The following is a 55724-nucleotide window of genomic DNA, read 5'->3' as shown; positions in this document are numbered from 1 at the left end:
ATCGGCACGGACGCGGCCACCAGCAGCGTCACGCCGCACATCATCGCCATGGCGCGCACTCTGAACATGCTGATCGTGGCCGAAGGCATCGAAACGCAGCAACAAGCCGATTATTTGCTGGAACGCAAGGTCGAATTCGGCCAGGGCTGGCTGTTTGCCAAAGCGCTGCCGGCCTTGGACTTCCTCGCCTTTTACGCAAGCCGCCGCTTGCCATCGCCCCCATGAAACAGCCACGCTTTCCCTATCCCTTGCAGCCGCTGCGCGTCCCGGGCGGCTGGCACATCACCGTCAACACCCTGTTCGAGGTGGAGCCGGGGCCCGACACCATGCAATGGTTCAGCAGCGCGCTGCTGCTGTGGGGCAGCTGCCGCGACAGCGGTTACTGCTTCAATTCGCACTTCGAGCCGGAAGACGATCCGCAGGGTGAGTTCGTGCTGGAAATGGGCAAGGTGGCATACGACCGCCACGGCAAGATCGTCCAGGGCAGCGACGCCTTCCTCGGTGAATTTCGCACGCGCAGCAAGGCGCAATTCATCGCCCGGGTCGAGCAATTCATGCAGGACCCGGCAGCCTAGGTTTTACTGCTTGCGCGGCAAGACCACGTCCTGTCCGCCTTGCGTGAGCACGGCGCCGGCGATCTTGCCCGCCGCATCGCGCGTAAAGGCCAGGTCCGCCTCGATGGCGCGGAAGAAAAACGCGTCTTTCGCGCTGGCAAACAAGGGGGCTGAGCCGACGCCCGTGCCTGCCGCTTCCAGGCCATGCTTGCCCAAGGTCACCGTCAACGTGAAATCCTTGTCCAATGGATACTCGCCCACGTACTCGGCCAGCGCGGCGCGCGGCAATTCGATGGCGGCCGGCGGCTTTTTCAGCGGCGGCAAGGGCGTGCCGGGCAGCAGGGCGGATAAGCCCAGCGCGTCGATATCGCGCGCCGCGTTCGTCAACACCACCACGCCCCGCTTGCCGTCCGTCGTGAACGCCGCATAGCTGGTGTAGCCGCCCGTCTGGCCGCTGTGCCAGGCGTAGCTTTGACCCTGCCGCTGCTCCAGCAGCCACGCCAGGCCGATTTTCGTCTCGCTGTCCGGTGCCAGCTGCCGCTGCGGCTTGAGCGCCAGCGCATACGGGCGCAGCGGCTTGAACATGTACGCTTGCAGGTAGGCAACCATGTCGCGCGCGCTCGAATACACGCCGCCGGCCGGCGCCACCACGTTCAAATCCCAGGCGGGTGTCGGCTCGCCCGACAGCAAATGACCGGGCGCCAGGCGCGCCAGCATGCCGTGCGTGGGCGTGTTCGACGTCGAGCGCATGCCCAGCGGCACGGCGATGCGCTTTTGCAGCAGCGCTTCATAGCTGGTACCGGCCTGTGCGGCCAGGGCCGTGCCCAGCACGGCATAGCCGATGTTCGAGTAGTCAAATTTGGTGCCCGGCGCGCGGGGCAGATGGTAGGCGGCGAGAAACTGCCGCTGCTTCGCTTCCGTGTAGTCCGCATACGGATTGGCGGGGTCCTTGGGCGCGAAATTGTCGGGCAGGCGCGGCAGCGAGGAATAATGCGTGGCCAGGTCCAGCAGGCTGATCTGCTTGCCGTCGAAGGCCGGCATGGTGTACCCAGGCAATACTGCCGCCACCGGCTCGTCGAGTTTGACCTTGCCTTCGACGACGGCGTCGGCCAGCAGCAAGGCCGTCATGGTCTTGGTGACGGAACCGATCTGGTAGACAGTGTCGGCGCCCGGCTTGGTGTTCTTGCCTGCATGCACGCTGCCAAAGCCGTAGACGGCGCTGGTCTTGCCGTCGATTACGGCGATGACAATGCTGGGGAGCATGCCCGTGCGCGTGAGTTCCTCGGCGCGCTGGCGCACGGCGTCGTCCAGGACGGGCTCGGCCAGGGCGGCGCCGCCGAGCAGGCAAAGGGGGAGAAGGGCGAAAGTGGGTGTCATGGGAACCTTGTCCAGGGTGGGCCGAATGCACGCCGGCAACTGGATAAGATGGCTGGCATGCCCTGGGAAGCATACGGCGCCAACATGAAGGGCGCCTGAGTTTTATGCCACTTTTGCCGCTTTGCTAAGGTTTGCGCTTGCCCGGCATGGCCTGGCCGTTCTGGTGCAGGACGACGCCCGTGATGGCACCCTGGGCGTCGCGCTGGAACACCAGTTGCGCTTCGACCACCTTGTAAAAGAAAGTGTCCTTCGCGCTCGCGTACACGGGCGCTTCGGGCTGGCCCGTGGCGCCCACCAGCAAGCCGTCGGGACCCTGGCGCACGCTGAGGACAAACGTGGGCGCCAGCGCATACTGGCCCGCATATTGCGCCAGTTCGGACGGGGCGATGGCGATTTCCTTCGGCGCCGGGGCATTCGGCGGCGGCAGGCTGCCGGGCAGCAGCACGCCCACGCCCAGGGCGTCGACGTCGCGCGCCGTGCTGCTCAGCACCACCACGCCCCGCTTGCCGTCCAGGGTGTAGCCGGCAAAGCTGGCATAGCCGCCCGTCTGCCCGTTATGCCAGGCGAAAGGCTGGCCCTTGACCTGGTCGAGCATCCACGCCAGGCCGATCTTTTTCACGCCGTCGCCTTCACCTTCGCCGGCCAATACCCGGTGCGGCTGCACGGCCAGCTGCTGCGCGGGACTGCTCGCCCGCATGTACGATTGCATGTAGGCAATCATGTCGCGCGCGCTGGAACGCACGGCGCCAGCCCCCGCGATGGCCTGGAAATCCCAGTTCGCGGCCGGCTTGCCATCGGCCAGGTGGCCGGGCGCCAGCCGCGCGCGCAGGGCGGGCGTCGTCACTGCCGAGCTGCTGGCCATGCCCAGCGGACGGAAAATGCGCGCTTGCAGCAGTTCTTCGTTAGACATGTTGGCTTGCGTGGCCAGGGCAGTGCCCAGCAAGCCATACGCGAGATTCGAGTATTCATACGCGGCGCCCGGCGCGCGCGCCAGCGCATGGCCGGCCAAAAAGGTGCGCAGCTGCGCCTCGCCATAGCCGGCGTAGGGATTGCGCATGTCCGCCGGCGCCAGGTTGGCGGGCAGGCGGGGCAAGCCGGAAAAGTGCGTGGCCAGCTGGCCCACGGTAATTTTCTGGCCCGCCAGCGCGGGGATGGCGTAGGCGGGCAGCAGTTCGGCCACCGGCTGCTCCAGTTGCGCCTTGCCCGCCACGACGGCGTCGGCCAGCAGCAAGCCCGTCATGGTTTTCGTCACGGAGCCGATTTCATACACGGTGTCGGCATCGGGCACGCCCTGGTCGCCGGGCCGCGCGCGGCCAAAGCCGTACACGGCGCTGTCCTTGCCGTCGATCACGGCGATGACCAGGCTCGCATGCTTGCCGTCACGCACCAATGTTTCCGCCCGTTCCCGCATGGCCGCGTCGAGGGTGGGCGCGGCCACGGCGGCGCCGGACAGGGACAGGAGGGGCAGCAGCAGGGTGCGTAAGCGTGGAGGCATCGTCGATTCCGTCAGGAAAGTGATTGGTGGGAATACAGCATAACAGCATCACTGGCAAGATAGCCGTTTTGGCAAGATGGTGCGGCGATCATGGCCGCCAGCTGCGCGCGCATGTCGGCGGCCATACCGAGCAGCAATTCGCCGCGCCGGCGTGCATCGGCGCGTTTCTTCGATGGCACCCCGGCCAGATCCGGCATGCGGTAAGCCGCGCAGGGCAAGTGATAATTGCCGTCGCGCATGCGCAAGGCATGCAATTCCTGCCACGCCTGGTCGTAATCGGCGGCGATATGGCGCCGCCGGCGTGCATTCAGGGCGATGCGGTTGTCGTTGCTGATCAAGAACAGGTTGGTACAGGCAAAAAAATCGCCAAAGTCGCGCAAGGCCGTCACCATCAGGTTTTTCGGACGACAACCGTGCAGCGCCCGTGTGGCGTCCTTGACGGCCAGCTTGCCCGCTTCCGAGCGCAAGCCTTGCAGCGCGCCCAGCTGCAGCGAGACGCCATCGGCGCGCGGCACGAACAAAAAACTGGCCAGGTACAGGGGCAGGTCGTCGCGCGTCAGGCGCAGGCACAGTTCGCCCTCGCGGTAGCTGTCGTGGATGGCCGTCAGCTGCAAACGGTATTGCGCCCCATCTTTGCCGTCGAACGCGGCCAGCACCACGGGTTCGCGCGCGGCCCGTTCGACCAGCGCACGCGCACCCGCTTGCCACAGGAAGCGGTAATGTCCTTCCAGCAAGGCCAGGCGATCCGCGCAACCGAGCCGGCGCGAGGCGTATGGGCGGTAAATCTTGAAGCGCAGGCAGGGATGCAGCTGCGCCAGCGAGTTCAAGCCCGGCATGCTGCCGAGGAAGGCGTGCCAACGCGTGCGCTGGCGGGGAAAGAAGAGGGCGCCCAAGGCCGCTTTCAGGCGGTGGCCGCTGGCGGAATATAGTGGCACTGCGGGTGGCGTGGCGGGCGGCACGGCGGCGCCGTGGTGCAAGGTCAAAGCGATGTCATTCATGATTCTGCCGGAAAATGGCAGGCGCTGCACAATGAGAGCCTTGCCAATTTGAATGCTACGCGGGCCAGGTGAATTTCATATTAAGAAGCTATTCCCACGGTATCTAGAGGATGGAAACTAAACATTTGCCTTTTGGCAACGTGGCCGGTTATGCTCGCGGCACTGTAACCCGATGAAATGATTGCACCCCATGAAACTCCGCCATTTGCTTGCCATCCCCATGCTGCTCGCCGCGCAGGCCACCCACGCCCAGGACCGCACGGCCGATCTTCTGGCGCCGCTGGCACAATGCATCAACCGCAGCGAGTTCCAGTTCAAAACGCAGGACCGCTTGCCGGCCAGCGCGACCACGCGCGTCGTCAAGATGGCGGCGGGGGAGCGCCGGGTCTCGACGGCCGATGGCTACCGGCTGATGCTGTTCCGCAAGAGCAGCTTGCCCCTCGCGAATCTGAAGATCGAACGCAGCGCCGCAGGCCAGTTTGCCGCCGACCGCGAGACCATCGTGGCGCAAATGCAGGAGATGTCGGCCAGCAGCAAGCCGCCGCATCAGGTGCCGCTGAAAACGGACGCGCGCCAGGGCGTGGAAGTGCTAGGATTGAATAACGCCAGCATCGCGGAGACACCGGGCATTATCAGTTTCTATACGCTGCTGCATGCCGCCAGCGGCACGGTCGCCAGCGCCTACGTGTTGAACCAGCCGGCCGACCCGCGCGACTTTGCCACGGACGCCCAATACCAGGCCTTGCGCGACCAATTCATTGCTTCGCTTGCCAACTGCATGGCCGATCCTGCGCAGTAAGACAAGCGCACAGGAAGGAGACGTGAACCATGAAAAAAGCCGCAACAAGTACGCCGCCCGCCGGGGAAGCGGCAGGCACGGAATCGCCCGCCAGCCAGATCGACGCGAAAATCGCCTCGCTGGCGGACTGGCGCGGCAAGACCCTGGCCGCCGTGCGCGCACTGATCCACCAGGCGGACCCGGACGTGGTCGAAGAAGTCAAATGGCGCGGCGTGCCCGTCTGGTCGCATGCGGGCATGATTTGCACGGGCGAAACGTATAAACTGGCCGTGAAACTCACCTTCGCCAAGGGCGCCGCCTTGCCCGATCCGGCCGGCCTGTTCAATTCCAGCCTGGACGGCAACACGCGCCGGGCCATCGACATCCACGAAGGCGAGCATCTCGATGCCGCGGCGTTCAAGGCGCTGATACGCGCCGCCGTGGCCGCAAATACGGCGCCAAAACCAAAACGGACGAATACTTGAGACATTATCTGTATATCTGGCACGACCCGGCCGAGCGCATGCTGGTCGCTTCCGGCATCGAATTCAACGATGTCATCCCCGCGCTCCTGCATGCGGACGGCATCGTGCTGCGCAAGGGCAGCGCCGGGACGCCCAGGAAACCTGCCGGCTACCAGACCCTGGCGCGGCAGCAATTGCCAGCGCTGGCGCATGAAGATATCCATGCCTGGGGCAGCCACGCCTGGGCCGATTGGCAGGGCGCGCCGCCGGCCCCCGGCGATGCGGACGTGGCCGCGATGCTTGACCATCGTGGCGCGCTCACGCCGCCTGCCGCCTTGCGCAGCCGCTTTCTCGCCTTTGCCCACGACGACGGCTGGTACCTGAAACTGTTGTATGCGGCATGGGACGACGCGGCGGCCTTGCTTGCCGGCGCCATCGCGCCAACCTTGGGCGCGCTCGACATGGACGCGCTGCAACAGGGAAGCGAAGGCTACTGGCTGCAGGACGGCGCGGTCCAGGCCGAGCTGAAAACCCACGATATCGACAGCGTGCTGAACCGCCGTTTGTAGCCCATGAAAACGCCACAAGAAAAGAAACACCTCAGTTACGCCAAAGACCGCCGCAATACTTATGGCGAAAACAGTAAATCCTCGCGCAAGGCGATTCACGCCGCCAAGGCACGGGCGAATCGCATGGAGAGACATAGGCAAGAGCAACTATTGGCGTCCACCCTGAAAGCGGACGACGCCGAGCAGTTGGCAGCGGTCGAGAATCGCGTGCGTGCCACGCCGCCCAGGCGATGGCGCAAGTTTCCCGATACGGCGCTCGGCCTGGTGCTGGCGCGCCGCCGGCCTGCTTGATACTCTCGGCACGGCTTGGTCTCGGCGGCATCCAGGAAAAGATGTAAAAAGTGGCGCGCAGCGCGGCTTTGCCGCAGCAGCGGCACCAGGGCAGCCTGGATGGCGTCCTCGAGCGCATCCTGGCGGACGTCGACGCCACGGTGTCCGCGATGGCTGTCCAGTGCGACGGTGCCCGTTTGAAATTGCAGCTCCCGGCGGCGGAAGATGTCTCATTGCTCAGTTGCCAGCGCCAGCAGCGTCGCGTTGATCGGTGTCAAGGTGAAATGCTGTGCGTACTCGTCCCGTCGGCCGTCATCTGGCAGGCGAAATACTGGGGCAAGCCTTGAGCGCTGGCCAGGCCCGTTCCGCGACCGTCATAGAGATCCCATACCATGTAGACAAGCTCAAACAGCGCGTTTCTCCTGGCTATCCATGAGCAGTGCCAGCCTTGCCGCCATGCCGGCATTGTCGCGCAGCAAGGCGTCGCGTTCCAGCGCCAGCGCTTCGGCGCGCTGCTGCGCTGCCTGGGTATTTTCCGCCAGCATGTCGAGCTGTCTGTCCTGTGCAGCCAGCGCCACCTTGGCGTCGTTCAGCGCCAGCAAGGCCGTGTCCAGCTTGGCCAGCAGGGCGTCGGCCGAGGCGGCCGCCTGCAAATATTGAAATTCAAACTGGTCGCGCTCGGGACGCACGGTGGCCAGCGCATCGCGGTCGGCGGCCGCTTCATCAGCCAGGCGCGTGTGTTCGGCCTGCAGCTGCGCCAAACGCATGTCCTGCTGCACCAGGGTCGCCTGCTGGCCTTGCAGGCGCTGCTGCAGCTGCGCGTTATCCTGCTCCAGACGGCTGATCCGTTGCTGCGCCTGCGCCCGTTCCTCGCTGCGCTGGGTCGCGGCCGCTTCCTGGTAATGGTCGAACTGCGAGCGCACCTGCGCCAGCTGGCGGTTCAGGGCGGCGATTTCCTCGCCGCGGTCGGCCAGGCGCTGCGTCAGGCCCGCATTGTCGCTGTGCAGGGTGGCCAGGGTGACGGCGCGGAAATGGTGTTCTTCCTTCAGTTGCGCCAGCGCATGCTGGGTGGCGCGCAATTCCTGGGTGAGGGCGGCGCGCGCCTCCGTCAGTTTCAACCGTTCGCTTTCCGTCTTCTTCAGTGTTTCCAGCGCGGCGTCCAGTTCGGCGCGGTGTTGCTGCATGCCCGTTTCCAGTTGCTGCGCCACGTCGCGCTGCTGCTTTTCATAGACGCCGCGCATCGCTTCCATCAGTTCGGCCGGCAAGCCTGACTCCGTTTTCACGGCGCCCGTGCCCTGAAACTCTTCCTTCCAGCGCTTGAGCAAGGGTGCGATGGTGCTCTTGCTGCCCGTGCTGCCCAGCGCTTCGCGCACATTGTCGACCGTGGGATTGCGCCCATCGGCAGCGACGATTTGGGCTGCTTTCATAACATCAGAGTACAAAATGCCGGTGCGGGCCATGAAATCACCTATGAACGAAATTTAGTAACGTATTACATGATACGTAATATCGCGTAATATTACGATATAAATTTTCATCGTTTTTCAAAAATATAAAACACGATAAGATCGCTTATCGCGTGTTATGGGGGTGTTTGGCATGCTATTCTGTGACCCTCCCAGTACAAAACCCCGATTTCGCCGCCGCCATGCCCGATTTACCGCTCTCTAAACGCCGTGTTGCCGTGCCAAAAAACGTCGCCTTGGCTGCTGTACCGTTACACGGCGCCCTGGTCGATGCCGAGCTGGCCGCGCGCCACAAGGCGTTTCTCGCCGCCGCCACGTCCGACAACACGCGCCGCACCTACCGTTCCGCCATCCGCCACTTCCAGGCTTGGGGCGGGGCGCTGCCTGCCGACGAGTCCACCCTCATCCGCTACCTGATGGCGTATGCGGACAGCCTGAACGCACGCACCCTGGCCCTGCGCCTGACGGCCCTGTCGCAATGGCATGTGTACCAGGGCTTTGCCGACCCCGCGTCCACACCCACCGTGCGCAAGACCCTGGCCGGCATCGCGCGCCTGCATGGCAAGCCGAAAAAGAAGGCGAGGGCGCTGCCGCTGGAAGACCTGGAACTGATCGTCGCCAGGCTGGCCGCCCTGGGCACCAACAAGGCCTTGCGCGACAGCGTCTTGCTGCAGCTGGGTTTTTTTGGCGCTTTCCGCCGCAGCGAACTGGTGAGTTTGAAGCTGGAAGACATCCGCTGGGAGCCGCAAGGCCTGGTGATCACCTTGCCCCGCTCGAAAACGGATCAACTGGGGGAAGGCATCGTCAAGGCGATCCCGTTCGGCGACGGCGTCTGCTGCCCGGCCACGGCCCTGCGCGCCTGGCTGGGCGTGGCGGGCATCGCCGCCGGGCCGCTCTTGCGCACCGTCAACCAGTGGGGCCATGTGGGAGGAAAAGGATTGCACGCGAGCAGCATCAACACGATATTGGAAGGCTGCGCCCGGCTGGCCGGGCTCGATTACGTGCCGGAACTATCGAGCCACAGCCTGCGCCGCGGCATGGCCACCAGCGCGCACCGCGCCGGCGCCGATTTCCAGGCCATCAAGCGCCAGGGCGGCTGGCGCCACGACGGCACCGTGCATGGCTATATAGAAGAGGCGGGCCGCTTTGAAGAAAATGCTGCGGGGAGTTTGTTGAAGGGGAAGAAGGCGCCAGCGGGCTGAGGCTGCCCGACAACAGCTCGCAGCGGACCGCCATTTATTCCGTCGCACATGTTCATGCCAGCTCAACTGATGGCATACCCCAGCAAATACAGTAGCGTGGTAAGGACTGTCAGCAGCAAGAGTCTGCGCAATTTTCTAGATGCGGTAACGCCGGGCCGTGCGCTAAGCCATCCCGTCACCGTAAAAATGAATGATGGGCCAAGAAGATAGGCCACCAGCGCGGCAATGACCCACCAGGACACGGAACACGGCCCTATCTCGTAGCAAGCTCCGGAGTCGCGGTGCAACAGCTTGAAATGAAACCTGAACGCCATGTGACTGCCGGCATACATTGCAGCCCAGGTTGTTAGCAGTCCGACAATGAGAAATCCGACCGACAAGCCTATGCGTTTCACTCGACCTCCCAAGACAGGGTGCGCCTCGCGTTGCTCACGTCCGCGGTGCCGATCGAGGTGTGGGGAACATGAACGCTTGATACGCGAATTCTTTTGCCCGCCAGCGAGGAGGAAAGCATCTTGATTCCTGTCTTGTGACAAGCTTGAAAATCATGGGTGTTGCTGCTTGTAGAGCAAGCAGGTCAATACTGCCATGACAAGCAAGGAAAATAGCGCACTGGTGAACAATATCCTTGTCACGTGAGGCTTTCCTGTCACTATGCCCAAGAGCACGCCCCATGTTATTGGCAAGGTCGCATAGATGACGGTTGACATGACTTTCAGCAAACTGGAGCATGATTCGCGACAAACGTTGGTCTTTGCAAGGACCTCAAACGCATGAGGCAGCATATCGAAGACAATGCCCGCCAGGAATCCGAGAGCAATAAAAGCAATCCTTTTAAGCATCCTTGCCCTCGATGCTGGCGGCGTCGCAGGCGTTCTTCCAGGTAGGCGTTCCGTACAAGCATATGCTGTATCAGTCGAACGACTGCTAGGGCGGCGATACAGGCCGCTCCGCCCGGACAAACTTCAGAAACGTGGTTCATCTGTTACCGCTGCAAGCTGTTCGTGTAACGGTAGTGTATCGTGTATTTATGTGTAAAACGTAGCTGCCGGACCGTCTGCAAATCTGGCTTGGCGCGAGTCCTCCCGCAAAGTCAGGACTTTTGCGGCAAAACCAGGCCGCTTTGAAACGCCAGCTTGATGTCGCTTTCGTGCGAGTAGGCGGAAGATTCCCACACTTCGTTCGCTTGCAGCTGGGTGTATGTCTGAAAGATATTGCGACGCCACGGGGATGGTCTGGAAGCAACGTATCCAGTGAAAAACCGCTGCGCCTGTTCTTGGGTCCCAAAGCACAACAGGAATGACAAAGGGGTAGGCGATGGATCGCAAATGGCGGGAAAACCGCCCCCATGCGACGCAAGATGTTCAAGCGCCCGCGGACGATCGGCAAACAAGGAGAAAAGCGGCAGGGCGCGTTCGACAAACAACTGGCCCATCTGCTCAATCGAGGAGCGCGCCGTCAAACCCGCCACTTGCCAGATCATGGAGCTGGCATCTTTTTCGGACCGAAGCAAGCCGCCGAATAGCACGGCGCCATTGCAAGCGGTTCCGCCCCTGTTCTCCGCAAGCCACTTCTTCAGGGCTTTGCTGGCGATGGAGAGGGCCACCTGCATGCGCACATCGCTGCGGGAATTATAGCGCTCGGGCTCGAACGACACCTCGAAAACGGTGTCCTTATCGGCAGCCACCTTCTTCCAAACGGTTCCTGCCTTGTTGGGCTTAAAGCCATGGGGCGCGAGAAATTTCCCCACTTCCTGGCAAGCGTGAAGAAACTGGGCTTTTGGATCGCCATGACGGTTGACGGGATCGGCCGACCACGCTTGCCATTGGCTGTAGCGCTGGTCGAGGATGGGTTTCAGTTGATCGAATTTCTCCCAGGTATTCTCGACGTGATAGACGCTCGGATACTCAAAGCCGTGCGCGGCGGCGTGACGGTTGAACACGTCGCAATAGTCTTGCAGAAAACTGCCATGCTGTCGGGCAAATGCCGACTTTGCGTCGTAATAGTCAACGGCGAAAGCATTGCCCTGATCGTTGAGATCTTCTTCCCATAGTTTGCCATCGCAAGCATCGATCAGAAATTGTAGTCCGGTAATTTCCCGACTGACCAGGCGCCTTAACTCCCCGGCGGAATCCGTGCGGTGGAAATTGCTCGCCATGTCCTGGTGAACCAGCCAGGCCAGGAACATGCCGATATGGATACCGCCATGCTCTTCCGGCAAATCATCGGGATATTTTCCACCAGAATGCCAATCAATCCTGTCATATGCCATTGTGTAACCCCATGAGAATATCGAAATGGCAATTGTTTATTACTGCAGCGCAATTGCCAAGGTGTCTGCCAACACCCTGAGTTTCGAGGTGCCGGCCTATCCATTCTACCGGGCGATTCCACCAGGCGATTTCCAATAGCCTTATCAGGCGCCCGCTTGTTCCCGGGGACGGATGATCATGCAGGTGGCCGTCGCGTGCGCGTACACTTTGCCGGCTTCGTCGCGGATCGTGCCTTCCGAAATGACCAGGTTGCGGCCTGCATTGATGACTTTGCCTTCCGCATAGACCGGCACGTTGAAGGGCAGGGGGCGGCACATCTTGATGTTCAGGTCCGTCGTGCCGTAGCTTTCGCCGGCCGGCAAGACCGTGTGCGTGGCGCAGCCCGTGACCGTGTCGAGCACGGTGGCGGCGAAACCGCCGTGCACGCCGCCCATGGGATTCGTGTGGTTTTCATTCGCCGTGGCCGTGAAGATCACGCGGCCGTGCTCGATCGTGTGCGCATCCATGGGCATGGTCTTGGAAATGCCGGGCCGGGGGAACAAGCCTTGCGCGAACGCTTGCATCAGTTGCAAGCCGGTCATGTCGTTGGGGTGCATGGTAACTCCTGTAGGGTGATGGTCAGGTTAAATGTCTTGCTTGAAACGCAGGCGCGAGGCGTGCAGCAGGAAGCGGGCGACGATGGCCAGCTCTTCCTCGCTGAAGCCTAGCTTCAGTTGTTCATTCAGGCTGTCGAGCAGTGGCAGGGCATGGGCCAGTACCTCGCCGCCCTTGGCCGACATGTGCAGGGTGCCGGCGCGCGCGTCGAGCGCCGACTGGCCGCGCACGATCAGGCCGTTTTCTTCCATGCGCGCCACCAGGCCCGTTACGGCCGAGTTTTTCAGCTGCAATGCCCGCCCCAGATCCTTCAATTGGCAGCCTTCCTCGCCCTTCAGGGCAAACAGGGCGACCACTTGCGTGCCGGAAAAGCCTAGTTCGCTGGTGAAAACGGCATCGGCCGAGCGGAACAGGTTCTGGCGCGCCAGGTTGAGCAGATTGAACAGGCGCGGCGAACGCTCGCCCAGCGGGCAGGCGGCGGCATCGGAAAGGTCTGGCTGGAGGGAGGTATTGGTACGCATGCGAAGTATACTACTACGTATGCGTAATAAATCAAGCGACTATTTTCAGTCGCGCTGGTGGCGCCCCACGTAGCGGGCGCGTGGCCGTATCAGTGCCGCGCTGGCGGCTTGCTCGGCGGCATGTGCTATCCAGCCGGCCGAGCGGGCCAGCGCAAACACCACCATGCCCGCGCCCTCAGGCCAGCCGAACGCCAGTTCCATGGCGGCCAGCGCCAGGTCGGCATTCGGGCGGGCATCGAGCAGTTCGCTTGCCGTGGCGCAGACGCACAGAATGGCGGACAGATGGGGGTGTCCGGGCGACAGCGCCGACAAGCGGTCCAGCAGATACGCGGCGCGCGGGTCGCCGTCTGGATACAGCGGATGGCCAAAGCCGGCAAATTCCGGTGCGATGGTCTTGTAATACTGGCTGATGGCGGCCCTGGCGTCCGGTGCGGCCAGCGCCTGCGTCAACATGCGCCTGGCCGCCGCGCTGCCGCCGCCGTGCTTGTCTCCGGACAAGGCACCCAACCCGGCCATCAGCGCGGCGGGCAGGCTGGCGCCCGTCGAAGCGACGCAGCGTACGGCAAAGGTCGACGCGTTCAATTCATGGTCGGCCAGCAGCACGAGGGCCGCGCGCAGCAGTTCCGTTCGCTCCGCATCGGCTTGCCACGCCTGGGCCAGCTGCAGGTGCAGCGGCAGGGCGGACGGCGGCGTCCTGAGCAGGGCGGCGGCCAGGATGCGCATCAGGGCGGGGCCGGATGGCAGCGAGTGCGGAATGTCCGCCGTCGTCAGCATGGCCATGGCGAACATGGCGCGCGCCAGCGGCGTCGCATTCGGAGTACTGGCCAGCCCTGGCGGCAGGACCGGCGCGTCCTGCTGAAAATAGTCGCTCGCGTTGTCGTCCCACAGCAGGCCGGCAGTCGCTTCCAGCGTCGCGGACTCGGCCAATGCCGTCGCATCGCAGCCCCGGTACAGCAGTCGTCCATCGAGAATGTGGGAAATGCGCGTCTCCAGCACGGGCAAGCCCCAGTGCATGGCGGCCACGGCCGTCTGGCCACCGCGTTTGGCGTCGTTCTTGCGAGCCGCCAGGCGCAACACGTCTTCGTGCGGATAGCGCTTGCGGCGCGATGCCCCATTGCTGACGGAAGCGAGCAAGCCCCGGCTCACATAGGAATACAGGGTGGGCAGGCTGACGTTCAAGAGGCGCGCAGCCTCGGCAGCGGACAGATCGTTGTTCATGGCGGCCATTGTAGCGGCTGTCGCTTTACATTGATTGATGCAATCAAGATTGACGGGCCGGGCGGCACGTCACTAGACTCATGCCTTTCCAGGAGTCTCCATGAGCATATTTACCATTCGCAGCCTGCGCCCCGGCGATGCCGCGCCCTTGCTGGCCTTCGAGCAAGCCAACCGGGCCTGGTTCGAGCGCCATATCGACCGGCGCGCCGATGATTTTTACAGCCTCGACGGCATTCATGCCCACGTCGCGCAATTCCTGGACCAGCACGCACAGGGCCGCATGCACCCCTGCATCATCACGGATGAACACGGACAATTGATCGGCCGCGCCAACCTCAAGGATATCGACGGGCTGACGCAAACGGCCGAAGTCGGCTACCGCATCGGGGAATTACAGGCTGGCAAGGGCCTGGCCACGGCCGCGCTGCGCCATCTGATTGATCTGGCGCAAAACGAATGGCAGCTGGCCAGCCTGTGCGCCTACGCCATCGACGGCAATGCGGCGTCGATCCGCGTGCTGGAGCGCTGCGGTTTCGTGCAGGGAATGGCCGTGCCCGATATCGCCATCGTGGAAGGCAAGGTTGTCGATGGCCATGCCTATGCGCTGCAGTTGCGCTCGGCTGGGGTAGACTCTGCCAGGTAATAAATAAGCAACGTTGACAGATATGAATCATGAGGACCCAAAACGCGCAGAACGCATTGGCATCGTCGGCGCGTCGCTCGCCTACCACCGTGCCAGCAAGGGCCACAAGTCACCGTGGTCGAGGCAGGCGGCATCGCGTCCGGCGTGACGGGGACCTGATTTGCCTGGCTAGCACCACAGTTGCGGCAAACGCCGGAACAGGCTGTCCACGAGCCGGAGCAGGGCGCCATCGACGCCGTTGCCGCAACCCACGCCTTGCTGGCAGCGGCCGGGGCGCTCGGCGCCACGGTCCGCACGCATACCGTTAATGCGACAGCACCGAATCGCGCGACCTGTGCCCGAGGTAAGGCAGCAAGCTGATTAATCCAAGCACTGCCAGCGCGACGCCGACCCACAGTGGGGAGCGCAAGCCGTAGCCGGCGGCAATGCCGAGGCCTCCGAGCCATGAGCCGGCGCCCAGGCCGATGTTGATGACGGAGGTATGGACGGTGTTGACCAGGGGCCCGGGATGGGCGGTTTTCATCACGCGGGCGATGATGGCGGGATTCATCGACATGCCCACGAGGCCTGTGATGACCAGCAAGGCGACGCTGATGGCCTTGTCGTGCGCAAAGACCGCGAACAGTGCCAGGCTGATGCTCAGGATGACCATGCCCCAGACCATGATGGGCGTGGTGTAGCGGTCCGCATAACGGCCGACCACGCCATTGCCTACCACGTTCGCGATGCCATAGACGCCCAGCAGCCAGGGGATCGAAGACGCTGGAAAGCCGGTAATTTCCGTCAGGATGGCCGCGAAGTAACTGAACGCCGCGAAAATCGCGCCGATGATGAGGCCGCTGCTGGCATACGCTGCCCACAGATGGCGGTTGCGGAACTCCCCCAGTTCCTTGCCGAGGCTGACGATTTCGGACGGCTTGGCGCGCGGCACCAGCACGGTGATCAGCGCCAGGCACAAGAGCGCCAGCAGTACCACCAGCCAGAAGCTGGCGCGCCATCCCAGGTGCTGGTCGATGAGCGTGGCGACCGGCACGCCGACCACCGAAGCGAGCATGAGGCCGCCGATCACGACGGCGGCGGCGCGTCCGCGCGCGTTGGGGTTGACGATGTCGGCACAAATGGCCAGGGACAAGCCAAAGCAGGTGGAGGCCGCCACGCCCGTGACCACGCGTGCGATGGCCAGCATGTCATAGCTGGTGGCCGAGGCGGCGACGGATTGGGCAAGGATATAAAAGCCCAGCAGCCACAGCAGTCCCTTCTTGTTCGGCACGCGCAGTTTGAGCAAGGCAATGGTGCTCAGCGGCCCGCCGACGACCATGCCCATGGCATAGAGCGAGATCAGGTAGCCGATCCGTGTCACCGGTTCGTCCATGGCCAGGGCCAGCGACGGCATCATGCCCGCCACCATGAATTCGGATGTCGTTAACGAAAAGATCGTCAACCCCAGAATGTAAACAACCAGCGGCATAGCAATATCCTTCGAGATTAATAACTAAAACACTCGCCAGGCGGGCGCGCGCCTAGGCCGCATGGGGCTCGGGCGCGCGCCACATCCTGGTCAGGTGTTGCAAGACGTAAAGACGCTATCCGGAATGTCGCCGACTAGCAGGTTGGGGAAGTCGCGTACCGAAAGGTGCTGCGGGTCATTGCCGGTGACCATGCGCAGCAGGCGGTTGCCGCCGGTCTCCAGGTAAAAGACCGATGGCGGCTTGCCCGCACGCTCGACTACCCAGGCGTCCGCCTCCTGGCCCAGCACAGTGTGGCGGCCGTCGTGACGCGCGCCGCCGTCCAGCAGCACGGCTTGCGGCAGGAACAAGTCATGGAACGGCGTGACCTCGTCGGCCAGCGCCGTGCCCTGCAGTTGCTCGCCAGTTGCCTCCGCCTGCCTTGCGTAGGCCACTTTCTGCTTGCGGCTTTGTTCGCGCCTGGCATCGCCGATTTCCGACATCCACAGCAGGTGCCCATGTTCCTTTTCCGACCAGGGATTGAACAGGCCATCGATGCGGCAGATGTTGCGTGCATAGTCGAACCAGCAATAGCCGGATGTGACCTGGTCGTCCTCCTGCATCGGTGTCCAGTAGGAAATATAGGCGCTGCTCCATTGCAGCGGCAGCAGCGGCGGGGCGAGGTGTGTCGGCATGGCAGCTCCCTAGCGGCCCAGCGCGTAGCCGAGGCTGGCCATCAGCGCTTCCTGCAGCGACGGCAAGTCCTTGCGGCGCGCGTCGAAGCTGGCGGTCAGCTCCTCATTGCTCAGTCCGATACGCTCGCCCACACTTTCAAACCACAGGCGGCTGCTGTTGGCGTGGTCCTTGAACAATTGCATCAGGGGCACGGCGCGCGCGTTGAAGCTGTCCAGGGCGGCCGCCGCGCCGGCTTCGGTATGGAGGATCTTGACCAGCAGCAGGGCTGCCACCACCGCCATGGTGGTGCCATGGCCGATGGAAAAATGCCCCGATTGCAGCGCATCGCCGAGCAGCACGAACTTGCCGTCGCAGGCCCGGTCGCGGCTGAGAGTCATGAAGTTGCGCCAGCCCTGGCCCGGTTGGCTCTGCAACCCGTGCTCACCGAGTTCGGCCTTGAAGGTTTGGGCGATATACGCGGCGGCGTCGCGTTCGGACAGCGCCTCCAGCCCCGCCTTGGCGTAGGTTTCTTCGCTGCATTCGACGATAAAGGTGCTCATCGTGTCCGAGTATTTATAGGCATGGCCGATGAAAATCCCTTGGTCATTGCTGCGGAACACCAGGTTCATCTGGTCGAACAGCTGGGTGGTGCCGTACCAGATGTATTTGTTGCGGCCGAAATCGATGTGCGGCGCCAGCGCGGGCGGCAAGTCCAGCGATTTGTAATTGACGCCATTCGACACCACCACCAGGTCGTACTCGGCTTCCAGCTGCGCCTTGTCCGCCGGCGGCGTTTCATAGCGGATGGCGATGCCGGCCGCCACGCACTTGGCGCGCAAGGCCTGCACCAGGGCCTGGCGTCCCACGCCGCACAGGGTCACGCCGGTGCTCATCAGGTTGGGCTGGTCGTGATGCACGAGCTTGAATTCTTCCAGGAACTGGGGATTGAGCCGTTCCGGCTGCTCCAGGTAGGAGAGCGGATTGGCAGGATGGCGCGGCGGCCGTCCCGGCAGCACCACGCCCCAGCCCAGCACTTCTTCCGGGGTATTTTTTTCCGTAATGCTGATATTCCAGCCGGGTTGGGCCTGTTTCATCTGACTGGCAAAGATCAGTCCTGCGGGTCCTGCGCCGATAACGAGAATGTTCATTAATTTACCCTTCCAAGTTTGTACCAAACGTTTTGTTTCTTCTGGATTTGCTGCAGTTCATCGTAAGGAACCGATGTGAAGTACAGTTTCTCCGCCATGTCTGGCGGATAAACACGGGGGAATTTCTTGTGCATGTAGCGCGTGTAGCGCGTCTGCAGGAAGAAAATCAGATTCGGATTGCTCAGCGCTTCATAGTTGGCGATGGCCATGTCCTGCATGGCGTCGGCCTGCACCTTGCGCTGCTGCGTGAATTCGGACAGGGCGGGGCCCAGGGCATTGCCATGCTTTTCCAGCAGGGAAACGAAGACGTGGACGTCTTCCAGCGCCATGTTCATGCCTTGTCCGAGGAAGGGGGCGGTGGCATGCGCCGCATCGCCGATCAGCAGGATATTGGCCTTGTAATGGAAGGTGCTGGAGCGGACATTGATGAGGTCGTTACTGGGCAGCGTCATGAACTGGTCCAGCATCTCCTTGCGGTGCTCCGGCGGCAGGCTGCCGAAGTAGCGGCTGAAGAAGTCGGCCATGGCTTCGCGGTTCAGCGTGCCCAGGCTCGGTGTGCCGGTGTAGGGCAGGCACAGGGCAAAGCTGATGCTGCCGTCCGGAATGGTGGCCGCGCGACCGGCAAACAGCCCCTTGGAATCCATGCCGAAGAAGTACAGCAAATCCTTCCTGAAACCCAAGTCCGCCGCGTTCGGCAACACCAAGGTTTTGTAGCCATGGCGGAAGTAACTCTGCCTGAATTCAAAGCGGCGCACGCCGCTTTGCATGGCGCGCCGTACCGCGGAATGGGCGCCGTCTGCGCCAATGATCAGGTCGCCATCCAACTGCCGTACGGCGCCGTCCGGGGCCTGAATCAGTACGCTCTTTCTTTCCAGGTCGACATCCAGGCATTTATGCTCAAAGTAATACTTCACCTCGTGCTTGACGGCATGCCGGTTCAGCAGGCGCTGGAAGGCCGTGCGATCCAGCGACAGGGGAAACAGGCCTTCGAGCGGGGTCAGCTCGCGTATGCGGTGCCGGCCGCCCACGCTGAACGCCATGCCGACGATGGGCTCGCCGCACTGGTCGAGCTCCTGTTTATTGATGCCGGCTCCCAGGACGGCCTTGATGCCGCGCACGGTCATGCTCACGCCGATGGCGCGCGAGTTGACCGGGTCGGCGTTTGCGGCATTCTCCAGCAGCGGATCGCCGCGTTTTTCGACAACGTGGACATCGTGTCCCCGTTGCGCCAGATAAATGGCGCTGAGGCTACCTGCCAGGCCTCCGCCGACGATAATGATTTTATGCATTTCAGGCCTCTCTTGACATCTTTCCCCGAGATAAATCGGTAAGTTGCTGATTGAAAAACTCCAACATTTCTATCGGCGCCATGCCGATGACATCGCTCTCAAGGCTGCGCGCGTACTGCGCCAGCGCCAGGCATTTCTGCGCCAGCATGTCGCAGCCCAGGCTGTAGTCGCTGCTGACCCGGCTGCCGACCGGCTCGGGCACGGGCGGTCCCGCGTGGCGGCCGGGCAAGCCGGACGGCATGTTCATCAGGGCCGCCGACAGGGGGCGCAACAGGCCGGTCATGATGTCGATCGAGGCGTTCATCAGGCGCGAGCGGCGCAGGCTGCCCAGCGGCTGCTGCGCGAAATGGTGCGCCATCAGCAGGAAGGTCAGTTCGTAGCACCCCTGATACAGCCGCATCAGCGCGCGCGCCTTCGGGTCGGTCACCACGCTGCAGTCCGCGCGCGCTTCCAGCACGGGATTCTTCAGCGCCGGCAGGGCTGGCTCGAACGGCTTGTCGCAGGCTGAAAACTTGCCGGCGACGGCACGCAGGCGGTGGAAATGGGACGAGGCGAAATGTGGCGAATCGACAGCCACGCCTTCTCCCTGCTCGGTGACGAAGTCGATGGCGAACAGCGCGCTGTCGCGGTCGGACACCTCCAGCTGGTAGCCGGGATAGGCGCGGTTGGTCAGTTCTTTCAGGAACAGGTGGTGTTCGCCGCCGCGCTTGCCGCCGCCGCTCTCGAACAGGCCGGGCAGCTCGGCCACGGCCTGGCGGATCGCCGTATAGAAGGTCGCGATGGATTTGCCCGGCGTGGGAATATAGTCGGGCCATTCGAAACGCACGAAGCGGGCCAGCACGTGTTCGGAAAATGGCTCGAAGGCGAATTCCGTGTCCAGGCCGAAACGCTGGCGCGCCTGCTGGCCCAGCACCGGGGTGCCGCTATAAAACGGTTCGCCCAGCGCCATCAACACATTGTTGACTAATAAGTAGTGAATCATTTCTTCATGGGCGATTTCCAGCAGCGCGCCGCGCGTACCGCTGTTGCGGCGCCGGTCTTCGCCGCCGCAGGCCAGTTCCAGCTCGGCCGGCAGCCAGCGGCCGGCCCGCACCAGCGCCGCCCCCTGCGCGTAATTGGGAATCGAATACGCGGCATACAGGTATTGCAGCATCAGCGACAATTCCAGGTCGATGGCCTTCTTCAGCTCGTCGATCAGCTCCGCCTTGCAGCCGATGGCATGCTGTGCCGCCGGTTGCGGCAGCGCCGCCTTGGCCTTTGCCTCGACCTGCGTCAGGTATTTGAGGAACAGGCGCGACTTCGGCAGCGACAGTTCGCGGGTGCTGGGCATGTAATAGCTCTTGTCGCGGTTCTGCGGGTCGCACATCTGCCACATCAGGCGCGAATACGTTTCGCACTTGCACTGGTCCGCCAGGCTGAAGACCTTGTCCGACATGAAGGGGTACACGAGCTCGTAGTAGCTCATCACATGCCGGTAGAGGAAGGCGTAGTCGACCTGTTCGGCCGGTACGTCGTCGAGGTCCCAGTCGTCGGGCAGCACGCGCACGCCGAGGTACTGTTTGTCGTTGCCGGTCCCCAGCACGATCCTGGTCGCGCCCGGCTGGCGGCCCGTCAGGGTCAGCCCCGTGTAGCCATGCCCGAGCGGCGACGGCTGCTGCTCCACGGCCAGCAGCGCACCGTCCTCGGCCTGCGCCGAGAGGTCTGCGGGTGCCGCCAGCGCGCCGCGGAAGCGGCTTTGTACGGTGATCGTCTGCGGAAATTGCTCGTGCTTTTTCCGGTTCGGCGCTTCCAGGTACAGCTGGTTGCTGTCCGATTGCAGCACCCAGTCGGCTTCTTCCCACTGCGCCTGCGCGCTGCCCAGGCTGAGCGAACCCGAGGCGGCGGCATGTTGCAGCGGCACATCGAAGACGCCATGATGGCGCCAATAGTCGCGGTACAGCTGCTCGGGAATCCGGGCCAGCAAGGTGCCGGCGCCGTCATGCAGCAACAGCTCGCCCAGCGCCTGCTTGCCGCCCAGGGCATGCGTCGGATGCTGTTCCGAGACGGCGCCCGTGCCGCGCGTGGTGAACGGAATGGCGGTCGGCATGTTGAACGAGACGCGGTCCGCATGTACTTTTACCAGCACCGGCCCCAGGCTGCCCTGGCGCGGCTGCAGTAGGCGGCCGGCCGGATAGGTGGCCAGCTCGTCGCGCCGCCACAGGCCGATGCTGCCAGCCAGATCGTAGAAAACGGGCGAGTCGGGTTTTTGCGGCGTGGACATGTTGAACAGGCAATACTGCACCGTCAGTCCCAGCACCTCGTCGTCGGCCAGGGCTTGCTGCAAGGCATGCATGCTGGCCGGCAGCGGCAGGTCCGCATTGAACAGGAAATGCGGGTCCCCCTTTGCCACGGAAAACTGGAACAGCCTGGAGCGACCGAATTCATCATCCAGGAAATGCCCGCTGCGTTCCGTGATATGGCCGCTGCCGAGCCAGCGCACCGAATGCGCCTGCGCGATGTCGGCGGTGAACAAGGTGGGCGTGTTTGGCGTGGCCAGTTTGTCGCTCAAGGTGAACTGGCCGGCGTAGATCAGCGTGGTGTCCGGCTGGGCCGGGTTGTTGTCGATCCACCTGGCGCGGTTGAACGTCGTACGCAGATACTCGTTGTAGTGGCCCCACAGCGCCAGCTTGGCGCCCACCAGCGCGTCTTGCGTATCGACCTCGCCATCGCGCAGCTGGACGCCCGTGATCCGCGCGTTCTCCCACGAGAAATGATTGTTGCCGCAAAAGTTATAGCCCGCCGCCTGGCTGAAGATGCCGTCCGGATCGGGCTTGCCCTCCGCATTGAAACGGGGGGCAAGCTGTTTCAGGTGCGCATGGAATTCAGCCGGCGGCCGGCTCAGGTCGACAGCTTCGCCCGCCATCGATACCGCATTCGTGGCGATATCGATGTTGCCATGCGTATTGCGATTCCCGGTCGGCACATTGGCGCGGGCAAAACCCCGAAAATGCAGGCGGGGGAAGTCAAGTAGGCTCATGCGCGCTCGGTCGAGGTAGTGATGAAGGTATCGTTGGCGGCGGCGACGTCTTCCAGCTGATCTAGCCGTTGCAGCAACAGGCCGCTGGCTTGCTGGGCACTGATCAGGCTGCCTTCCATCCAGCCGCAATGCGCGGTATACGCATCCGAACAGGAAATGATGCCGTCCCGGTGCAGCAGGACGGCCGGGTGCTCGGCTTCCGGCTCCACGCAAAACTCGACGCCATGGGGCCAGAACTTGTGAAAGTGCGCCTTGATCTGCGGCAGCGGCTGACCGTCGAGCGGCAGCACTTCTTCCAGGTGGCTGCGGACACGCTCCAGGTACACGTCTTCACCGAGCTCGAGGCTGTCCCGCCAGTAGGCGGCGCTTTTGCTGTCGGTATAGAACAGCACATATTTGTCGCTTTTGAAGTAGATCTTGCGCAGGGGATTTGCCGCCATCAGCACCTTGTCGGTCAGCCCGAGCGCGTCCCACCAGGCCGTGTCGAACGTCAGGAAGCCCTTGAACAGGGGCAGCGAGTCGTACTGGAATGGACTCCAGGCGTGCGGGAAATCCAGGTTCAGGCGCGGCATGGCGGACGGCGGGATGGCCATCACCAGATGGCGTGTGCGGTGCATCTGCGTGTCGCCATGGTGGCTGAAGGCGAGCACATGGTCGGCGCCGGATTTTTCAACGGACAGCAGACGATGGTCGAGCCGGAATTCCACTCCGGCGGCCTGGGCCTGGTGCTGCAACTGGCACAGCAACGCGTGATAGCCGTCGGTCGCATAGCGCCACTGGTTGGCGGCGTTTTCCGTAAAATGCTGCGTTTCCGGGTGCTTCTTGATGATGTCGTAGGCCATGGCCGCCGACACCATCGGCAGCAGCAATGCGTCATAGCCGGTCGCCTTGATGATGTGGGTGGCCTTGGCGGCGCCCAGGTAATGGCTGACGAACGCGAGGAAGGAGTCATTCGGATGCTCTTTCAGCATCGGGCTCAGGTCATCCAGTGTTGCCTTCAGCTCTTCCAGCACGCTATCGTGGGAGATGACTTCGGTGAACGGGTAGACCGCATGCGGCAATCCGCTACCCTGCATGAGTTGCTGGAAATGCGGATGCAGCTGCGGCGAGTAGCGGGCGGCGCCCAGTTCGGCGATTTCCTCGCCATCTATTTTCCGCGACTGGATGCGGCCGCCGACGGTGGCGTTCAGGTCGAAGACCCGGATGCGCAGCTTCCTGCCGGCGGCGCCGTCGATCAGCCGATTGGCGCAAGTCAAGCCGCCTATGCCGGCGCCGATGATGCAAATGTCAGAATACGTGCTCATACGAAATTCCTTTTTAACGTTCATTAAAAAAGCTGCAAAATCGTTAGCAAAAGTTTCCCCAGCTCGTGTAGGCAAGAGAGGGGGAACGCTGGGTGTTACCGCACTTGGCGAGCGTTATCGGCTGGGAAATGAAGAGCCTGGCGAGAACTGGCGTTGCGTCTGGTATGGTCGATTCTTGGCAGCAGAGTTTCTGTTTCAAATCAAAGATGGCACCGACAATAGCCCGGGTATCGGGCTGTCAGTTTGATAAATATCAATGTAGTTGTCGTCTGCAAGGCGCGCGCTGATCAAGCGCGAATGTTGCTACGCTCATCGAAAACAGGAGGCACCATGTCCGAATTCATCGACTTATTGCAATGCTCCGCCATGGCTGCTTCGCTGCTGGTGGCGTGGCTGGTGGGTTCCCGCACGGCTGCGCGGCGCCTTGCCGGGTTCTAGATATCGCCATCGTGGAAGGCAAGGTTGTCGATGGCCATGCCTATGCGCTGGAGTTGCGGCGCCCGTGGTAGACTCGCTCTTGTGATAAATAAGCAAAGTTGTCAACTATGAATCAAAGTGCTCCAGAACGCGTCGTCGTCATCGGCGCCGGCATCGTCGGCGCGTCGCTCGCCTACCACCTGGCCAGCAAGGGCGCACAAGTCACCGTGGTCGAGGCGGGCGCCAGCGCGTCCGGCGTGACGGGCACCTCGTTTGCGTGGATTAACACCTCCTGCGCGGGGATTGATCCCATCGCGGCCCTGCGCGGCGGCGCCATCGCAGCCTACCGGAAGCTGGAATCGCAGGTGCCGGGCTTGACGATGCGCTGGCACGGCGCCTTGTCGTATGGCACGCAGGATGGGCGTGTGTCGCCCGAATCCATCTTGATTGACCGCTCGCGCATCGCCCAGCTTGAACCTCAGCTGCGGCAGCCGCCGGAACAGGCCGTCCACGAGCCGGAGGAGGGTGCGCTCGACGCCGTTGCCGCCACGCACGCCTTGCTGGCGGCGGCCCAGGCGCTCGGTGCAACGGTCCGCACGCACACGCCCGTGCTGGGTTTTACCGTACGGGACGCACAGGTGACGGGCGTGGAGACGGCCGCGGGCCTCATCGGGGCCGATATGGTCGTGCTGGCGGCGGGTACGGGCACGGCCAGCCTGGCCGCGCAGCTGGGAGTTGACTTGCCGATCCACGCCTCGCCCGCCATCTTCCTGCGCTACCAGTCGCCGCCCGGCCTCGTGCGCGGCATCATTTCCAATCATGCAATGGAAGTGCGGCAAGCCGAGGACGGGACCCTGCTGGCAGCGGAAGATTATCTGGACGACGCGCCGGAAAACCAGCCCGCCGCCATCGCGCTACGCACGGCCAGCGCGATCCGGGAAGAACTGGAGGGAGCGGAGGCCATCGTGCCGGCATTCGCCTGCGTCGGCCTGCGCCCCATGCCCGCAGACGGCGTACCCGTCATCGGCTACTTGCCGCAAGTGAGCGGCGTGTACGTGTGCGCCATGCATCCGGGCGTGGTGCTGGCGGCCATCGTGGGCCAGCTGGCCAGCGGGGAGATTGTCACTGGCGAGCCAGCGCCGGCCCTGGAGGCTTGCCGGCCCGCGCGTTTTCAGGCGCGCTGATTCCTAGGGCACAGGCGCCACGAACACAGGCAGCACGAACGGCGCCGGCTCCTGCGCATCGCCATCCTCCGACGGGGCCTGCATGAAATCCTCATTGCGCCAGTCGCCGTTGACCACGCGCTCGGCGATCAGCGCCAGATCCTGCGTTTCGCGCAGTTCGCAGCGAAACGGCAGCCGCCCATGCGAGCGCGACACCAGGCTGAAGCGCAACTGGCGGCATTGCGCGTCGTGCCAGCAATAGAACAGCATATCCTCGCCAGCGAGGGCACTGCGGCGCGCCGCGATCACCTCGCCGATGAAGGCGACGATATCGGCCGCATGGATCTGCGGTGTTTCCTCGTCCGTGGGCGAAAAGCTCCACATATTGGTTCTGGCTTCGTGGTTGATGTCGTCGGAATCGACAAGCACCTCATCGTCTTGCGCCATTTCCAGCCATGCATTGACTGTCTTGTCATTCATCATGTCATTATGCATCCCATGTTTCAAAAGCCGTCCATACCGACCGCCATGCGCCATGCGGAAGTTTGGCCTGCATGGAAATGGAAAGCCCGCCCGTGCCCAAACAATCACCTGGCTGCCATAGCGCATTTTCCAGACTCAGTGCCCGTGCTCGTCCCACGTCGACATTTGTCATTGCATTTATGTCATAGCCGACTTCCAATATGGGATGCAGCACTTTTCCATTGGCGGTCAAATATAAAGTATTGACATGCACCTTGGGTTTGTCGAAACGTTCGTAAAACCTTGTTGCTGCGGATTTGAAGCCCTGGTCAATGGCGATGCTGATGGTCGCAGGACCATTGCACCCCAGAAGCGAAGCAAGCGCCCAATAGTCATGATCGGCAGTGACAAGCCTGGCCAAACAGCGCTCTATCCATGCCGCTTCATCAGTTCTGAATTCCTTCCAGTATGGAGACAATGAATTCTGAAGGTAGCCGACTTCATGCAATGCCCCGACCAGGTTAATTTGCTTGTCCACGCAATCGATATCTTGCAACAAATGGGTGGCGGCGGCGGCGACTGCATATTCGCCCTTGTCCGTGGCTTTATCTGCGAGTTTTTTCAGTTTGGTGCTAATACTCATTATTTTCCTGGCGCGGGCGATGCCGCGCGCGTTGTGCATTTAAGTTCAGATTGTGCCATAGCTCAGCCTGTAAACTCCCGCTCCTGGCGTGCCGGACCAGCTCTCAGGAACGGGCGACTATCGAGTATTCACAACCTCAACAATTCCGCATCGCTATGCATGCACTCACCCCCTAGGACCATCCGCCAACAACTCCGCCAGCCTGTTCGTCAGCCACAAACTCGTCTCGCTCAGCTTCTTCCCATGTATCGACAGCCGCCGCACCGGCAGCCTGGATAAAGCCAGCGCAGGGCAGGGCACTTCCTGCAAATAGCCCTTGTAATTGTCGTAATTGGCGATGTTCAGGGGCAAAATCGCCCAGCCCAGCTCGTCCGCGACCATTTCCGCTATGCTGTAAAAACTGTCGGAAAACCAGACGGCGGGGCTGAACGCATGTTCGCGGTTCAGCTCGGAATCCATGATCAGCTGGCGGTAGCGGGTCAGCTCGTTGCGGCTCACTTCCTGGCCGTGCGCCATCGGGTGGCCCTTGGCCACGAACACGCCTTGCGCCACGCTGCCGATGTGCTGCTGCTCCAGCACGGGAGAAATCGGGCCGCGGTCGAAGTGAAAAGCCACGTCGGCTTGCTGCTGCTCCACGTATTGCGCCACTTCCGACGCCGTGGCGTTGAGCATCACCAGTTCCAGCGCCGGGTAGCGCGCCGCCAGTTCCTTGACCAGGGTGCCGATGGCCAAGTAGGGCAGGGCTTCGTCCAGGGCCAGGATCAGCTGCGCTTCGGGCGCCTCGCTCAGCAGCTGGGCGCGCAGCTGCAAGCGCTCGGCCTGGCGCAGCAGTTCGCACGCTTCGAGGTGCATCACCTTGCCCGCCTCCGTCAGCACGGCGCTGCGGCGCGAACGGTCGAACAGTTCCACGCCGAATTCCGCTTCCAGCAGCCCGATCGAGGTGCTGACCACCGATTGCGCGCGGCCCAGCCGGCGCGCCGCGCCCGAGAAAGAACCGGCCGCGACGGCCGCTTCGAAGTAACGCATTTGTTCCAAAGTCCATTGCATCGTATCCACCTATCTGTTTTACAGATGGATTTTAACTTGAATGCCATTCAGGGGCGACATAAAATGCTTTTACTAATTCAATAACACGAGATCCGCCATGAAAAACGCCCAAGCCCATACCCCCGCCATCCGCTTCAGCTGGTGTCACGACGCCAGCGCCGAAGATGCGCTGTGCAAGCTCTATCTTGACAACGTCAGCGCCGACTATATCTCCCATTCGGAGCTGCAGGGCGAACGGGCCGATGCGCCCGGCAACTGGCGCGCGGACTTGCCTGAAGTGATACGCGGCGAAATCCGCGCCGCCCTGTCGCACGACTGGGCACATGGCGATTCGACCCTGCTGGCCGTCGCCACTGCCGGTGACGCCATCGTCGGCATGGCCCTCGTTTCCATCGATACGCGCCAGCGCGCCTCGAAATCGTTCGCCGCGCTTGACGACCTGGTCTTGCTGCCTTCCGTGCGCGGCAGCGGCATCGGCAGCTTGCTGGTGGAGTGGGTGGCCGACGAGCTGCGCAGCCACGGCATCGCCCGTTTGTTCCTTGAATGCGGCGCGCACAACTTGAAAGCACAACAATTCTTCCAGGGCCGCGGTTTCAAGCAAGTGTCCGTCGTCATGCTGCGCGAACTCGATACGCCGGCAGTGTCGGCCGCCGTGGATGACAAGGATGGCGACCGTGGCTGACGCCCGCCGCCCCCGACAAGCCCAGGCCCGTGGCAGCCTGGAACGTAAATATTTGCGCAGCACTCGTTTCATTCACACCGATAGTTGTTAAAAGTTACACTAAAATCCATGAGTTGTTTATGCATCCAATGAAAAAATGGCTGACGCTGGCCATCGTCTCCAGCGCCCTGTTCCTGATCGTGGTCGACATGACCGTGCTCTACACCGCCTTGCCCGCGCTGACGCGCGACTTGCAGGCCACTTCCTCGCAAAAACTGTGGATCATCAACGTGTACGCGCTGGTCGTTTCCGGTCTGTTGCCCGGCCTCGGCACCCTCGGTGACCGCTTGAGCCACAAACCCGTTTTCCTCGCCGGCCTGGCCGTGTTCGGCATCGCCTCGCTGTGCGCCGCGTTTTCGCCCGCCGCAGAATGGCTGATCTTTGCCCGCGTGCTGCTGGCCATCGGCGCCGCGCTGATGATGCCGGCCACCTTGTCCATCATCCGCCTGACCTTTACGGACAACCGCGAGCGTTCGTTCGCCATCGGCGTGTGGGCGGCGATTGCCTCCGGCGGCGCCGCGTTCGGCCCCGTGCTCGGTGGTTTCCTGTTGGAACATTACTGGTGGGGTTCCGTCTTCCTGATCAACGTGCCCATCGTGCTGCTGACCTTGGTATTGGCCACTGTCATCCTGCCGAAACGGGCCGGTAACCGCGACAAGCCATGGGACTTGAAAGGTTCCCTGCAAGTCATGATGGGTCTGCTTGGTGGCGTGTATGCGATCAAGGAATTGGGCAAGTCGCAGCCCTCGTATGCGCTGGCCGCCGCCTCGTTCGCCGTGGGCGCCTTCTTCATGCTGAAATTCGTCCGTCGCCAGAAGCGCCAAGCCCGGCCGCTGATCGACTTCGCCCTGTTCCGCGAACTGCCGTTTTCCAGCGCCGTGGCCGCCGCCATGGTGGCGTCCGCCGCCCTGATCGGCATGGAACTGGCGCTGAGCCAGCACATGCAGTTGGTGCGGGAATTGTCGCCGCTGGAAGCGGGTCTGCTGCTGTTGCCGCTGCCGCTGGCATCCGTGTTTGCCGGTCCGTTGACGGGTTTCATGCTGCCGCGTGCCGACAAGGCCAAGGTCTTGTGGGGTTCGCTGTTGCTGTCCGGTATAGGTATGGCATCGTATCTGGTGCTGCATGACGCCGCCGTCTCGGCGCAAGTGGCCAGCCTGGTGATCCTGGGCCTGGGCCTGGGCGCCGTCATGACGGCCGCATCGAGCGCCGTGATGCTCAACGTGGCTCCCCAGCAAGCCGGCATGGCCGCCTCGATCGAGGAAGTGTCATACGAGCTGGGCGCCGTGATCGGCGTGACGGTGCTGGGCACCATCATGTCGGCCGTCTACAGCGCCACCCTGGTGATCCCGGAAAGCGCGGGCCTGCTGCCGAACGCCCATGACACCTTGGACGCGGCGCTGCTGGCCGCCGAGCAATTGCCGGCCGAACTGGGCCTGCAAGTGTCGGAACTGGCCCGTTCGGCTTTCGACAAGGCATTTATTGTCGTGCTGGCAACGGCTTCCGCCATCCTGATGGCAGCCGCTGCCACCATCCGCCACCTGCATCTGCGGGCACGCCGCGCGATTTAATGAATCAGCGGCACCACCTGGTCGCGCAAGACCGTCCATTGGGCGTCCAGCACGGCCTGGTTGGGGTCGTGTCCGGCCCGTTTTACCAGGGTAAAACTCTTGACGGGCGCCGTGATGCTGTCGAAATACGTGCGCGCGATGGCGGGCGAGGTCAACAAGTCCGCTTCGCCCATGATGAAGAAGACGGGCAAGTCGAAGCGTGTGCCCAGCGCGGGCAGGTCGACCTTGGCGAACATGCCGTCGCCGCGCAGGCCGATGAACTGGAGGTACGAGTAGTCATCGGCCGCCTCGGCATCGGCCAGCGCTTGCGGCGTGGCGTAAAACGGCGCCGGCTGCCACCAGTGCTCGGGCGGCGCATCCGTTGCCAGTGCCTCATATTTGCGGTCGAAGCGGCGCAGGATGCCGAAGTTGCGCGGATCGGTCCATGGCGGCGGACCGAGCGCCGCCAGCTTGTCCAGCGTGGGCGCATCGTTCGCCGCTTGCGCCAGCGCAAGCACTTGCCGGTACATGCCGGCCTCGTTGTCGCGCGCATTGACCACCTGCGCCGTGCCGATATACGCGTGGAACAGGTCCGGGCGCGCCTTGACCATGTACACGCCCAGGATCGAACCCCAGGAACTGCCCATCAAAATGACCTTGTCCGTGCCCAGGGGCTGCCGCAGATAGGCCGCCACGGCAATGCCGTCGTCGCGCATCTGTTCCACCGTCAAGGACACGTCGTCCGTGGGCCGCTGTTTCGCATACGTCATGCCGGCGCCGCGCTGGTCCCACTGCACCAGGGTGTAATGGCGCTCCCAGCCGGCGTAGATGGCATCCGCGTAGGGACTCAGCGCGTTGCCGGGGCCGCCATGGATGAACAGGATCACGGGATTGCCGCAGGCGGCGGCCGTGACGGTGATCCATTGCTCGATGCCATTGATGGGCACGTAGCCTTGTTCGCGCACGGCTTGCGCGGGCGAAGCGCAGATGGTGCCAGCGGAAAAAGCGGTTTCGGCTGCCTCGACAACCCCCAGGCAGGACAGTAGTGAAAGTACTGAGCAGATTTTGCGCATATTATCCTGACCGAATGTTCCATAACGACGATGCATCGGGAAAACGTGCAACCCGAAAGCAGAAACTGGGGTCGGACCCTGAGGGGCCGACCCCAGACCTTGCCTTGGGGTTTAATACTTATAACGTGCAATCCTGCGCCGGCTTGCCGGCAATAAAGCGGGTGCTGGCCTGCTCGAAACAGGCGGGCGCCGTCCACAGGATGAAATGCGGGGCATTCTGCACGGTGGACAGGGCCACCTTGCCCGCCTTGCGCTGCGTCAAAGCCTGCACTTGCGCCTGCGCGCCAGCGTACGGCGTTTTCGGGTCCAGGGTTCCCTGCAGCACGAGGGTGGGCGGCATTTTCGCCGGCAGGGCGCCGAAATAGGCGTCGCGGGGGTAGGTGGGCAAGCCGCCGCCCAGCAGGATGCGGGGCAGGGGACTGGTCAACAGCAAGTCCGCCTCTTCGCGCTCGAGGTCGGCGGCTGTCCAGTCGGGGCGCAAGGAAGGCTGCAGATTGTTTTCCGAATTGCTGATGATGCTGACCAGCGGAATCGACAGCGGCGACTGGGGATAGCTGCCCAGGCTGGCCGCCGCGTCCGCCAATGTGGCACGCACGGCAGCCAGTTCCGTCTCGCCGCCCCGGTCCAGGTCGTGCAGCAGGTAGGGGATGCGGGCGCGGGCGGCCGGCACGTCGAGCATGCCGCCCAGGAAGTTTTTCAGGTTCTTGCCGGGAATCTTCGCCAGCAGGGCGAGATCGGCTTGCGCCTTGTCCAGCACGCGGCGGTACAAGGCTGCGGCCGGCTCGCCCAATGCCGCATGGCAAGCCGCATCCGCATCGCAACGGGCCAGCACCTGCAGGCCGACCTGGTTGACCACCTGCGAACGCTGGCTCAAGTCCCAACGCGCATCCGTTTGCGGCGGCACCAAGGAGTCGAAAATCACGCCTTTGACTGGCAGCGGCCCCAGCTGCAAGGTGCGCAAGACCAGCTGCGTGCCGTACGACACACTGTACACATACACGGGCGGCTGCTTGCGCTTGCTCTTGCCCCGTTCGCCCTCGATCAGCGCCTTCAAGTCGCGTGCGGCCGTGGTGATGGAAAACTGGCCCGCGTATTCCGGCATCAAGTTGATGCCCTTGAAGCAGCTGGCCCATTCCGCGCCGGTCAGGGCGCGGCCGCCGGGACTTTGTTCGGACTCTTCCACCTTGCACAGGCGCGACGAATGGCCCGTGCCACGATGGTCGGGGATCAGGAATTCAAAACCGGGAAAGCTGCGGCGCAGGGTGGGCAGCAGGCTGTAGAACGCAGCGCCCGATTCGCCGGGGCCGCCCGCCACCAGCCACAGCGTACCCTTGGCGGGCTTGCCGGCAGGCACATCGGCGGCAAACTTGCGCACGAAGACGTGCATGGCGTCCGCGTCGCCGACGGCGCGGCCCTGGGCATCGTAGCTGCCGGGCACGTTCAAGCCCGAGCACAGGCTGCCGGGGGCGGCCGTATCGGAGCAGGGCGTGAAGAACATCGGTTCGGCGTGCAGGGAGGTGCCAGCCAGCAGAGTGGCCAGCAGGGTCAAACGGGGCAGCAAGGTCATCGGCTACTTTGGCGAAGGTGGAGATCAGCCGCCAAAGTAGCGTTTTTTACAGCAATTGTCCAGATGGAAATATTTCTGTCCGGGACTATGTTTGCTTGTTATTGCGCAACAAGCGCAAGCCGTTCGCCACCACCAGCAGGCTGGCGCCCACGTCGGCAAACACGGCCATCCACAAAGTCGCCATGCCGGCCAGGGCCAGACCAAAGAACACGGCCTTGATGCCGATGGCAAAGCTGATGTTTTGCACGAGGATGCTGCGCGTGCGCTGGCTCAGGCTGATGAATTCGGGCAATTTCCCCAGTTCATCATCCATCAGGGCCACGTCCGCCGTTTCGATGGCCGTGTCGCTGCCGGCCGCGCCCATGGCAAAGCCGATGTCGGCCTGCGCCAAGGCCGGGGCGTCGTTGACGCCGTCGCCCAGCATGGCCACCACGCCAAACTGCTGCTGCAAGGCCTTGATTTCATCGAGCTTGTTTTCCGGCAGCAATTCCGCCTTGACCAGGCTCACGCCCACCTCGGCCGCGATGCGCTGCGCCGTCAGCAGATTGTCTCCCGTCAGCATGACGGTGGTCACGCCCAGCGCATTCAGGCGGGCAATGGCGGACGCCGCCGTCGGACGCAGCACGTCGGCCACGGCGATCACGCCCAGCGCACCGGCCGGGGTGGCCAGCACCATGGCCGTGTAGGCTTGCTGTTCCAGCCGCGCCAAAATCGCTTGCAGTGCCGGCGTCAGCACGTTCAACTCCGTCATCAGGCGCGCATTGCCCAAGTAATATGTCTGGCCATCGATATTGCCTTGCACGCCGCGTCCATGCAGGGCGGCAAACTGGGTGACGGGCAAGTGGCTGCCGGCGGGCGGACCCGCCTTGACGATGGCGGCGGCCAGCGGGTGGGCCGAGTTGGCGTCCAGGCTGGCGGCCAGCAGCAGGATGGTGTCGCGGTCGCTGCCCTCCAGGGCCACCACATCCGTGACGGCCGGTTTGCCCATGGTCAAGGTGCCCGTCTTGTCGACGGCGATGGCCTTGATCCGATAACCCGTTTCCAGGAATTGTCCGCCTTTCACTAAAATGCCGCGCCGCGCGGCCGCCGTCAGGCCGCTGACCACCGTGACGGGTGTGGAAATGACGAGTGCGCACGGGCAGGCGATCACCAGCATCACCAGCGCCTTATACACCCAGGCCATGAAGGGCTGGCCCAGCAGCAAGGGCGGCAGCACGGCCACGAGGATGGCGAAGACGACCACGGCAGGCGTGTAGTAGCGGGCGAAATTGTCGACAAAGCGCTGCGTGGGCGCCTGCTTGCCCTGGGTTTCCTCGATCACCTTGACGATCTTGGCCAGGGTGCTGTTGCCGCTGTTGGCCGTCACGGTGACGTCGAGCAAACCCCGTTCATTGATGGTGCCCGCATACACGACGTCGCCCACGGCCTTGTCCACCGGCATGCTTTCACCGGTGATCGGCGCCTGGTTGACGGACGATTCGCCGCTGGCCACGACGCCATCGAGGGCGATGCGCTCGCCCGGTTTCACGCGCATGGTCGCGCCGATGGCCACGGTGGCGACGGATACTTGCTGCCAGGCGCCGCTGGCGTCGGCAACGGTGGCCGTGTCGGGTGCCAGCTGCATCAGGCTGTGCACGGCGTTGCGCGCGCGGTTCAGGGACAGGCCTTCGATCAGCTCGGCGATGGCGAACAGGAAGATGGCCATGGCCGCTTCCGGCCACTGGCCGATGGCGATGGCGCCGAAAACCGCCAGGCTCATCAGGAAGTTGATGTTCAGGGTGAACGTCTTCAGGGCAATCCAGCCCTTCTTCAGGGTCGGCCAGCCGCCCGTGGCGATCGACAGCAAGGCCAGGGCGATGACGAGGGGCGAACTGTCTTCATGCGTGGTCCACGCCAGCGCTTCGGCGCCGGCAGCAGCCAGGCCGGAAACCACCAGCAAGCCTTTTTGCAGGCCGGACAGGCTGCCTTCGTCCGGGTCGCGCGCGACGGCAGCGTCCGCTTCCATGGGAATGGCCTGCATGCCGATGCCGTGCAGGGCTGCTTCCACCGTGGCCAGCGAGGGCAGGGTGTGGTGCACGTCGAGCACGCGGTTCATCAGGTTGAAATCGAGGCCCACCACGCCCGCCATGGTGGCCAGCTTGTTGCGGATCAAGCGTTCTTCCGTGGGGCAATCCATGTTGGCGATACGGTATTTGGCCGTGCTCGCGCCGGCGATGGCCGCGCTGGGCAGCGCTGGACCAGACGGAGCCGCAGGCGTGGACGAGCACGCATGCTGGCTGGAACAGCAGCTGGCCGCCTTGGGTGCATGCTGATGCTCATGGTCGTGCTTGTGCTCGTGGGTATGATCGTGGCTATCGTGCGGCATCGCATTCGTCCTTCCGGTTTCGTGTATGCTTCCATTAGAAACCCTGTAGCCGCTACAGGGTCAAGCGGAATTTGCACGAAAGAATGAAAAAGGGGATGCCATGCGTATCGGAGAACTGGCCAAACGGACAGATTGTGACGTGGAAACCGTGCGTTACTATGAAAAGGCGGGCTTGCTGCAGGAACCGGGGCGCAACAGCGCCGGCTACCGCGAATACCGCGAAGAACACCAGGAACGGCTGCAATTCATCCGCCATTGCCGCTCCTTGCAGATCGGCCTGACCGATATCCGCGCTTTGCTGGAATTTAAGAACAATCCGGCCGAAGGCTGCCAGAGCGTCAACGAATTGCTCGACCACCATATCCTGCGCATCGCCGAGCAGATGGCAAATTTGCAAACCCTGCAGCAGCAACTGGTGACCTTGCGCCACCAGTGCGACCAGCCGCAACCGTCGCAAGACTGCGCGATTCTGCAAAACCTGTCCGAGGCCGCCAGCGGCCACGACTGCGCCTGCCATACCGAACTCCCACAATCCCATTGATTCATGTTGAAACTGTTACCTGCAAGAACTTTATTCACCTTGTCCCTGCTGTCGCCGCTGAGCCATGCGGCAGATGTTCCCGCCGCCGCCGGCCACTACCTGACCCTGTACGCCGTGCCCGGCGTGCCGCAAGACGATGATCCGTACACCTGGAGCACGGTGGGCAGCAAGCAACTGACAAAGGGCGTGACCAAGGCGGACGGCCGAGCCTATCTCAAGGCAGAAGAGGGCGAAGAGACGTATGTCCTGGAAACGGTCAGCATGCGCTGGACGTTCACGGTGCCGGCTCGCTGCTGGCAAGAAGCGCCTGCCACCTTCCAGTCTTGCCTGAAACTCAAGCAAAGCGCCAGCCAATACGATATCAGACAGGATGCGGAAAAACTGGCCAGAGAGAAAGATCAACAGGCCAAGGCGGTAGCCTACGAGCTGGCGGTGCGGGCCAACGACGATGCGCTGGCCTGGCTGGGCAAATTGCCGCCGCAGTGGTCCGTACAGGAACACGCCAGACGCCTGCTGGCCATCGGCGACAAGATCGAGCGGCATATCGCCAGCGGCTTGCGGCAAGGCGGCCCCGATGCGCGCCAGTTTGTCTGCAAGGCGCCCACGGCCTACGGCGCGTTGCCGCAGCAGCAAGCCGTGCTGGCCTATCAGCTGCAGCCGCGGCCCGTGCCGCACGCCGGTGCCGCCTGGGACCAGCTGCTTGCGGCTGCCGCGCAGGGCAACTGGATGGCGCGCCTGGAAGTGTATGAGGCGTTGGCGGAGCGCAAGGTGAGCGAACTGAGCTATGTGGAGCAGGCGCGCCTGGTGCAATTGATGGAATGGCTGCAGCAACGCGAAATCGCCGGCCTGTACAGCTTTTTCAGCGCCCGTACCCTTGGCGACGATGCCACGCAAGACCGCGTGGCACGCCTGGCCGCCATGCAAGGCAGCGTTGCCGACCAGAGCGTCGTCGGGACGCTGCTGCAGGACGAGGACGATCCGGCACTGGCGGCGGCAGGCAAGCGGATGCTCGACTGCGCGGCAGCGGCCATGCGGTCGCCGCGCTAACGCGGCAGCGGCGGCGGGCCGCCGTCGCCCAGGCGGAAGGCGTCGACCACGCGCAATAAATCATGCGCCTGGTCCTGCATGCTTTGCGCGGCGGCGGCCGATTGCTCGACCAGGGCAGCATTGCGCTGGGTCAATTCGTCCATTTCCGTGATGGCATTGTTGACTTCCTCGATGCCCTTGCTCTGGCGCTGGCTGGCCGCCGTGATGTCGTTCATGATCTCCGTCACCTGCTGAACGGAGGCGACGATATCGCCCATGGTGCGCCCGGCGCTGTCGGCCAGCTCGCTGCCCGTTTCTATTCTGGCAACGGAATCCTCGATCAGCTGCTTGATTTCGCGCGCCGCCGTGGCCGAGCGCTGCGCCAGGCCCCGCACTTCCGTGGCGACGACGGCGAAGCCGCGCCCCTGTTCGCCCGCGCGCGCCGCTTCCACGGCCGCGTTCAAGGCGAGGATATTGGTCTGGAAGGCAATGCCGTCGATGACGGCGATGATGTCGACGATGCGCCCGGAACTGGCCTTGATCGACCCCATCGTCTCAACCACCTGGCCCACGACGCGGCCGCCTTCCAGCGCCACGTTCGAGGTCGACAGCACCATCTGGTTGGCCTGATGCGCATGGCTGGCGTTTTCCTTCACGGTATCGGTCAGCGCATGCATGGACGAGGCTGTTTCCTGCAAAGAATGCGCTTGCGACTCCGTACGGGCCGACAGGTCCGCATTGCCGAGGGCGATTTCGCTCGCTTCCACCGTGATGGTGGAGCCCGCCTGGCGTATCTCGCCCAATAAAGTGTTCCAGTTTTTCAAGACGGTAGCCAGCGCCCGCGACAGCTTGCCCACCTCATCGTCGCTCCGGGCGTCGATGTGCGTGGTCAGGTCGCCGGCCGCCAGGCTTTCAGCGGCGCGGCACGCCTCGTCGATGGGGCGCACGACGGAGCGCGCCACCCAGGTGGCAATCAGGGCCAGCAGGGCAAAGCCAACAGCCATGGTGCCCAGCGACAGCCAGCCGGCGCGCTGGCCCGCATTTTTTGTCTCTTGCAGCGCGTCGACCGTGCGGTGGTCGAGGTTGAGCAGCACCTGGCGCAGTTGCCCGCTCACTTGCTGGTAGTGCCCGGCGGCATTTTGCATCGCCGCCACGCCCGTATTTGGGTCCATCGAGGCCAGGTCCAGCGCCTGCGCCACGCTGGCACGGTAGCGCTCGACACCGGGCAGCGCCTGGCCCGCTTCCGTGGCGGCGCCCGAGAATTGCTTGAGTTCCTTCAAGCCTTGCGCGATGGCATTGAGCTGGCGATCCGTTTGCGCGCCGAACTGCTTGAACTGTTCGTCAGACAGGCTGGCGGCGATGGCGATCTTCGCATACACGTCGGCATGTACCTGACCCAGGGCAATGGCTTGCTGGTTGGCAAGCCGCTCGGCCGTCAAGGTGACGTCTTTCAAGTCGCGCATGCGGCTTTCGTTTTGCTGCATGGCGAAATAGGACAAGGCCCCCATGGCCAGCAGGCAAGCCAGCGCGACCACCGGGACGATCAACATCTTCTGTGCGATTTTCACATGAGGCCCATATCGTTGAGAAATTCGTCGAGAGATCGGTGTGCCATCCCGGCGCTGGCGGCGCGGCGGCAGGCTACAGGTAGATGCCGCCGCAGACGACGGTCTCGGCGAGTTTCTCGCAATACATCACCTTCGGCTCGATCTTCTTGGTTTCCGGATTCGTGAATTTGTATTCCTGCCAGAACGTGCCCTTGCTCTTGGCCAGGTCGACTCGTTCCTTCACAAAAGCCTTGCCATCAATATCCTTCAGCTCGATCAAGTTCTTGCCGACCATTTTCGGATTGGCGCCATGCGCAACCACCGTCCCGTCGAGTTTATAGACGACCAGGTACAGGTCGTGCAGGATGAATTGCGGCGACTTGGCCGTGATGTCGCCATACGCCTTGGCGTCGCCGGCGCTCTTGATGTAGGACACGCCTTTCTTGACCATGGCTTCCGCGTCGGCGCGCGTGGCGCCGCCTTCGGCAGCGCTGGCGATACAGGGCAGCATGCCGGCGGCAAGCATGACCGACAGGCAAATGGCAGGGGCGAACTTGGGCATGAGAATCTCCTTCACATTGCGGCAGGGGAAAGCCGGCGGGGAACCGGTGCGGTGAGGCGGCGCCTATCGAAGTGCCGACGTTTCATAGTAGCGCGATGCCAGCAGACATGCGCTGGTGCAACAGATTTTTTTTGAATGGGGCGTTTTTGCAACGATGCGTGCAGACGGCCGTAATCGCGTCCACAGAGGGAAAGTGAGAGCGCAGACTAGCGTATCGATAGTGTGGTGCGGGCGCCGCGTTACCAGCTGGCAGGGTCTTCCGCCGCCGCGCGCGCCAGGTCGTCGTGCCAATCTTGCTGCACCAGGCGGTAGATATCGGCAAAGAAGGCGCGCGGATCGGCCATTTCATCCCACAAGGCAGGCAGGGCATTCGTGCTTTCCGGGTCATGTTCGAGGATGGCCTGGAAATCATAGCCGGGGTCTTGCAGCGCCTGCGCCAGCACGGCCACCAGCGCATGGCGGTGGCGATAGCTGAGTTCCTTGTACTGCGACGTGATGTCGCGCCGTATCAGGGCCGCGCGCTGGAGCGGGTCGTTCATGTCCCAGCGGTCCAGTTCCACGCCCAAGGTTTCTTCACGATCATACACGTCGAAGGGGCCGAGAAAATGGTGAAGCGTAGGAATGTAGGGAGCATCGCTCCAGGGGCCGCGCAGCATGGGACTCTTTCGTTTGATTGCTAAATGATCACGCGCATTCGGGCAAGGTCCAGCTTTCGTCGCCCATGTCCGTCGGGTAGATGGCGCGGGTCTGGTTCTGGCCCCAGCGCGCATGGTCGAGGATGCCGTCTTCATGCATGTCCAGTACCCATTCCGTGCTTTCCAGCAAGGTGCCATCCTTGTGGTAGACGCGGAAGAAGGTGGAAGTGCTCAGCGCGCGCACGATGTTCTGCGGCACGCCGTTGCCGTAGTGGGGTACATAGGTATTGATCACGCACGTGCGCTGATCGTTCCATTCCTGGGCATACACGCTGGCATTGCGCGCCGCGCTGACTTTGATGAAGAGCCAGCCTGCCAGCAGGAGGATGAGCAGGAAGGCGGCGGCGATCAGGCCGGTTTTCTTGAGTAGCTGCATGAGGTCATGGCATGGCCAAAAACGAAGTTGCCGCATTGTATGTCAAGAGCAGATATGCTTGCCGTACGGCACGTACAGCAAGCATATCCCCGCTAATTGCCGGTAACTTGGCTATTGACTTGGCTATTTGCCCACCGCCGTGTGCAGGGTATTGGCCATGTCCAGATGATGTTGCAACGCTGGCAAGGTCTTCGCGGCAAAGGCCTTGATGTCGGGATCGCTCGCCTTCTGGCTGGCATCCGTGAACAGTTTCACCGCCTCCTTGTGCGCCGCCACGCCGATGGTGGCCGCATATTCCTTGTCAAACTGCGCGCCTTCCAGGCGGCTCAGCTTGTCGATCTGCGCCTGGTGCTTCTTGCCGGGCTGGTCGCTGACCTCGATTTGCTTGCTGCTGGCCAGCTGTTTCAGCTCATCCGCCGCTTTCGTGTGATCGGTGACCATGGCATCGGCGAATTTCTTCACTTCCGCATTGCTGCTCTTGCTTTGCGCCACTTTGCTGGCGGCAATTTCCGTGCTGCCAGCGTCGGCGGCCTTGCTGAGGAATTGCTTGTCGTACGCGCCCGGCGCCGCGGCGGCGATGCTGTTGATGGCGATGCCGCTCAATAGGGCAACGGCGGCGCCGATGGCCACGCTTTTGAAGGACGGGGCACGGGAGCTGGTGGTCGGGATAGGCATGGGAAATCCTTTCGAGTGTGGTTTTTTCTACAAGCTGATGACAATGTTAAGCCAGCAGCCTGCGCACACCCATAGGACAGTCGCGATCATGCCCGTAGGATTAGTCCTGTTCGTTAGCGCACAGTTCGACTTGCTTCAGGGCAAATAAGGCGGCAATGCCGGCATCGCGGCGCCACGCAGGCATGCCGATATCGAGCCATTCCGCCATCGCGTCCAGGTGCGACGGTTCCGAGACGCTGTGTTCGAGTTCGTCAAGCACCGTGTCGCGGTCGATATACAGGCTATCCAGCCACGCGTCGAATGAAGGCGCCAGTTCCATCAGGCCATGGGCGCGCTTGCCTGTCCAGTCCGGTAACTCCTGCACATACGCCAGCACGCGGCCGCCGCCTTCCTCAGTCAGATCCAGATAAACCATGGAATTGCCGCCATCGCGGGCGAACGGCAGGATGCGCACCGGCATGTCCGTATGCTTGCGCGCGGCGCGGATTTCGCCGACCAAGGTTTCGTCGCAGAAATCGCCTTCGTCGGCGCTGAAAAAGGTATTGAAACCCATTTTTTCCACGCCGCCATTGCCGTCCGGCACATCGCAGGTGTAATCAAACCAGGCGCCGTTGGCCACTTGCAAGAAAGCCAGGAAGGCGGGCGGCAACGGCGCTTCCAGCAGGGCTTCGATGGCGGCGAGCTGCTGCGCCGTGGGGGCGGGCTTGGCGCCCTCGAGCGCCAGGTGGCGGTATTGCGTGTAATAAGTCATTGATTATCCTTGTAGTTTCTTGCGGCCGCGACGCCATCCTCGCAGCCCGTCTCCACCTTGGCCAGCGCATCGACGAGTCCCGCGCGCAGCACGGCCATCGAGCGGGCCTTGTCGTCGATCTGGGCGATTTTCGTTTCCAGCATGGCCCGCTTGGTTTGCGCATCGAGCGCATTTTCCTGCCAGACGGCAATGACCTCGGCAATTTCCTTCAAGGTAAAGCCCAGCGCCTTGGCGTGGCCGATCAGCTCGATCCGGCGCAAGGCTTGCGCCGAATATTCCTTGTAGTTATTCGTCAAACCCGGCTGTGGCGCTTCATCCAGCAGCCCCTGGCGCTCGTAAAAGCGCACCGTATCCTTGCTGACACCCGTCAGGCGGGTGATTTCTCCGATACGCATCGATTCCCCTTGACCGTGGACTAAAGTCTACAGTTTACAGTAGAAACACTTTCAACTACACACCGCTGCCATGACCGCCATCAACTACACCAACCAGACCGTGCTGATCACGGGCGCTTCGTCCGGCATCGGCCGCGTCTTTGCGGAAACCCTGGCCGCGCGCGGCGCGCATTTGCTGCTGCTGGCCCGCTCCGGCGCCGTGCTCGAAACGCTGGCCGCCGACCTTGCCAAGCGCCACGGCATCCGCGCGCACGCGCTGGTGGCGGACCTGAGCCTGCCTGGCGCCGCCGCACAAGCCCATGCGCAGGCTTGCGCGCTGGGCATGCCGCCCGACGTACTGATCAATAACGCGGGTTTCGCCACGCACGGCCGCTTCGAAAGCATCGATCTTGCACGGCAAGTCGGCGAAGTGACCGTCAATTGCACGGCCCTGATGGAAATGACGCACTGCGCCTTGCCGCACATGCTGGCGCAAAAGCGGGGCGCCATCATCAACGTGGCGTCCACGGCGGCCCTGCAGCCCGATCCCTACATGGCGGTCTACGGCGCCAGCAAGGCTTTCGTGCTGTCGTTCTCGGAAGCGCTGTGGGCGGAAAACCGCAGCCGCGGCGTGCGCGTGCTGGGCTTGTGCCCGGGCGCCACGGAGACGGCTTTCTTCGACGTCGTGGCCGCGCCCGAAGCGGCCGTGGGCCAGCGCATGGCGCCGCAAGCCGTCGTCGACGAAGCGCTGCGCGCGCTGGACCGGGGCCGCAGCAGCCACGTGGCGGGCCGCCCGAACCGGCTGCTGGCCTGGCTGCCGCGATTGCTGCCGCGCCAGACCGTGCTGGGCATCGTGGAAGGCATGCTCAAGCCGAAGGCGGCCTAGGCATCAGAACACCATGGTGGCGAACATGGCCAGCACGGCCGTCGCCATGACGATGGTCGACAGCCAGCCCAGCGCCCGCAGGCGGCGCGAAATGGTCAAGGTGCCCATGATGGCGGGGCGCGAGGCCATCACCATCATCAGGGCCATGATGGGCACGGAAATGACACCGTTGATGACGGCGCTCCAGTACAGGGCCTTGATGGGGTCGAGCGGCGAAAAGCACAGGGCGGCGCCGATCACGGTGGCCGTGACGATGATGCCGTAAAACTTCTTGGCGGCCCGGGGCGCCAGTTCCAGGCTGTTTTTCCAGTGAAAGGCGCCGGCCATGGCGTAGGCGGCCGAGCCGGCCAGCACGGGAATGGCCAGCAAGCCCGTGCCGATGATGCCCAGGCTGAACAGGGCGAAGGCGAAGTCGCCCGCGATGGGGCGCAGGGCAGAAGCGGCCTGGGCGGACGTATCGATGTGCGTGATGCCTTGCGCGCCCAGGGTCACGGCCGTCGTCAGCATGATGAAGAAGGCCACCAGGTTGGAAAAGCCCATGCCGATGGCCGTGTCCATCTTGATGCGCTGGAATTGCCGTGGCGCCTGTTCCGGCGCGCGGCGCAAGGCTTGCGCGCTGGCATCGGCCTGCAAGTCTTCCACTTCCTGCGAGGCTTGCCAGAAAAACAGGTAAGGGCTGATCGTGGTGCCGAACACGGCCACGATCATGGTCACCGAGGCGGCCGACCAGGCGAACTGTGGCCAGACGGTGCGCAGCGCCACTTCGCCCCAGGGAATGTGCACGGTCAGCACGGTGGCCACATAGGCCAGCAAGCCCAGGGTCAGCCATTTCAGGATGCGCACGTACTGTTGATAGGGAATGAAGACTTGCAGCAGCAGCGACAGCAAACCGAAGCCGGCGGCGTACAGATGCGTGGGGCCGCCGATGATCAGGGTCAGGGCATCGCCCATGGCGGCCACGTCGGCGGCGATATTGATGACATTGGCCAGCAGCAGCAAGCCGACGATGGCGTACAGCAAGGATTTCGGATAGTGGCGGCGGATATTCGTTGCCAGCCCGTGGCCGCTGACCCGGCCGATCTTGGCGCTGATGACCTGGATGCCCAGCATCAGGGGGAACGTCAGGCAGACGGTCCACAGCATGCCGAAACCGAACTGGGCGCCCCCCTGCGAATACGTGGCGATGCCGCTGGGGTCGTCATCGGCCGCGCCTGTGATCAGGCCGGGGCCCAGCTTGCCCAGCCAGGTGTCGGATGGGTCGGCCTGGCCGCTGTCGGTCTGCATGCGTCGCTCCTGCGTGATGGAGCGAGCAGCGTATCACAGGCGGGCGGCGTGCAGAAGGGGCGCCGCCCGGGAAACTCGCGCCTCAGTAGCGCGCATCCTTGGGCTTGCCGCCCTTGGGCCAATCCTTGACCTTGTCGGGGAAGTCCGGACGGGGCATGTGCGTAAAATATTCGGCCACGTCGACGGCGTCCTGGTCGGACAGGTTGCCTTGGCCCAGGGGAAACTTCTGGCCATGGCCCATCACCATATTGGCCTTGACGAAGCCGGCCGCCGTGTAGGTGCGGGCCATGCCGGCGCCAATGTTGAAGGAACGCTCGCCCCACAGCGGCGGGAAGGCGACGACGCCGTTGGCGCCCTTGATGCCTTCGCCATTCGCGCCATGGCAAACGGCGCATTGCTCGGCATACACTTTTTTGCCATGCACGGGATCGGGCAGCAGAGCCCGGTCGATCTTCGCCACGCCGCGTCCCGCCACCTTGTCGCCCGCCTGCGTGGCGCCCTTCATCCAGTCGATGTAGGCGACCATCGCCTGCAGGTCGGGGCCGTCCACGGGCAGCGGCTTGCCGTGCATGGAGCGGCGGAAGCAGCCATTGATGCGCTCTCCCAGGCTGATGACCTTGCCGGCGCGCGGCGCTTCCGACGGGAAGAAGGCGGAAATGCCGAGGAAGGGCGAACCGCCGGCCACCGTGCCGCCATTCAGGTGGCAGCTGCTGCAATTGAGGTCGTTGCCCACATTTTGCGGCAGGCGGGCCCGCGTTTCCATCATCAGCTGCATGCCGTGGATCAATTGATTGGCGTTCGGATCGGCCGTCAGGGCGGCGAAGCGGGGCGTGACGAAGCCGCCCGCGTCCGGCGCCTTGAGCTTGAGCTCCTTGCGCACCTTGGCGATCTGCGCGGGCGTCACGGGTGCGCCCTGGTTGCCCCACTTGCCGCGCACAAAGGTGAGGATTTCCGCCAGTTCCGTGTCCGACAGGCGGTCATACGCGGGCATGCCGAACGAGCGGGGCGAGTGCTGCGTGACGGCCGACTGCCAGCCCGTCAGCGCGATATGGATGACGGTGGTGGCATCCTTCGACTGCACCGAGTCGTTCTGCGCCAGCGGCGGGAAGATGTTGTCCACGCCACGGCCGTCGCGGCGGTGGCAGGTGGCGCAAAACTGCAGGTAGCCCAGGCCGCCCCGCGTGTTGTACAGGGCATCGTTGCTGGCCGCCACGACGGGCGCCGTTTTCTTCGGCGGCGCGGCCACCCCATCCTTGGCCGGCAAGCCGTGCAGGTAGTGCGCCAGCGCGTCGAGGTCGGCATCCGTGAAGTATTGCGTGCTGTGCGTGATGACTTCCGTCATGCTGCCGGCCGCCGTGCCGAAACTGTTGCGGCCCGTTTTCAGCAATTGCACGATGTCGCCCGGCGTCCACAGATTGCGCAGGTTCACCGCATGCCAGCCATCGAAGGTAAAACCGGACAGGTAATGCTTGCCGCTGCCGCCATCCTGGCCCATGGTTTTTTCCTGGAAAGCCACGCCGCGCGGCGTGTGGCAGGAGCCGCAATGGCCGAGACCCTGGGCCAGATAGCTGCCCCGGTTCCACTGGGCCGACTTGGCGCTGTCGGGCTTGAACGGCGCGTCTTCGAGGAAGACGGCATTCCACAGCGACAAGCCCCAGCGCATGCTGAACGGCCATTTCATGTCCGTTTCGCGGTTTTGCTGCGCCACGGGCGCCACGCCGCGCTGCAGATAGGCGTACAGGGCCTGCATGTCGTCGGGCGTGATCTTCGCGTAGGAAGGGTAGGGCATGGCCGGGTACAGATTGTGGCCGTCCGCAGCCACGCCCTTGCGCATGGCGCGGTCGAACTGGGCAAACGTGTACGTGCCCAGGCCCGTCTTCGCGTCGGGCGTGATATTCGTGCTGTAGATGGTGCCGAACGGCGTTTTCAGTTCCAGGCCGCCGGCCATGGCGGCGCCGTTCGGGCTCGTGTGGCAGGCCACGCAGTCGCCAAGGCGGGCGACGTATTCGCCGCGCTTGATCAGCTCGGCCGAGGCTGCGGGCATCCTGGCGGGCGCGGCGGCGGGTGCCGCCCTGGCGTTGGCGCAGAACGCCAGCATGCCCAGGAGCATTGCCGCCAGCCAGGCAGTGATCGAAAAGGAAAAAGCGGGAGGGCGGCGCGAACCGCGGTGCAGGATGGAAATGGCGTTCATGGTGACCCTTTATTATTACGCGCAAGCTTACGCAGTCGTCACCACGGCGAACATTGGGAATTTCTTTCGAGCAACTAGGTAATCTTCCCTAGTGTTTTATAGCGGGAAATCGTGTAGCGGCGCCTGCAAGCTGGCCAGGATGCGTTCGCGCAGCCAGCGGTGCGCCGGGTCCAGGTGCATGCGTTCGTGCCAGACCATGGCCATTTCGTAGTCGGGCAGGGCGACGGGCGGCTCCCATGTGCGCAGCGCGCCCAGCGCATTCTTCAGCAGGCGCGACGGCAGCAGGGCCACCATGTCGGACGCTGTCAGCAAGGGCGGCACGATCAGGAAATGCGGCACGGACAGCACCACCTTGCGCGTGCGCCCCAGCTTTTCCAGTGCCGTATCGACGTTGCTGCGGAAACCGCCGCCGTTGGGCGAGACGACGATGAATTCCAGCGCGCAGAACTGGTCGAGGTTGGGCGGCGATTGCAGCAGCGGGTGGTCGTGGCGGCCCGCCAGCACGTAGTGTTCAGTGAACAGCGTGCGGTGGCGCAAGCCGGGCGGCGCTTCTTCCTGCGCCAGGAAACCCAGGTCGACCTGGCCCGTTTCCAGGTCGTGCGCCATGCGCGCCGGCACGGCTTCGAACACGGCCATGCGCGACAGGGGCGCCTGCGCGCGCAGGGCGGGCAGCATCGGCAGCAGGATCGCATATTCGGCGGCGTCGGCCGCCGCCAGGTTCCAGCGTACCTGGGCCGTGGCCGGATCGAAGGCCGCTTCGGGCTGCAAGACCTGTTCCAGCTGGGCCAGCACGGCTTGCAAGGGCGCCAGCAGGGCCAGCGCCCGCGCCGTGGGCAGCATGCCGCGCGGACCGGGCAAGAGCAGCGGATCGTCAAAGGCCGCGCGCAGCTTGCCCAGTTGCACGCTGACGGAGGGCTGGCTCAGGTACAGCCGCGCGGCCGCCCGCGTGACGTTGCGCTCGATCAGCAGGGCGTTGAGGGTCAGCAGCAGGTTCAGGTCCAGCTTGCGCAAATTGTCCATGACTATACCTTGTATATCAACTATTCATTTCCGCTATGATAGCGCAAGCCCTACAGTGGTTCCTGTGACTTTTACTCTTCACCTTTTACAGGAACTAACTGATGCAACTCCATGAATATACAAGCTTTGATGGATTAGGACTGGCCCAGCTGCTGCGCGAGGGCGCCGTTTCCGCTGCCGAATTGCACGACGCAGCCCTGCGCGCCTGCGCCGCCGTCAATCCGCAGATCAATGCCGTGGTCGAGCTGTGGCCGGCCGATGTATCGCAGGTGGACGGCACCGCGCCATTCGCCGGCGTGCCATTCCTGATCAAGGATGTGGCCGTCACGATGGCGGGCCAGCGCAGCGAAGCGGGCAGCCGCCTGGGTGCCGGCCATGTCGCCGCGCTGGACTCCCACCTGATGACGCAGTTCCGCGTCGCCGGCCTGGCGACGTTCGGCCGCACGAGCACGCCGGAAATGGCCTTTGCCACCACCACGGAACCTGTGCTCTACGGCGCCACGCGCAACCCGTGGAATGTCAGCCTGAGCGCGGGCGGCTCCAGCGGCGGCGCGGCGGCGGCCGTGGCGGCTGGCATCGTGCCGCTGGCGCACGCGACGGATGCGGCCGGCTCCATCCGCGTGCCAGCCGCCTCGACGGGCCTGTTCGGCTTCAAGCCCAGCCGTGGCAGGGTATCGAACGGCCCCGCCATGGACGAAATCTTCAGCGGCCTGGGCGTGCAGCTGGGCGTGAGCCGCAGCGTGCGCGACAGCGCCGCCTTGCTCGACTGCGTGCAGGCAATCATGCCGGGCGAACCGTATGTGACGAGCGCGCACAATTTCACCTGGCTGTCGCAGGTAAGCGTGGCGCCGGGCAAGCTGCGCATCGCCGTGCAGCGGACCGCCAGCAATGGCGCCCGGCCCGTGCCTGCCGTCAATGCCGCGCTGCAAGACACCGTGCGCCTGCTGGAAAACCTGGGCCACCACGTGGAAGAAGTGCAACCAGCGCTGGGCGTGTCGTGGCAAGCCTTCGTACACGCCAATGCCGGAATCTGGTGCGCCAACCTGGTGCCGTGGATAGACGGCCTGGCGCGGGAAAGCGGGCGCGCCGTGTCGCTCGATACGCTGGAACCGTCCACTTTGGCCTGCTACCGGTACGGGCAGACGGTGTCGGCCGTCGATTTCGTGGCCGCCCTCGACGTGCGCAACACCGTCACGCGCCAGGCCGGCGCCCTGTTTGGCCAGTACGACGTGCTGCTCACGCCCACCATGCCGGATATGCCTTGGCAACTGGGGCGCTACGGGGAAAAGGAGGAACAGCTCGATGGGCTGGGCTGGACGGCGCGTCTGTTCGAGCATTCGCCGTACACGCCGCTGGCCAACGTGGCGGGCTTGCCGGCCATGTCCGTGCCGCTGGGCATGTCCAATGATGGCTTGCCGATCGGCATGCAGTTCATGGCCGGGTATAGTCAGGATGGAACCTTGCTGCGCCTGGCGGGCCAGCTGGAGCGGGCGGCGCCATGGCTTCCAAGGCGGCCGCCTGTGTGGGCGGGCAAGGTGCAGGCACGCCTTGCGGACGGCTGAAACCGGCCACCATCGCGGCTTTGGCCAGCGACAAGAAGCCGGGGTCGGACCCGCCGGGTCCGACCCCAGTCCTTGTTCTTGGGTGAAAAGTATCAGGTGGGTATCGTAGTCAGCTGCGCCGCGCCCCGGCCTTCCATGCGAAAACGAAATCGTTCCCACAGCCGGTCGTGGAAGGGCAGCACGATCACGTTGCAGATGGGCTCGACCACGGCCAGCAAGCCGCCGAAGGCCATGGAACCCGTGGCCCAGTACATGACGCTGAAAGCGACGCCCATGTGCATGGCCGTCTGGCTCAGCTTTTCACCGGCCAGGGCGGCAAAGCCCAGGCGGCTGGCCGCATAGCGGCGGCGGATCGCGTGCCAGGCTTTTTCATGCCACGGCAGCAGGCCCACATTGATGATCGGTTCGATGATTGCGGCCAGGCCACCGAGTGCCAGCGAGCCCGTCAGCAAATAGGCAAGGCCGAAGGCGATCGACATGTGCGTGCACACCTGGCTGAATGTTTTGATGGCTGTGAACAAGGGACGCTCCTTTCTGTTGAATTCGCTTATCCTTGATTTAGATAGTAACGATTCTCATTTACAAAAGGAAGTGAAATATTTCAACCGGGTCGATAGATTTCATCTATTGATTTGGAAATATCAATTGCCCATACTGCGGGCGTATCCCGCTGCAGGCATCGCCGTCAGCGTATGGCCGTCGCCTGCGACCAGACGGCTTGCCAGCGTCCATCGCGCCACTCATAGCTATCCATATGCCAGTAGCGGGCGCGCGGTACGGCGTGGCCGCCAAAGACGATTTCCAGTTGCGCCGAGTAACGCAGGATGGCGGCCGTGCCGTACAGGCGCACGCTGATCGCTTCCGGTTCCCAGCTCAGATAGCGCATGTGGCCGGAGGCGATGGCGCCCAGGTAGTGTTCCCGTGACAGCATGCTGCCGATGGGCGTGATCAGCTGGAAGTCGTCGGCATGCAGGGCGCGCGCCGCCTGCGTATCGGCGGCCACGAGGGCGCGCAAACGGCTGCGTTCCGTATGGCGCAGCAGGTCCATCTGCTGTTCTTCAGTCGGTGCGGCATTGAAATCGTGCATGGCAGTCCTGTTCGGGTAGGTGATTGACATTTTGACGGTTTTTGTCCAAAAGTCATGTTGACACTATATGCTCAAAGTGTCAACATGACTGGATGACGACCGATACCCTGAAAAGCCAGCTCATCCTTGATGCCGCCCTGGCCGTGTTTTGCCGCTACGGCTACCGCAAGACGTCCATGCTCGACATCGCGCAGGCGGCCGGCATGTCGCGCGCGGCGCTGTATTTGCACTTCAAGAACAAGGAAGACGTGTTCCGCGCCGGCTCCGAACGGACCCATGCCACCGTGATGGCGCACGTGGCGGCGGCGATGGCCGAGCCCGCTCCCGTTCTTGCGCGCATCGAAACGGCCTTGCTGGCATTCCAGCAAGGCTTGATGGCGGAAATTTCCGCCAGCGCCCACGGACAGGAATTGTTCGACGCCAACATGACCCTGGCCGCCGACATCACCTTGACGGCGCGGGCAACCTTGGTGGCGGCGCTGGCCGGCGCGCTGGAACAGGCCGAAGCGGCGGGCGACATTGCGCTGCGCCGGGTGGACGCGACTGCCGCGCAAGTGGCCGCCTTGCTGGTGGCCGTCATGGATGGCATCAAGCACACGCAAGGGGGAGGGGAGGCGTTGCGCCAGGGCATTGCGCTGCAGATGCGCGTGCTGGGCGCGGCGCTGCTGCGCATGTGAGCGGCAAAGCCCGCATGCGCAGTCGGGCAATGCCGCTTACGGCAAGGTTTTCAGGACATTCTTCGTCGGCACGGAGAAGTTATAGCCGTCGTGGCGGTCCCAGTTGATTGACCACGTCATCACGCCGCGGAAGTCCGGATACGCCTGCAGAGGCTTGATGGTGCCGCAGTTGAGCAGGCGCGTCAGGCAATTCAGGGCGTTGCTGACGTCGGCATTCGTCGTGAAACCGGAGCCGGCCGAGCTGCGGCCCGATGGCACGCCGAAGCCCACCTGGTCCGGACGCAAGCCGGCGAAGGTGTTGCCGCCATAGTTAAAACCCTCGATCAGCATGCGCGCCGTGGCCACCAGCTGGTCGGCCGAGCCCGCCTTGATGGCACCCGTGGCGTACGGCGTGTAGATGTCGCCATTGTTGTAGTACTGCGGGTGCAGCACCGTCAGCTCGTTGCGCAAGGCATTGATGATGGGAATGTAGGCGCCCCAGATGCTGCCGTAGCTCGTGTAGCCCCCTTCCACGTACACCCATTCCGGCGCCATCGACAAATAAAAGCTGCTGCCGACCTTGGCTTTCAGGTTTTTCACGGCGATCGGCAGATAGGTCTGGATGGCCGCGCCTTGCGCCACGCCGTTTTCCAGGTCCAGGTCGATGCCGTCGAAGCCGTATTTGGTGATGATGGCGTACAGGCTGTTGGTGAAATTCGTCGCTTCGGCCGTGTTGCCGACGGAAACGGAACCGTTTTGCCCGCCCAGCGACAGGATGACTTTCTTGCCCTTGGCCCGCTTGGCGGCCACGTCGGCGATGAATTGCGCTTCTGTGCCCGCACCCGGATCGATGGTCAGGCTGACATTGCCGCCGCCCGCGTTGTCGCCGAACGAGACGACGATCACGTCCCAGTCGTCGCTGACCTGGCTGATCGGATAGGTGGCGCCGCTGGGGTTGGTGAAGTTGTGCCAGTAGCCAATCAGCGCGTGCTTGGCCAGGCCGGTAGGCGTCGGAGTTGGAGTTGGGGTTGGTGTCGGGGTAGGGGTTGGTGTCGGGGTAGGGGTTGGTGTCGGGGTAGGCGTTGGAGTCGGGGTAGGTGTTGGCGTCGGTGTCGGGGTGGGCGTAGGCGTCGGGGTAGGAGTCGGTGTCGGCGTACCGCAGTCTCCCACCACCGTCCAGGGCTGGCCGCTGCCGGCGCCGCCGCTGCTGGTCGACGGGTTATTGCCTTGCGTCCACCAGTTGGCCGTGTAATTGACGTTGTTATAACTGGCCTTGCCGCCGCCGTTGTAGGCGGTGCCGCTGTTCCATGGCGTGTAGCAGGCGACCGCTTCGGTGGCGCCGGCCAGCAGCTGGCTCGCGCCTGCGCTGGAGCCGTCGCCCCCGCCGCAAGCGGCCAACGTCCCGCCGAAGAGGGTAAGGATGAGGGTATTCATGACTGTCCGGTTCATTGCGTCTCCTTGTGTATTTTTTTCATGGCCGAGCCGGTTTATCACCGTCCGATTTTTGAGAGTGCAAGCATTGCAGGTGGTAGTCAACTGGTTTTATTGTTTGTGCAAGATCACAATACCAGTTGCGGACTTTCCCCTTCGGATGGGCGATGCGGGCCATACCAGTGCCTGTTTTCCGGTGTGCTGGTATGGTGCCAGGAATGGTGCCGGGAGCAGGGCGGGGAAGGGCGGATGACTCTCTCAGCGGCTGCGGTATTGTTTCCTGGCGCAAATCGGCATGCGGCACGCGACACGTCCAGCAGCGACAGAAAGCGGCGGCAATGCGCTAAAAGAAGCGCCGGGCGTAGATGCGAGCGGGTCATGCGGGTCTCCTGATTGCTTATCCAATGTTGAGACTTCTTATTCAACATAGTCGGCAAGCACCTGATTTCATTGAAATTACAAGGCCAGCAATCTACCGCTGGACAAGGCGATGGGCTGGCGCTCATGGCGCGTTTTTGTCTTTTTTTTAAGCGCGCCGTGTTCCTTTCGTTAAAGAAAGCCTGTAACTTCCTGCATGGCAGCGTGCCATGACGAAAGCGATAACGATGAAAAAGATATTGATACTGGGTGCAGGCGGACAGGTGGCGCAGTGGGTCATCCGCGCCTTTGCGAGCCGTAAAGACTTCGCCTTGACGCTGTTGCTGCGCAATCCCGGCAAGCAGCCAACGCCAGTCCCGGCCAACGGCAACGTGCTGGCCGGTGACGTGCTGGACCAGGCTTTGCTGCGGCAAACGATGCCTGGTCACGACGTGGTCTACGCCAATCTGGTGGGCGACGACATGGAAGCCCAGGCCAACAGCATCATTGCCGCCATGCGGGCCTCGGGCGTCGAACGCCTGATTTTCGTCCTGTCGATGGGCATCTACGATGAAGTTCCCGGCAAATTCGGCGAGTGGAACAACGCCATGCTGGCCGAAGACCTGAAACCATTCCGCCGCGCCGCCGACGCCATCGAAGCGTCGGGCCTGGCATACACCATCGTGCGTCCAGCCTGGATGACGAACGAAGACGAGGTCGACTACGAACTGACGACACGCCACGCGCCATTCAAAGGCACCGTGGTCTCGCGCCGGAGCGCGGCAGACCTGATCGCCAGCATCATCGAAACGCCAGACCTGCACCGGCACGCCAACCTGGGCGTGAACAAACCGAACACGGACGGGGACAAGCCGTATTTCATGTAGCTTGTGAGCCACCAGCGACAGCGGCGCGCAAAGGGCCAAAATCGCATTTGCGATTGTATAAGTTGCAAAACGGGGGATTTGACAAATCCGTCCATAACTTCGCATAATTTATATTATGTAAAATTGATGATGATAGGTTGGAGGTACTTCTGGTACTAATTATTGCACCAAAAAAATCGCTGTACCCCGCTCGTTGAGTGACGCTAACGCAGAACTTTTAGCGGGGTCTATAGAGGTACTTGCTCAGCAGCTAAATTAAGAGGTACAAATCCATGCACAAGTACCAAATCAGCCAAATGATTAAAATTAACACACAGCTTCCCAACTCGCCCGAAAATATCGTCTGTCCAAACAACAATTTGGCAGCTGCTATCAGACGCTGCTATCAGTCGACTCGTAGAAGAATCTCTGAGATTCTGTAGCTCAAGCGATAGTTCACGACTCATCGAAACAATTTGATCGCGAGTATATAAATCATCTATGGTTGATTGGTCAGCCAACTTACCTATAAACTTTTCAGCCTCTAGCAAACTAGAATATCTAGACGGCTCAGATAAAATCATATGCACTGCTAGCAGTAGTTCAACTGCATGCGCCATTTGAGCGACGAAATTATCTACTGAAAAGCTAAGCACGCATTGAGACGACTGACTACCATTCTCACGGACGGCCTCAAAATCTAGCTGAAGCACGTTCAACAATAGATGAAGGTTACTAAGCCTGGCAGATACAGCCTTGGTAAATCCAATGCTATCCGCAAACGAATCAGTCCAACTAACCGTGTGAGAAAAATTTAATGAAGAAATTTTCATCACGGGCATAGTAGCTATCTTTGTGGACTCAACTTTTGCCTGATGACCCTCCCCAAATATTGGGAGTACGCCATTATATTGAGCCTTTACTTCAATTAAATCTACCTGAGGCTCTTTATGTGCAGCGAAAGTTTTCATCTTGCTTCTAGAACCATACGCTACTACTCCTTCCACCCCCTCCTTCATCAGAAGATAATCATTGCGACTATTCAAAATTAATATACTGTTTAATGCATTTTCCGAACATCGCAACAAGCTAGCTGCTTCCGACGTAGTTCCCAATGCAATTGCCAAGTTAGCCTGAACTTTTGGTTCGTTATGATTCAAATCTCTTTCTGTTGGATAAGGAACGGCGAGCCAACGCTGGTAATCAAGCGCTGCCCGTGCCGGTCATAGCTTCATCTATTGGAATAATAGTGGCAGCGCGGTACCCTCGGAAATGACTTAACTTTATTGACTTTAAACGCATTTCTCTCCCCCATTCCTATAATTTAAAAACTTAGCCAAATTAGCGATCGTACACTGAGTAAACTAAACGATGAATCTACTTAGTTTTTTTAAAAAAGTCTCTTTTCCGCAACAAGTGACATATTTATAGAAATTCACATCATATTATGTTGCAGCAACTCAAAAATTAAGATACCGATCATTATTTATTAAAGTCGCCACGTTTGGCGCGCTCACAGAAACCATGATACCGAATTGCATCTTTAAAGCAACGCTCACATACACGTTGTCGCAAACAGTACCGAGCCTGTTGTATAGCCCATTTTGGAACACCAAGCATATACATAAAGTCGCCTAGAACACTGGTTCGGTTGACTGCCCGCCAGTTTGTTCGCCTGGAGTTACGAATAATCCAGTACTGATTGCGAAACTCATCCTCAATTTGCTCCAGTATCCGCAGTGTATTAGCGTCAAAATTTGCCATATCACTTCCCTCCTCCCCGCCTATCAAGGTGGAGTAACTTTCAGAACGGACAATCGCCCAGCGCTTGGGCAATCCGGGTGCAGTCGCCAGGTACACGACGCCGAGATTGTTGTTGCACCAGGTCTGCAGGCCGTCCATGCAATGACCTGATAGCGCCTGGAATGCGACTTGCGCAGCGCGCAGCATGTTTGTACAAGACGGCACCCGCCATACATCCACTTCAGGCACCACGATGCCCCTGGAGCGGAAGTAGCGTTTCTGGTCGAGCGCCCTGCACTGCGTTTCCTTGTCGCAATACTTTGTCGCGCTCATTGAAGAACAGGCTCTTGGCGCTTTGCATTTTCATGTGGCCGTCAAGTTCGCAGCGCAGCATGTTTTCTCTGTAGGTGACTGTGGAGTGTGGCCATGCGATCAGTACCGGCTGGAAGCCGCCCGCCCGATGCTGCTTAATTTTTTATACAACATATTGCGCAATATATTGTATTCTTGAGTCTCATCGGGGAGAAACATCAGAATGCGCTATCACTCATGTCTGCTTCAAGCGCTGTCGGCGCTGTCCGTCATTTGCGCATCGGGCGCTTTTGCCGAGGTGCCGGGCATCTCGCGAGACGAAAAAGGCGCGATCATCGCCTCCCTCGACAGTACCTTGAATACGAACTATGCGTTTCCGGACATCGCGCGAAAAATTGCGCCGGTGCTTCAGGAGCGTCTGAAAAAGGGAGATTATGACTCGGCGGCGACGAAGGCAGAGTTTGCGGGCAAGCTGACCGACGATCTCATCAAAGTCAGCGGCGACCTGCATTTCTTCGTGGGTGCCGACGCAAAATGGATCGCGGAAGTCAAGGCGAAGGCCAACCCGGCGCTCAAGGCCAAGGTACGAAAAGAAGAATTGAGCAGGCTGGAAGAGAGCAATTTCGGTTTCGACGAGGTCGCTCGCCTGAAGGGCAATATCGGTTATATACGGTTCAGCTATTTTGCCGATCCCGAGCTTGCCTATGATACGGCCGCGTCCGTTATGCGCTTCGTCGGCAATACGGATGCCGTCATCATCGATTTGCGCTATAACAATGGCGGACATCTGGAAATGGCGCAATTCCTGGCCAGCTATTTCTTCTCCAGCGAGAAAGACCAGCTGCTCTTCGACTACTATTACAATGAGGATGGCAAGCGTATCCAGCGCGGACAATGGGTGCTGCCGGGCCTGCCGGGCAAGCGCATGGTGGACAAGCCCGTCTATATCCTGACCGGCTCAACGTCGTTTTCCTCAGCAGAATGGTTTTCCTATGCGATGAAGAAGCTCGGGCGGGCAACGCTGATCGGGGAGCGGACCGCTGGCGGTGCGCATCCGGTTGCGCGCAAGCCGCTCAACGACGATTTTTTCGTGCAAGTGCCGATCGGCCAGATCCAGGACCCCGTGGACCATGGCGATTTTGAAGGTGTCGGCGTGCAACCTGATATCCCTAGCCCCTCTATTCGCGCCCTTCCTCTGGCGCACAAGCTGGCGCTTGAACATCTGGCCAAGACCGATGACGCCAGGCGAACCGAACTTGCCTGGCTGCTCCCGAGCCTGACGGCAGCGATCGAGCGCCCGCACGTCGATGCCGCGATGTTGGCGAAAGCCGCCGGAAAATACGAAGGCCGCCAGATCATCCTGGACAATGGCACGCTTTACTATCTCTGGCGCGAACGGTTCCGGGTCGCGCTTGAGCCGATCGGTCCCAACCTGTTTGCGGTGGAAGGCGTGTCGGATTTTCGATACCGCCTGACTA

At 62.4% G+C, this 55724-nt stretch carries 56 protein-coding genes (2 of these 56 only partly in view); 20 read left to right on the top strand and 36 right to left on the bottom strand.

The window, feature by feature from the left end; translation table 11 throughout:
* On the top strand, positions 1-225 hold the 3' portion of the coding sequence (locus AC1Q6X_RS06635; RefSeq protein WP_492495923.1) for an EAL domain-containing protein. Its footprint begins 1329 nt before the window's first position; the window shows 225 of its 1554 coding nt (coding positions 1330-1554); its start codon lies off the left edge, out of view; it ends in the stop codon at positions 223-225.
* Positions 222-575 (top strand): hypothetical protein, encoded by a 354-nt coding sequence (locus AC1Q6X_RS06630; RefSeq protein ID WP_230503150.1) that lies wholly within the window; start codon positions 222-224, stop codon positions 573-575. Before AC1Q6X_RS06635 ends, AC1Q6X_RS06630 begins: the two co-directional genes overlap by 4 nt.
* Positions 576-578: 3 nt before the next feature.
* Here the strand turns inward: AC1Q6X_RS06630 and AC1Q6X_RS06625 are convergent, their stop codons facing one another.
* From AC1Q6X_RS06625 to AC1Q6X_RS06615, 3 genes are all read right to left on the bottom strand, one after another.
* Positions 579-1931: a serine hydrolase domain-containing protein gene (locus tag AC1Q6X_RS06625; protein ID WP_492495921.1), complete on the bottom strand. Its 1353-nt coding sequence runs from the start codon at positions 1929-1931 to the stop codon at positions 579-581.
* A 124-nt stretch (positions 1932-2055) separates the two neighbouring features.
* Positions 2056-3426 (bottom strand): serine hydrolase, encoded by a 1371-nt coding sequence (locus tag AC1Q6X_RS06620; protein WP_492495919.1) that lies wholly within the window; start codon positions 3424-3426, stop codon positions 2056-2058.
* Positions 3427-3437: 11 nt separating this feature from the next.
* Positions 3438-4424, bottom strand: a complete 987-nt coding sequence (locus tag AC1Q6X_RS06615) for a VirK/YbjX family protein (RefSeq protein WP_492495917.1) — start codon at positions 4422-4424, stop codon at positions 3438-3440.
* Between the two features lie 190 nt (positions 4425-4614).
* On the opposite strand from AC1Q6X_RS06615, the gene AC1Q6X_RS06610 reads away from it, so the two are divergent.
* The 5 genes from AC1Q6X_RS06610 to AC1Q6X_RS06590 are packed head-to-tail and all read left to right on the top strand — an operon-like array spanning position 4615 to position 6852.
* On the top strand, positions 4615-5223 hold the full coding sequence (locus tag AC1Q6X_RS06610) for a hypothetical protein (RefSeq protein WP_492495915.1): 609 nt from the start codon (positions 4615-4617) through the stop codon (positions 5221-5223).
* 29 nt (positions 5224-5252) lie between these two features.
* Positions 5253-5687 carry a DUF1801 domain-containing protein gene (locus tag AC1Q6X_RS06605; RefSeq protein ID WP_492495913.1) on the top strand — a complete coding sequence of 145 codons (435 nt, stop codon included), beginning with the start codon at positions 5253-5255 and terminating at the stop codon, positions 5685-5687.
* The gene (locus AC1Q6X_RS06600) at positions 5684-6235 is read left to right on the top strand and encodes a hypothetical protein (protein ID WP_492495911.1); all 552 of its coding nucleotides are present in this window, start codon (positions 5684-5686) and stop codon (positions 6233-6235) included. Before AC1Q6X_RS06605 ends, AC1Q6X_RS06600 begins: the two co-directional genes overlap by 4 nt.
* 3 nt (positions 6236-6238) lie before the next feature.
* On the top strand, positions 6239-6526 hold the full coding sequence (locus AC1Q6X_RS06595; protein ID WP_492495909.1) for a hypothetical protein: 288 nt from the start codon (positions 6239-6241) through the stop codon (positions 6524-6526).
* A 50-nt stretch (positions 6527-6576) separates the two neighbouring features.
* The gene (locus tag AC1Q6X_RS06590; protein WP_492495907.1) at positions 6577-6852 is read left to right on the top strand and encodes a hypothetical protein; all 276 of its coding nucleotides are present in this window, start codon (positions 6577-6579) and stop codon (positions 6850-6852) included.
* Positions 6853-6909: 57 nt separating this feature from the next.
* Here the strand turns inward: AC1Q6X_RS06590 and AC1Q6X_RS06585 are convergent, their stop codons facing one another.
* Positions 6910-7932 (bottom strand): DNA-binding protein, encoded by a 1023-nt coding sequence (locus tag AC1Q6X_RS06585; protein WP_492495905.1) that lies wholly within the window; start codon positions 7930-7932, stop codon positions 6910-6912.
* Between the two features lie 182 nt (positions 7933-8114).
* On the opposite strand from AC1Q6X_RS06585, the gene AC1Q6X_RS06580 reads away from it, so the two are divergent.
* Entirely contained in the window at positions 8115-9173 is a 1059-nt protein-coding gene (locus AC1Q6X_RS06580; protein WP_492495903.1) for a site-specific integrase, read from the top strand.
* Between the two features lie 1093 nt (positions 9174-10266).
* On the opposite strand, the gene AC1Q6X_RS06575 is transcribed toward AC1Q6X_RS06580, so the two are convergent.
* The 4 genes from AC1Q6X_RS06575 to AC1Q6X_RS06560 all read right to left on the bottom strand — a co-directional run bounded on the left by AC1Q6X_RS06575 (position 10267) and on the right by AC1Q6X_RS06560 (position 13779).
* Positions 10267-11445: a DUF7832 domain-containing protein gene (locus AC1Q6X_RS06575; RefSeq protein ID WP_492495901.1), complete on the bottom strand. Its 1179-nt coding sequence runs from the start codon at positions 11443-11445 to the stop codon at positions 10267-10269.
* Positions 11446-11589: 144 nt separating this feature from the next.
* Entirely contained in the window at positions 11590-12042 is a 453-nt protein-coding gene (locus tag AC1Q6X_RS06570) for a PaaI family thioesterase (protein ID WP_492495899.1), read from the bottom strand.
* A gap of 27 nt (positions 12043-12069) precedes the next feature.
* On the bottom strand, positions 12070-12561 hold the full coding sequence (locus AC1Q6X_RS06565) for a MarR family winged helix-turn-helix transcriptional regulator (RefSeq protein ID WP_492495897.1): 492 nt from the start codon (positions 12559-12561) through the stop codon (positions 12070-12072).
* Between the two features lie 45 nt (positions 12562-12606).
* Complete coding sequence (locus tag AC1Q6X_RS06560) at positions 12607-13779, bottom strand: citrate synthase family protein (protein ID WP_492495895.1); 1173 nt, start codon at positions 13777-13779, stop codon at positions 12607-12609.
* A gap of 100 nt (positions 13780-13879) precedes the next feature.
* On the opposite strand from AC1Q6X_RS06560, the gene AC1Q6X_RS06555 reads away from it, so the two are divergent.
* On the top strand, positions 13880-14422 hold the full coding sequence (locus tag AC1Q6X_RS06555) for a GNAT family N-acetyltransferase (protein ID WP_492495893.1): 543 nt from the start codon (positions 13880-13882) through the stop codon (positions 14420-14422).
* Positions 14423-14590: 168 nt separating this feature from the next.
* Here the strand turns inward: AC1Q6X_RS06555 and AC1Q6X_RS06550 are convergent, their stop codons facing one another.
* The 7 genes from AC1Q6X_RS06550 to vioA form a co-directional block, all read right to left on the bottom strand.
* Positions 14591-14722, bottom strand: coding sequence for a hypothetical protein (locus AC1Q6X_RS06550; RefSeq protein ID WP_275528094.1), 132 nt, complete (start codon positions 14720-14722; stop codon positions 14591-14593).
* A gap of 4 nt (positions 14723-14726) precedes the next feature.
* Positions 14727-15890, bottom strand: a complete 1164-nt coding sequence (locus AC1Q6X_RS06545) for an MFS transporter (protein WP_492495891.1) — start codon at positions 15888-15890, stop codon at positions 14727-14729.
* A gap of 90 nt (positions 15891-15980) precedes the next feature.
* Positions 15981-16562 carry a violacein biosynthesis enzyme VioE gene (vioE, locus tag AC1Q6X_RS06540; RefSeq protein WP_070218764.1) on the bottom strand — a complete coding sequence of 194 codons (582 nt, stop codon included), beginning with the start codon at positions 16560-16562 and terminating at the stop codon, positions 15981-15983.
* Positions 16563-16571: 9 nt separating this feature from the next.
* Positions 16572-17690: a flavin-dependent violacein biosynthesis monooxygenase VioD gene (gene vioD / locus AC1Q6X_RS06535; RefSeq protein ID WP_492495888.1), complete on the bottom strand. Its 1119-nt coding sequence runs from the start codon at positions 17688-17690 to the stop codon at positions 16572-16574.
* Positions 17690-18979 (bottom strand): NADP-dependent violacein biosynthesis oxygenase VioC, encoded by a 1290-nt coding sequence (vioC, locus tag AC1Q6X_RS06530; RefSeq protein ID WP_121669406.1) that lies wholly within the window; start codon positions 18977-18979, stop codon positions 17690-17692. The genes vioD and vioC overlap by 1 nt, the downstream gene beginning before the upstream one ends.
* Before the next feature lies 1 nt (position 18980).
* Complete coding sequence (gene vioB, locus AC1Q6X_RS06525; RefSeq protein WP_492495886.1) at positions 18981-21995, bottom strand: iminophenyl-pyruvate dimer synthase VioB; 3015 nt, start codon at positions 21993-21995, stop codon at positions 18981-18983.
* Positions 21992-23299: a flavin-dependent violacein biosynthesis tryptophan-2 monooxygenase VioA gene (vioA, locus tag AC1Q6X_RS06520; protein WP_492495884.1), complete on the bottom strand. Its 1308-nt coding sequence runs from the start codon at positions 23297-23299 to the stop codon at positions 21992-21994. The genes vioB and vioA overlap by 4 nt, the downstream gene beginning before the upstream one ends.
* Between vioA and AC1Q6X_RS06515 the strand changes: the two genes are divergently transcribed.
* On the top strand, positions 23280-23546 hold the full coding sequence (locus tag AC1Q6X_RS06515; protein ID WP_141749907.1) for a hypothetical protein: 267 nt from the start codon (positions 23280-23282) through the stop codon (positions 23544-23546). The genes vioA and AC1Q6X_RS06515 overlap by 20 nt on opposite strands.
* Before the next feature lie 298 nt (positions 23547-23844).
* Entirely contained in the window at positions 23845-24900 is a 1056-nt protein-coding gene (locus AC1Q6X_RS06510; RefSeq protein ID WP_492495881.1) for an NAD(P)/FAD-dependent oxidoreductase, read from the top strand.
* A gap of 3 nt (positions 24901-24903) precedes the next feature.
* On the opposite strand, the gene AC1Q6X_RS06505 is transcribed toward AC1Q6X_RS06510, so the two are convergent.
* The 3 genes from AC1Q6X_RS06505 to AC1Q6X_RS06495 all read right to left on the bottom strand — a co-directional run bounded on the left by AC1Q6X_RS06505 (position 24904) and on the right by AC1Q6X_RS06495 (position 27031).
* Positions 24904-25362 carry a hypothetical protein gene (locus AC1Q6X_RS06505; protein ID WP_492495879.1) on the bottom strand — a complete coding sequence of 153 codons (459 nt, stop codon included), beginning with the start codon at positions 25360-25362 and terminating at the stop codon, positions 24904-24906.
* Positions 25363-25366: 4 nt separating this feature from the next.
* Positions 25367-25984, bottom strand: coding sequence for a hypothetical protein (locus tag AC1Q6X_RS06500; RefSeq protein ID WP_492495877.1), 618 nt, complete (start codon positions 25982-25984; stop codon positions 25367-25369).
* 165 nt (positions 25985-26149) lie between these two features.
* Positions 26150-27031: a LysR family transcriptional regulator gene (locus AC1Q6X_RS06495; RefSeq protein ID WP_492495875.1), complete on the bottom strand. Its 882-nt coding sequence runs from the start codon at positions 27029-27031 to the stop codon at positions 26150-26152.
* 97 nt (positions 27032-27128) lie between these two features.
* Between AC1Q6X_RS06495 and AC1Q6X_RS06490 the strand changes: the two genes are divergently transcribed.
* A complete protein-coding gene (locus tag AC1Q6X_RS06490) occupies positions 27129-27713 on the top strand; it encodes a GNAT family N-acetyltransferase (RefSeq protein WP_492495873.1) in 585 nt (194 codons plus the stop codon).
* 128 nt (positions 27714-27841) lie between these two features.
* Entirely contained in the window at positions 27842-29320 is a 1479-nt protein-coding gene (locus AC1Q6X_RS06485) for an MFS transporter (protein ID WP_492496065.1), read from the top strand.
* On the opposite strand, the gene AC1Q6X_RS06480 is transcribed toward AC1Q6X_RS06485, so the two are convergent.
* From AC1Q6X_RS06480 to AC1Q6X_RS06470, 3 genes are all read right to left on the bottom strand, one after another.
* Entirely contained in the window at positions 29317-30372 is a 1056-nt protein-coding gene (locus tag AC1Q6X_RS06480) for an alpha/beta hydrolase (RefSeq protein WP_492495871.1), read from the bottom strand. The genes AC1Q6X_RS06485 and AC1Q6X_RS06480 overlap by 4 nt on opposite strands.
* A gap of 118 nt (positions 30373-30490) precedes the next feature.
* The gene (locus AC1Q6X_RS06475; RefSeq protein ID WP_492495869.1) at positions 30491-31939 is read right to left on the bottom strand and encodes an alpha/beta fold hydrolase; all 1449 of its coding nucleotides are present in this window, start codon (positions 31937-31939) and stop codon (positions 30491-30493) included.
* 85 nt (positions 31940-32024) lie between these two features.
* Complete coding sequence (locus AC1Q6X_RS06470; RefSeq protein ID WP_492495868.1) at positions 32025-34304, bottom strand: heavy metal translocating P-type ATPase; 2280 nt, start codon at positions 34302-34304, stop codon at positions 32025-32027.
* A 100-nt stretch (positions 34305-34404) separates the two neighbouring features.
* On the opposite strand from AC1Q6X_RS06470, the gene cadR reads away from it, so the two are divergent.
* Both cadR and AC1Q6X_RS06460 read left to right on the top strand, forming a co-directional pair.
* Positions 34405-34845, top strand: coding sequence for a Cd(II)/Pb(II)-responsive transcriptional regulator (gene cadR / locus AC1Q6X_RS06465; RefSeq protein ID WP_070218780.1), 441 nt, complete (start codon positions 34405-34407; stop codon positions 34843-34845).
* Positions 34846-34848: 3 nt separating this feature from the next.
* Entirely contained in the window at positions 34849-35892 is a 1044-nt protein-coding gene (locus AC1Q6X_RS06460; RefSeq protein WP_492495866.1) for a hypothetical protein, read from the top strand.
* On the opposite strand, the gene AC1Q6X_RS06455 is transcribed toward AC1Q6X_RS06460, so the two are convergent.
* The 7 genes from AC1Q6X_RS06455 to AC1Q6X_RS06425 form a co-directional block, all read right to left on the bottom strand.
* Positions 35889-37421 carry a methyl-accepting chemotaxis protein gene (locus tag AC1Q6X_RS06455; protein WP_492495864.1) on the bottom strand — a complete coding sequence of 511 codons (1533 nt, stop codon included), beginning with the start codon at positions 37419-37421 and terminating at the stop codon, positions 35889-35891. The genes AC1Q6X_RS06460 and AC1Q6X_RS06455 overlap by 4 nt on opposite strands.
* A gap of 91 nt (positions 37422-37512) precedes the next feature.
* Positions 37513-37980, bottom strand: a complete 468-nt coding sequence (locus AC1Q6X_RS06450) for a cache domain-containing protein (protein WP_083287192.1) — start codon at positions 37978-37980, stop codon at positions 37513-37515.
* A gap of 239 nt (positions 37981-38219) precedes the next feature.
* The gene (locus AC1Q6X_RS06445; RefSeq protein ID WP_070288385.1) at positions 38220-38636 is read right to left on the bottom strand and encodes a hypothetical protein; all 417 of its coding nucleotides are present in this window, start codon (positions 38634-38636) and stop codon (positions 38220-38222) included.
* Between the two features lie 28 nt (positions 38637-38664).
* A complete protein-coding gene (locus AC1Q6X_RS06440) occupies positions 38665-39051 on the bottom strand; it encodes a hypothetical protein (RefSeq protein WP_492495862.1) in 387 nt (128 codons plus the stop codon).
* A 123-nt stretch (positions 39052-39174) separates the two neighbouring features.
* Positions 39175-39726, bottom strand: a complete 552-nt coding sequence (locus AC1Q6X_RS06435; protein ID WP_492495860.1) for a DUF4142 domain-containing protein — start codon at positions 39724-39726, stop codon at positions 39175-39177.
* Between the two features lie 100 nt (positions 39727-39826).
* Positions 39827-40477: an SMI1/KNR4 family protein gene (locus tag AC1Q6X_RS06430; protein WP_492495858.1), complete on the bottom strand. Its 651-nt coding sequence runs from the start codon at positions 40475-40477 to the stop codon at positions 39827-39829.
* Complete coding sequence (locus AC1Q6X_RS06425; RefSeq protein ID WP_492495856.1) at positions 40474-40872, bottom strand: MerR family transcriptional regulator; 399 nt, start codon at positions 40870-40872, stop codon at positions 40474-40476. The genes AC1Q6X_RS06430 and AC1Q6X_RS06425 overlap by 4 nt, the downstream gene beginning before the upstream one ends.
* 70 nt (positions 40873-40942) lie before the next feature.
* Between AC1Q6X_RS06425 and AC1Q6X_RS06420 the strand changes: the two genes are divergently transcribed.
* Entirely contained in the window at positions 40943-41737 is a 795-nt protein-coding gene (locus AC1Q6X_RS06420) for an SDR family NAD(P)-dependent oxidoreductase (protein ID WP_492495854.1), read from the top strand.
* Between the two features lie 3 nt (positions 41738-41740).
* Here the strand turns inward: AC1Q6X_RS06420 and AC1Q6X_RS06415 are convergent, their stop codons facing one another.
* From AC1Q6X_RS06415 to AC1Q6X_RS06405, 3 genes are all read right to left on the bottom strand, one after another.
* Positions 41741-43021 carry an NRAMP family divalent metal transporter gene (locus tag AC1Q6X_RS06415; protein WP_492495852.1) on the bottom strand — a complete coding sequence of 427 codons (1281 nt, stop codon included), beginning with the start codon at positions 43019-43021 and terminating at the stop codon, positions 41741-41743.
* 82 nt (positions 43022-43103) lie between these two features.
* Positions 43104-45131: a c-type cytochrome gene (locus tag AC1Q6X_RS06410; RefSeq protein WP_492496063.1), complete on the bottom strand. Its 2028-nt coding sequence runs from the start codon at positions 45129-45131 to the stop codon at positions 43104-43106.
* A gap of 177 nt (positions 45132-45308) precedes the next feature.
* On the bottom strand, positions 45309-46232 hold the full coding sequence (locus tag AC1Q6X_RS06405) for a LysR family transcriptional regulator (RefSeq protein ID WP_492495850.1): 924 nt from the start codon (positions 46230-46232) through the stop codon (positions 45309-45311).
* 101 nt (positions 46233-46333) lie between these two features.
* Here AC1Q6X_RS06405 and AC1Q6X_RS06400 point away from each other — a divergent pair, with 101 nt between their 5' ends.
* Complete coding sequence (locus AC1Q6X_RS06400; protein WP_492495848.1) at positions 46334-47794, top strand: amidase; 1461 nt, start codon at positions 46334-46336, stop codon at positions 47792-47794.
* 92 nt (positions 47795-47886) lie between these two features.
* Here the strand turns inward: AC1Q6X_RS06400 and AC1Q6X_RS06395 are convergent, their stop codons facing one another.
* Complete coding sequence (locus AC1Q6X_RS06395) at positions 47887-48315, bottom strand: DUF2061 domain-containing protein (protein WP_492495846.1); 429 nt, start codon at positions 48313-48315, stop codon at positions 47887-47889.
* A gap of 164 nt (positions 48316-48479) precedes the next feature.
* Positions 48480-48881, bottom strand: coding sequence for a nuclear transport factor 2 family protein (locus AC1Q6X_RS06390; RefSeq protein ID WP_492401384.1), 402 nt, complete (start codon positions 48879-48881; stop codon positions 48480-48482).
* A 92-nt stretch (positions 48882-48973) separates the two neighbouring features.
* On the opposite strand from AC1Q6X_RS06390, the gene AC1Q6X_RS06385 reads away from it, so the two are divergent.
* Positions 48974-49558: a TetR family transcriptional regulator gene (locus AC1Q6X_RS06385; protein WP_492495844.1), complete on the top strand. Its 585-nt coding sequence runs from the start codon at positions 48974-48976 to the stop codon at positions 49556-49558.
* Positions 49559-49594: 36 nt separating this feature from the next.
* Here the strand turns inward: AC1Q6X_RS06385 and AC1Q6X_RS06380 are convergent, their stop codons facing one another.
* Positions 49595-50971 carry a chitinase gene (locus AC1Q6X_RS06380; RefSeq protein WP_492495842.1) on the bottom strand — a complete coding sequence of 459 codons (1377 nt, stop codon included), beginning with the start codon at positions 50969-50971 and terminating at the stop codon, positions 49595-49597.
* A 584-nt stretch (positions 50972-51555) separates the two neighbouring features.
* Between AC1Q6X_RS06380 and AC1Q6X_RS06375 the strand changes: the two genes are divergently transcribed.
* Positions 51556-52212: an SDR family oxidoreductase gene (locus tag AC1Q6X_RS06375; RefSeq protein WP_492495840.1), complete on the top strand. Its 657-nt coding sequence runs from the start codon at positions 51556-51558 to the stop codon at positions 52210-52212.
* A gap of 227 nt (positions 52213-52439) precedes the next feature.
* Here AC1Q6X_RS06375 and AC1Q6X_RS06370 read toward each other — a convergent pair whose 3' ends face one another.
* Together AC1Q6X_RS06370 and AC1Q6X_RS06365 are read right to left on the bottom strand one after the other, a co-directional pair.
* Positions 52440-53351 carry a hypothetical protein gene (locus tag AC1Q6X_RS06370; protein ID WP_492495838.1) on the bottom strand — a complete coding sequence of 304 codons (912 nt, stop codon included), beginning with the start codon at positions 53349-53351 and terminating at the stop codon, positions 52440-52442.
* Positions 53352-53673: 322 nt separating this feature from the next.
* Complete coding sequence (locus tag AC1Q6X_RS06365) at positions 53674-54267, bottom strand: hypothetical protein (RefSeq protein WP_492495836.1); 594 nt, start codon at positions 54265-54267, stop codon at positions 53674-53676.
* Between the two features lie 202 nt (positions 54268-54469).
* Here AC1Q6X_RS06365 and AC1Q6X_RS06360 point away from each other — a divergent pair, with 202 nt between their 5' ends.
* Positions 54470-55724, top strand: partial view of a S41 family peptidase gene (locus AC1Q6X_RS06360; protein ID WP_492495834.1) — the 5' portion only. It continues 77 nt past the right edge of the window; 1255 of the gene's 1332 nt are visible here — the first part of the coding sequence; the start codon lies at positions 54470-54472; the stop codon falls past the right edge of the window.

Source organism: Janthinobacterium sp. GW823-FHT06H09 (assembly GCF_058794735.1).
The sequence above is the reverse complement of the archived record's forward strand: the minus strand, read 5'-3'. Positions and strand labels throughout refer to the sequence as shown.

Coding starts and splice junctions, on each gene's coding strand:
- AC1Q6X_RS06425 (WP_492495856.1), bottom strand. CDS start 40,872: ATGCGTATCGGAGAAATCACCCGCCTGACGGGTGTCAGCAAGGATACG.
- AC1Q6X_RS06440 (WP_492495862.1), bottom strand. CDS start 39,051: ATGCAGCTACTCAAGAAAACCGGCCTGATCGCCGCCGCCTTCCTGCTC.
- cadR (WP_070218780.1), top strand. CDS start 34,405: ATGCGTATCGGAGAACTGGCCAAACGGACAGATTGTGACGTGGAAACC.
- vioE (WP_070218764.1), bottom strand. CDS start 16,562: ATGCCGACACACCTCGCCCCGCCGCTGCTGCCGCTGCAATGGAGCAGC.
- AC1Q6X_RS06405 (WP_492495850.1), bottom strand. CDS start 46,232: ATGGACAATTTGCGCAAGCTGGACCTGAACCTGCTGCTGACCCTCAAC.
- vioD (WP_492495888.1), bottom strand. CDS start 17,690: ATGAACATTCTCGTTATCGGCGCAGGACCCGCAGGACTGATCTTTGCC.
- AC1Q6X_RS06500 (WP_492495877.1), bottom strand. CDS start 25,984: ATGAGTATTAGCACCAAACTGAAAAAACTCGCAGATAAAGCCACGGAC.
- AC1Q6X_RS06470 (WP_492495868.1), bottom strand. CDS start 34,304: ATGCCGCACGATAGCCACGATCATACCCACGAGCACAAGCACGACCAT.
- AC1Q6X_RS06365 (WP_492495836.1), bottom strand. CDS start 54,267: ATGAGCGCGACAAAGTATTGCGACAAGGAAACGCAGTGCAGGGCGCTC.
- AC1Q6X_RS06505 (WP_492495879.1), bottom strand. CDS start 25,362: ATGATGAATGACAAGACAGTCAATGCATGGCTGGAAATGGCGCAAGAC.
- AC1Q6X_RS06480 (WP_492495871.1), bottom strand. CDS start 30,372: ATGCGCAAAATCTGCTCAGTACTTTCACTACTGTCCTGCCTGGGGGTT.
- AC1Q6X_RS06630 (WP_230503150.1), top strand. CDS start 222: ATGAAACAGCCACGCTTTCCCTATCCCTTGCAGCCGCTGCGCGTCCCG.
- AC1Q6X_RS06490 (WP_492495873.1), top strand. CDS start 27,129: ATGAAAAACGCCCAAGCCCATACCCCCGCCATCCGCTTCAGCTGGTGT.
- AC1Q6X_RS06560 (WP_492495895.1), bottom strand. CDS start 13,779: ATGAACAACGATCTGTCCGCTGCCGAGGCTGCGCGCCTCTTGAACGTC.
- AC1Q6X_RS06435 (WP_492495860.1), bottom strand. CDS start 39,726: ATGCCTATCCCGACCACCAGCTCCCGTGCCCCGTCCTTCAAAAGCGTG.
- AC1Q6X_RS06610 (WP_492495915.1), top strand. CDS start 4,615: ATGAAACTCCGCCATTTGCTTGCCATCCCCATGCTGCTCGCCGCGCAG.
- AC1Q6X_RS06420 (WP_492495854.1), top strand. CDS start 40,943: ATGACCGCCATCAACTACACCAACCAGACCGTGCTGATCACGGGCGCT.
- vioC (WP_121669406.1), bottom strand. CDS start 18,979: ATGCATAAAATCATTATCGTCGGCGGAGGCCTGGCAGGTAGCCTCAGC.
- AC1Q6X_RS06585 (WP_492495905.1), bottom strand. CDS start 7,932: ATGAAAGCAGCCCAAATCGTCGCTGCCGATGGGCGCAATCCCACGGTC.
- AC1Q6X_RS06475 (WP_492495869.1), bottom strand. CDS start 31,939: ATGACCTTGCTGCCCCGTTTGACCCTGCTGGCCACTCTGCTGGCTGGC.
- AC1Q6X_RS06400 (WP_492495848.1), top strand. CDS start 46,334: ATGCAACTCCATGAATATACAAGCTTTGATGGATTAGGACTGGCCCAG.
- AC1Q6X_RS06415 (WP_492495852.1), bottom strand. CDS start 43,021: ATGCAGACCGACAGCGGCCAGGCCGACCCATCCGACACCTGGCTGGGC.
- AC1Q6X_RS06625 (WP_492495921.1), bottom strand. CDS start 1,931: ATGACACCCACTTTCGCCCTTCTCCCCCTTTGCCTGCTCGGCGGCGCC.
- AC1Q6X_RS06430 (WP_492495858.1), bottom strand. CDS start 40,477: ATGACTTATTACACGCAATACCGCCACCTGGCGCTCGAGGGCGCCAAG.
- AC1Q6X_RS06570 (WP_492495899.1), bottom strand. CDS start 12,042: ATGCACCCCAACGACATGACCGGCTTGCAACTGATGCAAGCGTTCGCG.
- AC1Q6X_RS06380 (WP_492495842.1), bottom strand. CDS start 50,971: ATGAATACCCTCATCCTTACCCTCTTCGGCGGGACGTTGGCCGCTTGC.
- AC1Q6X_RS06450 (WP_083287192.1), bottom strand. CDS start 37,980: ATGCCCAAGTTCGCCCCTGCCATTTGCCTGTCGGTCATGCTTGCCGCC.
- AC1Q6X_RS06605 (WP_492495913.1), top strand. CDS start 5,253: ATGAAAAAAGCCGCAACAAGTACGCCGCCCGCCGGGGAAGCGGCAGGC.
- AC1Q6X_RS06495 (WP_492495875.1), bottom strand. CDS start 27,031: ATGCAATGGACTTTGGAACAAATGCGTTACTTCGAAGCGGCCGTCGCG.
- AC1Q6X_RS06515 (WP_141749907.1), top strand. CDS start 23,280: ATGTCAGAATACGTGCTCATACGAAATTCCTTTTTAACGTTCATTAAA.
- AC1Q6X_RS06615 (WP_492495917.1), bottom strand. CDS start 4,424: ATGAATGACATCGCTTTGACCTTGCACCACGGCGCCGCCGTGCCGCCC.
- AC1Q6X_RS06455 (WP_492495864.1), bottom strand. CDS start 37,421: ATGTTGATCGTCCCGGTGGTCGCGCTGGCTTGCCTGCTGGCCATGGGG.
- AC1Q6X_RS06550 (WP_275528094.1), bottom strand. CDS start 14,722: ATGCGTGCGGACCGTGGCGCCGAGCGCCCCGGCCGCTGCCAGCAAGGC.
- AC1Q6X_RS06460 (WP_492495866.1), top strand. CDS start 34,849: ATGTTGAAACTGTTACCTGCAAGAACTTTATTCACCTTGTCCCTGCTG.
- AC1Q6X_RS06545 (WP_492495891.1), bottom strand. CDS start 15,890: ATGCCGCTGGTTGTTTACATTCTGGGGTTGACGATCTTTTCGTTAACG.
- AC1Q6X_RS06390 (WP_492401384.1), bottom strand. CDS start 48,881: ATGCACGATTTCAATGCCGCACCGACTGAAGAACAGCAGATGGACCTG.
- AC1Q6X_RS06445 (WP_070288385.1), bottom strand. CDS start 38,636: ATGCTGCGCGGCCCCTGGAGCGATGCTCCCTACATTCCTACGCTTCAC.
- AC1Q6X_RS06565 (WP_492495897.1), bottom strand. CDS start 12,561: ATGCGTACCAATACCTCCCTCCAGCCAGACCTTTCCGATGCCGCCGCC.
- AC1Q6X_RS06575 (WP_492495901.1), bottom strand. CDS start 11,445: ATGGCATATGACAGGATTGATTGGCATTCTGGTGGAAAATATCCCGAT.
- AC1Q6X_RS06375 (WP_492495840.1), top strand. CDS start 51,556: ATGACGAAAGCGATAACGATGAAAAAGATATTGATACTGGGTGCAGGC.
- AC1Q6X_RS06485 (WP_492496065.1), top strand. CDS start 27,842: ATGAAAAAATGGCTGACGCTGGCCATCGTCTCCAGCGCCCTGTTCCTG.
- AC1Q6X_RS06510 (WP_492495881.1), top strand. CDS start 23,845: ATGAATCAAAGTGCTCCAGAACGCGTCGTCGTCATCGGCGCCGGCATC.
- AC1Q6X_RS06595 (WP_492495909.1), top strand. CDS start 6,239: ATGAAAACGCCACAAGAAAAGAAACACCTCAGTTACGCCAAAGACCGC.
- AC1Q6X_RS06620 (WP_492495919.1), bottom strand. CDS start 3,426: ATGCCTCCACGCTTACGCACCCTGCTGCTGCCCCTCCTGTCCCTGTCC.
- AC1Q6X_RS06555 (WP_492495893.1), top strand. CDS start 13,880: ATGAGCATATTTACCATTCGCAGCCTGCGCCCCGGCGATGCCGCGCCC.
- vioA (WP_492495884.1), bottom strand. CDS start 23,299: ATGAGCACGTATTCTGACATTTGCATCATCGGCGCCGGCATAGGCGGC.
- AC1Q6X_RS06385 (WP_492495844.1), top strand. CDS start 48,974: ATGACGACCGATACCCTGAAAAGCCAGCTCATCCTTGATGCCGCCCTG.
- AC1Q6X_RS06410 (WP_492496063.1), bottom strand. CDS start 45,131: ATGCTCCTGGGCATGCTGGCGTTCTGCGCCAACGCCAGGGCGGCACCC.
- vioB (WP_492495886.1), bottom strand. CDS start 21,995: ATGAGCCTACTTGACTTCCCCCGCCTGCATTTTCGGGGTTTTGCCCGC.